Annotated in this window: 56 protein-coding genes and 1 pseudogene (1 of these 57 only partly in view); 38 read left to right on the plus strand and 19 right to left on the minus strand. The window is 66.0% G+C overall.

Annotated elements, in window-relative coordinates:
- Positions 1-165 precede the first annotated feature (165 nt).
- Genes Q4G50_RS04550 through Q4G50_RS04585 form a run of 8 tightly spaced genes read left to right on the plus strand, consistent with a single transcriptional unit; the run spans position 166 to position 6,806 of the window.
- Entirely contained in the window at positions 166-456 is a 291-nt protein-coding gene (locus Q4G50_RS04550) for a hypothetical protein (RefSeq protein WP_303376460.1), read from the plus strand.
- Positions 453-758, plus strand: coding sequence for a monovalent cation/H(+) antiporter subunit G (locus Q4G50_RS04555; protein ID WP_303376461.1), 306 nt, complete (start codon positions 453-455; stop codon positions 756-758). Before Q4G50_RS04550 ends, Q4G50_RS04555 begins: the two co-directional genes overlap by 4 nt.
- Complete coding sequence (locus Q4G50_RS04560; protein WP_303376462.1) at positions 755-1,666, plus strand: hydrogenase subunit MbhD domain-containing protein; 912 nt, start codon at positions 755-757, stop codon at positions 1,664-1,666. The genes Q4G50_RS04555 and Q4G50_RS04560 overlap by 4 nt, the downstream gene beginning before the upstream one ends.
- On the plus strand, positions 1,663-1,935 hold the full coding sequence (locus Q4G50_RS04565; RefSeq protein WP_303376463.1) for an NADH-quinone oxidoreductase subunit K: 273 nt from the start codon (positions 1,663-1,665) through the stop codon (positions 1,933-1,935). Before Q4G50_RS04560 ends, Q4G50_RS04565 begins: the two co-directional genes overlap by 4 nt.
- On the plus strand, positions 1,932-3,359 hold the full coding sequence (locus Q4G50_RS04570) for a complex I subunit 5 family protein (RefSeq protein ID WP_303376464.1): 1,428 nt from the start codon (positions 1,932-1,934) through the stop codon (positions 3,357-3,359). The genes Q4G50_RS04565 and Q4G50_RS04570 overlap by 4 nt, the downstream gene beginning before the upstream one ends.
- Positions 3,353-4,834: a complex I subunit 5 family protein gene (locus Q4G50_RS04575; protein WP_303376465.1), complete on the plus strand. Its 1,482-nt coding sequence runs from the start codon at positions 3,353-3,355 to the stop codon at positions 4,832-4,834. The genes Q4G50_RS04570 and Q4G50_RS04575 overlap by 7 nt, the downstream gene beginning before the upstream one ends.
- Complete coding sequence (locus Q4G50_RS04580) at positions 4,831-6,327, plus strand: proton-conducting transporter membrane subunit (protein WP_303376466.1); 1,497 nt, start codon at positions 4,831-4,833, stop codon at positions 6,325-6,327. The genes Q4G50_RS04575 and Q4G50_RS04580 overlap by 4 nt, the downstream gene beginning before the upstream one ends.
- Positions 6,324-6,806, plus strand: a complete 483-nt coding sequence (locus Q4G50_RS04585; protein ID WP_303376467.1) for a Na+/H+ antiporter subunit E — start codon at positions 6,324-6,326, stop codon at positions 6,804-6,806. Before Q4G50_RS04580 ends, Q4G50_RS04585 begins: the two co-directional genes overlap by 4 nt.
- Here Q4G50_RS04585 and Q4G50_RS04590 read toward each other — a convergent pair.
- Positions 6,766-7,830, minus strand: coding sequence for a pseudouridine synthase (locus tag Q4G50_RS04590; RefSeq protein WP_303376468.1), 1,065 nt, complete (start codon positions 7,828-7,830; stop codon positions 6,766-6,768). The two genes, Q4G50_RS04585 and Q4G50_RS04590, sit on opposite strands and share 41 nt — an antisense overlap.
- Between Q4G50_RS04590 and Q4G50_RS04595 the strand changes: the two genes are divergently transcribed.
- The 4 genes from Q4G50_RS04595 to Q4G50_RS04610 all read left to right on the plus strand — a co-directional run bounded on the left by Q4G50_RS04595 (position 7,766) and on the right by Q4G50_RS04610 (position 10,172).
- Entirely contained in the window at positions 7,766-7,912 is a 147-nt protein-coding gene (locus tag Q4G50_RS04595) for a hypothetical protein (protein ID WP_303376469.1), read from the plus strand. The genes Q4G50_RS04590 and Q4G50_RS04595 overlap by 65 nt on opposite strands.
- 141 nt (positions 7,913-8,053) lie before the next feature.
- On the plus strand, positions 8,054-8,950 hold the full coding sequence (locus tag Q4G50_RS04600; protein ID WP_303376470.1) for a universal stress protein: 897 nt from the start codon (positions 8,054-8,056) through the stop codon (positions 8,948-8,950).
- A 200-nt stretch (positions 8,951-9,150) separates the two neighbouring features.
- Positions 9,151-9,417, plus strand: a complete 267-nt coding sequence (locus tag Q4G50_RS04605; protein WP_303376471.1) for a GlsB/YeaQ/YmgE family stress response membrane protein — start codon at positions 9,151-9,153, stop codon at positions 9,415-9,417.
- Between the two features lie 125 nt (positions 9,418-9,542).
- Complete coding sequence (locus Q4G50_RS04610; protein ID WP_303376472.1) at positions 9,543-10,172, plus strand: TetR/AcrR family transcriptional regulator; 630 nt, start codon at positions 9,543-9,545, stop codon at positions 10,170-10,172.
- Here Q4G50_RS04610 and yidC read toward each other — a convergent pair.
- Entirely contained in the window at positions 10,099-11,358 is a 1,260-nt protein-coding gene (gene yidC / locus Q4G50_RS04615) for a membrane protein insertase YidC (RefSeq protein WP_303376473.1), read from the minus strand. The genes Q4G50_RS04610 and yidC overlap by 74 nt on opposite strands.
- Positions 11,359-11,458: 100 nt before the next feature.
- Here yidC and Q4G50_RS04620 point away from each other — a divergent pair, with 100 nt between their 5' ends.
- Positions 11,459-12,280: a class E sortase gene (locus Q4G50_RS04620; protein WP_303376474.1), complete on the plus strand. Its 822-nt coding sequence runs from the start codon at positions 11,459-11,461 to the stop codon at positions 12,278-12,280.
- Complete coding sequence (locus Q4G50_RS04625) at positions 12,281-12,433, plus strand: hypothetical protein (RefSeq protein ID WP_303376475.1); 153 nt, start codon at positions 12,281-12,283, stop codon at positions 12,431-12,433.
- On the opposite strand, the gene Q4G50_RS04630 is transcribed toward Q4G50_RS04625, so the two are convergent.
- Complete coding sequence (locus Q4G50_RS04630) at positions 12,430-13,002, minus strand: DUF2020 domain-containing protein (RefSeq protein ID WP_303376476.1); 573 nt, start codon at positions 13,000-13,002, stop codon at positions 12,430-12,432. The genes Q4G50_RS04625 and Q4G50_RS04630 overlap by 4 nt on opposite strands.
- Between Q4G50_RS04630 and Q4G50_RS04635 the strand changes: the two genes are divergently transcribed.
- Both Q4G50_RS04635 and Q4G50_RS04640 read left to right on the plus strand, forming a co-directional pair.
- Positions 13,001-14,266, plus strand: a complete 1,266-nt coding sequence (locus tag Q4G50_RS04635) for a sensor histidine kinase (RefSeq protein ID WP_303376477.1) — start codon at positions 13,001-13,003, stop codon at positions 14,264-14,266. The genes Q4G50_RS04630 and Q4G50_RS04635 overlap by 2 nt on opposite strands.
- A gap of 7 nt (positions 14,267-14,273) precedes the next feature.
- Entirely contained in the window at positions 14,274-14,912 is a 639-nt protein-coding gene (locus Q4G50_RS04640) for a response regulator transcription factor (protein ID WP_303376478.1), read from the plus strand.
- Positions 14,913-14,918: 6 nt separating this feature from the next.
- Here the strand turns inward: Q4G50_RS04640 and Q4G50_RS04645 are convergent, their stop codons facing one another.
- Complete coding sequence (locus Q4G50_RS04645) at positions 14,919-15,266, minus strand: Lsr2 family protein (protein WP_303376479.1); 348 nt, start codon at positions 15,264-15,266, stop codon at positions 14,919-14,921.
- A gap of 111 nt (positions 15,267-15,377) precedes the next feature.
- The gene (locus Q4G50_RS04650; protein WP_303376528.1) at positions 15,378-16,013 is read right to left on the minus strand and encodes a DUF6474 family protein; all 636 of its coding nucleotides are present in this window, start codon (positions 16,011-16,013) and stop codon (positions 15,378-15,380) included.
- An 80-nt stretch (positions 16,014-16,093) separates the two neighbouring features.
- On the opposite strand from Q4G50_RS04650, the gene Q4G50_RS04655 reads away from it, so the two are divergent.
- Positions 16,094-17,593, plus strand: a complete 1,500-nt coding sequence (locus Q4G50_RS04655) for a TM0106 family RecB-like putative nuclease (protein ID WP_303376529.1) — start codon at positions 16,094-16,096, stop codon at positions 17,591-17,593.
- On the opposite strand, the gene Q4G50_RS04660 is transcribed toward Q4G50_RS04655, so the two are convergent.
- Together Q4G50_RS04660 and Q4G50_RS04665 are read right to left on the minus strand one after the other, a co-directional pair.
- Positions 17,590-19,131 carry a copper oxidase gene (locus tag Q4G50_RS04660; protein WP_303376480.1) on the minus strand — a complete coding sequence of 514 codons (1,542 nt, stop codon included), beginning with the start codon at positions 19,129-19,131 and terminating at the stop codon, positions 17,590-17,592. The genes Q4G50_RS04655 and Q4G50_RS04660 overlap by 4 nt on opposite strands.
- A 45-nt stretch (positions 19,132-19,176) precedes the next feature.
- Complete coding sequence (locus Q4G50_RS04665; protein WP_303376481.1) at positions 19,177-20,364, minus strand: MFS transporter; 1,188 nt, start codon at positions 20,362-20,364, stop codon at positions 19,177-19,179.
- 70 nt (positions 20,365-20,434) lie between these two features.
- Here Q4G50_RS04665 and Q4G50_RS04670 point away from each other — a divergent pair, with 70 nt between their 5' ends.
- A complete protein-coding gene (locus Q4G50_RS04670) occupies positions 20,435-21,319 on the plus strand; it encodes a LysR family transcriptional regulator (protein WP_303376482.1) in 885 nt (294 codons plus the stop codon).
- Positions 21,320-21,373: 54 nt separating this feature from the next.
- Here Q4G50_RS04670 and Q4G50_RS04675 read toward each other — a convergent pair whose 3' ends face one another.
- The gene (locus Q4G50_RS04675; protein WP_303376483.1) at positions 21,374-21,973 is read right to left on the minus strand and encodes a superoxide dismutase; all 600 of its coding nucleotides are present in this window, start codon (positions 21,971-21,973) and stop codon (positions 21,374-21,376) included.
- Between the two features lie 137 nt (positions 21,974-22,110).
- On the opposite strand from Q4G50_RS04675, the gene msrA reads away from it, so the two are divergent.
- The 3 genes and pseudogenes from msrA (at position 22,111) to Q4G50_RS04690 (ending at position 23,856) form a co-directional block, all read left to right on the plus strand.
- Positions 22,111-22,764, plus strand: a complete 654-nt coding sequence (gene msrA / locus Q4G50_RS04680) for a peptide-methionine (S)-S-oxide reductase MsrA (RefSeq protein WP_303376484.1) — start codon at positions 22,111-22,113, stop codon at positions 22,762-22,764.
- Positions 22,761-23,375, plus strand: a pseudogene (locus tag Q4G50_RS04685) (plasmid pRiA4b ORF-3 family protein). Before msrA ends, Q4G50_RS04685 begins: the two are co-directional and overlap by 4 nt.
- A 46-nt stretch (positions 23,376-23,421) precedes the next feature.
- Complete coding sequence (locus Q4G50_RS04690; RefSeq protein WP_303376485.1) at positions 23,422-23,856, plus strand: hypothetical protein; 435 nt, start codon at positions 23,422-23,424, stop codon at positions 23,854-23,856.
- Here the strand turns inward: Q4G50_RS04690 and Q4G50_RS04695 are convergent.
- Positions 23,798-24,508: an HAD family hydrolase gene (locus Q4G50_RS04695; RefSeq protein ID WP_303376486.1), complete on the minus strand. Its 711-nt coding sequence runs from the start codon at positions 24,506-24,508 to the stop codon at positions 23,798-23,800. The two genes, Q4G50_RS04690 and Q4G50_RS04695, sit on opposite strands and share 59 nt — an antisense overlap.
- Before the next feature lie 102 nt (positions 24,509-24,610).
- Here Q4G50_RS04695 and Q4G50_RS04700 point away from each other — a divergent pair, with 102 nt between their 5' ends.
- Complete coding sequence (locus Q4G50_RS04700) at positions 24,611-26,308, plus strand: alkaline phosphatase (protein WP_303376487.1); 1,698 nt, start codon at positions 24,611-24,613, stop codon at positions 26,306-26,308.
- Between the two features lie 105 nt (positions 26,309-26,413).
- On the opposite strand, the gene Q4G50_RS04705 is transcribed toward Q4G50_RS04700, so the two are convergent.
- Positions 26,414-28,207 (minus strand): alpha/beta-hydrolase family protein, encoded by a 1,794-nt coding sequence (locus Q4G50_RS04705; RefSeq protein ID WP_303376488.1) that lies wholly within the window; start codon positions 28,205-28,207, stop codon positions 26,414-26,416.
- Between the two features lie 130 nt (positions 28,208-28,337).
- Here Q4G50_RS04705 and Q4G50_RS04710 point away from each other — a divergent pair, with 130 nt between their 5' ends.
- From Q4G50_RS04710 to Q4G50_RS04725, 4 genes are all read left to right on the plus strand, one after another.
- Entirely contained in the window at positions 28,338-29,291 is a 954-nt protein-coding gene (locus Q4G50_RS04710; protein WP_303376489.1) for an L-lactate dehydrogenase, read from the plus strand.
- A 72-nt stretch (positions 29,292-29,363) separates the two neighbouring features.
- Entirely contained in the window at positions 29,364-31,223 is a 1,860-nt protein-coding gene (locus Q4G50_RS04715; protein ID WP_303376490.1) for a pyruvate kinase, read from the plus strand.
- Entirely contained in the window at positions 31,224-31,937 is a 714-nt protein-coding gene (locus tag Q4G50_RS04720) for a glycerophosphodiester phosphodiesterase (RefSeq protein ID WP_303376491.1), read from the plus strand.
- A 43-nt stretch (positions 31,938-31,980) separates the two neighbouring features.
- Positions 31,981-32,895, plus strand: a complete 915-nt coding sequence (locus Q4G50_RS04725; RefSeq protein WP_303376492.1) for a DUF5926 family protein — start codon at positions 31,981-31,983, stop codon at positions 32,893-32,895.
- 49 nt (positions 32,896-32,944) lie between these two features.
- On the opposite strand, the gene Q4G50_RS04730 is transcribed toward Q4G50_RS04725, so the two are convergent.
- The 3 genes from Q4G50_RS04730 to Q4G50_RS04740 all read right to left on the minus strand — a co-directional run bounded on the left by Q4G50_RS04730 (position 32,945) and on the right by Q4G50_RS04740 (position 36,245).
- Entirely contained in the window at positions 32,945-34,141 is a 1,197-nt protein-coding gene (locus Q4G50_RS04730) for an LCP family protein (RefSeq protein WP_303376493.1), read from the minus strand.
- Positions 34,142-34,311: 170 nt separating this feature from the next.
- Complete coding sequence (locus Q4G50_RS04735; protein WP_303376494.1) at positions 34,312-35,040, minus strand: CPBP family intramembrane glutamic endopeptidase; 729 nt, start codon at positions 35,038-35,040, stop codon at positions 34,312-34,314.
- Positions 35,037-36,245, minus strand: a complete 1,209-nt coding sequence (locus tag Q4G50_RS04740) for an amidase (RefSeq protein WP_303376495.1) — start codon at positions 36,243-36,245, stop codon at positions 35,037-35,039. Before Q4G50_RS04740 ends, Q4G50_RS04735 begins: the two co-directional genes overlap by 4 nt.
- A 34-nt stretch (positions 36,246-36,279) precedes the next feature.
- Between Q4G50_RS04740 and pheA the strand changes: the two genes are divergently transcribed.
- Positions 36,280-37,215: a prephenate dehydratase gene (gene pheA / locus Q4G50_RS04745; protein ID WP_303376496.1), complete on the plus strand. Its 936-nt coding sequence runs from the start codon at positions 36,280-36,282 to the stop codon at positions 37,213-37,215.
- Positions 37,212-37,892 carry a histidine phosphatase family protein gene (locus Q4G50_RS04750; RefSeq protein WP_303376497.1) on the plus strand — a complete coding sequence of 227 codons (681 nt, stop codon included), beginning with the start codon at positions 37,212-37,214 and terminating at the stop codon, positions 37,890-37,892. Before pheA ends, Q4G50_RS04750 begins: the two co-directional genes overlap by 4 nt.
- On the opposite strand, the gene Q4G50_RS04755 is transcribed toward Q4G50_RS04750, so the two are convergent.
- From Q4G50_RS04755 to Q4G50_RS04765, 3 genes are read right to left on the minus strand one after another with little or no spacing between them, the layout of a single operon-like run.
- Positions 37,889-38,236, minus strand: a complete 348-nt coding sequence (locus tag Q4G50_RS04755) for a metallopeptidase family protein (protein ID WP_303376498.1) — start codon at positions 38,234-38,236, stop codon at positions 37,889-37,891. The two genes, Q4G50_RS04750 and Q4G50_RS04755, sit on opposite strands and share 4 nt — an antisense overlap.
- Positions 38,237-39,253, minus strand: coding sequence for a septum formation family protein (locus tag Q4G50_RS04760; RefSeq protein ID WP_303376499.1), 1,017 nt, complete (start codon positions 39,251-39,253; stop codon positions 38,237-38,239).
- 12 nt (positions 39,254-39,265) lie between these two features.
- On the minus strand, positions 39,266-40,024 hold the full coding sequence (locus Q4G50_RS04765; RefSeq protein WP_303376500.1) for a GntR family transcriptional regulator: 759 nt from the start codon (positions 40,022-40,024) through the stop codon (positions 39,266-39,268).
- 86 nt (positions 40,025-40,110) lie between these two features.
- Between Q4G50_RS04765 and serS the strand changes: the two genes are divergently transcribed.
- Genes serS through glpK form a run of 4 tightly spaced genes read left to right on the plus strand, consistent with a single transcriptional unit; the run spans position 40,111 to position 44,674 of the window.
- Positions 40,111-41,370, plus strand: a complete 1,260-nt coding sequence (serS, locus tag Q4G50_RS04770) for a serine--tRNA ligase (RefSeq protein ID WP_303376501.1) — start codon at positions 40,111-40,113, stop codon at positions 41,368-41,370.
- Between the two features lie 10 nt (positions 41,371-41,380).
- Positions 41,381-42,316 (plus strand): 1-acyl-sn-glycerol-3-phosphate acyltransferase, encoded by a 936-nt coding sequence (locus Q4G50_RS04775; protein WP_303376502.1) that lies wholly within the window; start codon positions 41,381-41,383, stop codon positions 42,314-42,316.
- A 3-nt stretch (positions 42,317-42,319) separates the two neighbouring features.
- Entirely contained in the window at positions 42,320-43,156 is an 837-nt protein-coding gene (locus tag Q4G50_RS04780; RefSeq protein ID WP_303376503.1) for an HAD family hydrolase, read from the plus strand.
- Positions 43,157-43,165: 9 nt separating this feature from the next.
- Positions 43,166-44,674, plus strand: coding sequence for a glycerol kinase GlpK (gene glpK, locus Q4G50_RS04785; RefSeq protein WP_303376504.1), 1,509 nt, complete (start codon positions 43,166-43,168; stop codon positions 44,672-44,674).
- On the opposite strand, the gene Q4G50_RS04790 is transcribed toward glpK, so the two are convergent.
- Together Q4G50_RS04790 and Q4G50_RS04795 are read right to left on the minus strand one after the other, a co-directional pair.
- Positions 44,671-46,047: an HNH endonuclease signature motif containing protein gene (locus Q4G50_RS04790; RefSeq protein ID WP_303376505.1), complete on the minus strand. Its 1,377-nt coding sequence runs from the start codon at positions 46,045-46,047 to the stop codon at positions 44,671-44,673. The two genes, glpK and Q4G50_RS04790, sit on opposite strands and share 4 nt — an antisense overlap.
- Positions 46,048-46,218: 171 nt before the next feature.
- Complete coding sequence (locus Q4G50_RS04795; protein ID WP_303376506.1) at positions 46,219-48,183, minus strand: N-acetylmuramoyl-L-alanine amidase; 1,965 nt, start codon at positions 48,181-48,183, stop codon at positions 46,219-46,221.
- Between the two features lie 191 nt (positions 48,184-48,374).
- Here Q4G50_RS04795 and glf point away from each other — a divergent pair, with 191 nt between their 5' ends.
- From glf to Q4G50_RS04810, 3 genes are all read left to right on the plus strand, one after another.
- Positions 48,375-49,568 (plus strand): UDP-galactopyranose mutase, encoded by a 1,194-nt coding sequence (glf, locus tag Q4G50_RS04800; RefSeq protein ID WP_303376507.1) that lies wholly within the window; start codon positions 48,375-48,377, stop codon positions 49,566-49,568.
- A 93-nt stretch (positions 49,569-49,661) separates the two neighbouring features.
- Positions 49,662-50,276: a low molecular weight phosphatase family protein gene (locus Q4G50_RS04805; protein WP_303376508.1), complete on the plus strand. Its 615-nt coding sequence runs from the start codon at positions 49,662-49,664 to the stop codon at positions 50,274-50,276.
- A gap of 191 nt (positions 50,277-50,467) precedes the next feature.
- The gene (locus Q4G50_RS04810) at positions 50,468-51,091 is read left to right on the plus strand and encodes a three-helix bundle dimerization domain-containing protein (protein ID WP_303376509.1); all 624 of its coding nucleotides are present in this window, start codon (positions 50,468-50,470) and stop codon (positions 51,089-51,091) included.
- Here the strand turns inward: Q4G50_RS04810 and Q4G50_RS04815 are convergent.
- Positions 51,088-52,452: a DUF5129 domain-containing protein gene (locus Q4G50_RS04815; protein ID WP_303376510.1), complete on the minus strand. Its 1,365-nt coding sequence runs from the start codon at positions 52,450-52,452 to the stop codon at positions 51,088-51,090. The two genes, Q4G50_RS04810 and Q4G50_RS04815, sit on opposite strands and share 4 nt — an antisense overlap.
- Before the next feature lie 136 nt (positions 52,453-52,588).
- On the opposite strand from Q4G50_RS04815, the gene Q4G50_RS04820 reads away from it, so the two are divergent.
- The 3 genes in view from Q4G50_RS04820 to Q4G50_RS04830 are tightly spaced (each overlapping or abutting the next) and all read left to right on the plus strand, a layout consistent with a single transcriptional unit that may run on beyond the window.
- Complete coding sequence (locus Q4G50_RS04820; RefSeq protein WP_303376530.1) at positions 52,589-54,478, plus strand: glycosyltransferase; 1,890 nt, start codon at positions 52,589-52,591, stop codon at positions 54,476-54,478.
- Positions 54,475-54,981 (plus strand): phosphatase PAP2 family protein, encoded by a 507-nt coding sequence (locus Q4G50_RS04825; RefSeq protein WP_303376511.1) that lies wholly within the window; start codon positions 54,475-54,477, stop codon positions 54,979-54,981. The genes Q4G50_RS04820 and Q4G50_RS04825 overlap by 4 nt, the downstream gene beginning before the upstream one ends.
- Positions 54,978-55,488: the 5' portion of a decaprenyl-phosphate phosphoribosyltransferase gene (locus tag Q4G50_RS04830; protein ID WP_303376512.1), read on the plus strand. 485 nt of this gene lie beyond the right edge of the window; only the first 511 of its 996 coding nucleotides appear in the window; it begins with the start codon at positions 54,978-54,980; its stop codon lies beyond the right edge, outside the window. Before Q4G50_RS04825 ends, Q4G50_RS04830 begins: the two co-directional genes overlap by 4 nt.

Genomic DNA, 55,488 nt, shown 5'->3' on the forward strand with positions numbered 1-55,488 from the left:
CGAGCGCCCCAGAACGACACACCGTCGCACTGGGGCGCTCGCATTCCCGATTCCACACACCACAGCGGCCGCGGTCTTATAAGGCCCGGCTTTTCGGTATAGTCGTAGTGTTGACCCGCGCTTACGCGCACACGATCCCGATCGACCAGGCGGAGGAGGCCGAGCGTGGACCTGTTCCTGGGCGGTGTCGTTACGTTTCTGGTCCTCAATTTCGTGGTCGCGCTCGTTGCTGTCTTAAGCCGTCCGCAGCGGGGAACATGGCTACTCGTCCTCCTGCTTTCCGGCACCACGGGTGCGGCGGTGGCGGCAGTACTCTCCGCGATGGATTCCGTCTCCACCCACCGCGGGGATCTGCCTCTTACGTTTACAGCTCTTGCGGCCGTCAGCGCGTTGGTGGCGGTGGTGGGATACCGGACGCGGTTGCGTCGGCAAGCGGAAGAGGAGCCGTCTTCATGATTACCGATATTCTCGGCGGAGTGATCATTTCGGTGGGGGTGGTTTTCTTCACAGCCGGCACTATTGGGCTTATCCGCTTCCCAGATGTACGTAGCCAACTCCATGCGCTGACTAAGGCGGACAATTTGGGGCTGGGGCTGGTGTTGCTCGGCGTCGGAATCCTTTCGCAATCCCTGGTGGTCGTAGCCGCGCTGCTGTTGGTCTGGGCGGTGGCGCTGGGCTCGGCGTCGATATCCGCCCAGTCATTAGCGGAGCTGGACGCGATGGAAGAGCAAGGCAGCAAAGGAGGGGCCACCGTATGACGATGGTCGATGGTGTGCTCAGCATCGCGCTCCTCGTGTCCCTTGCCGTGATTGTGGTGGTGCCGGACCGGCGGGCACAGGTGGGTTCTTTCCTGAGTTTTGGCGTCGTTATCAGCCTGATGTGGCTCCGTCTCGGCGCCCTTGATGTGGCCTACGCAGAAGCGGCATTGGGCACCGGCATGCTCAGCGCAATCCTGGTGTGGCTGGCTGTCAGGCAACCAGCGGCACCCGGGCACTCCCAGGACCCCGGAGGGCCGGCGGCTCCACGCTGGGTCAAAGCAGCAGTCGGGCTTGCCAGTGGTGCAGTGCTCACGGTGATTCTCGGGTCGCTGGTCCTGCGTGCTGATCAACTGATGCCACAGTGGGAGCCGTCCCCCGCCATGCCCGAGGGAGTGACCCATGAGATCACCGGTGTGCTGCTGGCATTCCGCGCCTACGACACGCTGCTGGAAAGTGCGGTGCTGCTGTTTGCCGGAGTGATCGCGATCGTGCTGAGCGGTGACCGGATCCCGCGCGGACCGCAGGCAGAATTGCCTCAGGTAGCCGTGTTCTTTGTGCGTATTGCCGCACCGATATTGCTATTGCTCGGGCTGTGGTTGCTCTTTGCCGGCAGTTCCTCTTCCGGTGGTGCTTTCCAGTCCGGGGCGGTGTTGGCGGCGCTGCTTATTCTGCTGCAGATGGCGGGCGTCGATATGCAGCGTACGCATCGGCTGCTGAAACCGGCGCTCATCATCGGTGTCATCGTGTTCATCGCTGCCGCGGCGCTCGGGCCGGTGGCAGGTGACGCGTGGTTTAGCTGGCCGTCAACGGGCACATTCGCGGCCATCCTGACCGTGGAGATCGCCCTGACCATCGGTATCACCGCTGGCCTGTACCTGCTCTACCTCGGACTGGAGGAATGGACGTGACTCTCATCCAGTTCTACCTCAGTCTCGCGGTATTGCTCATCGTCGTCGGTATGGTGCGAATGTTCCTGGTACGTGACCGCGTCGCGCGCCTAGTCGCCATGAACGTCATGGGCGCTGGCACCCTGCTATTCCTTATTGCCCTGGCCGCGCGCACGCAGCCCGTGGATCCGGTGCTCACCGCGTTGGTGATTACCGGCCTGGTCATCACGGTAGCGTTTAGTGCGGTGGGTGCGTTGCTCATCTCCCGGATCGAGGAGGAGAAGCAGTGACCCTCGCGCAGTTCAGCCTCGGCGGGCTCGTGCTCCTTCCCCTGCTGGCAGGCGCACTCGCCGTCTACCCGCGGCTCGGCCGACCCCTCGGGCTCAGCATGGCGGGCATCCTTCCGGTGCTGCTGGCGCCCCTGCTGATCAGCGTCACCCGCGGCCCCGTCGAGCTCACCCTCGGTGGCTACGACGCGCCCTTAGGTATCACGCTGCGTGCCGATGGCCTCTCGCTCCTATTTCTCCTGCTCACCGCCGTGGTGGGCGGGCTGGTGACGCTTGCGGCGCGGAGGGAACGCGGTTTCTGGCCGCTGTGGCTGGGCTGCTGGGCTGGCCTCAACGCGGTGTTTGTATCCGGGGATCTGTTCAATACCTATGTCGGGCTGGAGGTTGTGGGGCTGACTGCCGTGGGCCTGGTTGCGCTGGGCGGCCCGCAGGCCCGTCTGGCCGCGCTGCGCTACCTTTTCGTGGCAGTCGCTGGTTCGCTGCTCTTCCTCGTATCCGTGGGGCTGCTGGTGGCGGTGACGGGCACCCTAGATATCGCCCAGGTGGCGCAGCGGGCGAACGAGCATCCGGAGGTACTCAGCGTGGCACTCATCCTGGCCACCATCGGTCTGGGCATGAAACTGGCATTGGCCCCCATGCACGGTTGGCTCATTCCCGCGCATGCGGCCGCCCCCAGTCCGGTGTCCCCGCTGCTTTCTGCGCTGGTGATCAAGGCGGCCTTCTTTGTGCTGCTGCGCCTCTGGCTGTGGGTGGCCACCCCGGAGCTTGTTGCGGAGCTGGCGGTGCTCACCTGGATTCTCGCCGGGGCAGGTGTGCTGGCCATCGTCGTTGGTTCCGTCATGGCGCTGCGTCAAACGCACATGAAACCACTGGTCGCCTACTCCACTGTCGCGCAGGTGGGATACTTCTTCCTCTTTTTCCCGCTCATCCCGAACGCCGCCGCGATTCCCGGTGCGCTGGCCGGCACGCTGGGGCTGGCACTCGGGCATGGCATCGCCAAGGCGGCGCTGTTCCTCGCGGCCGGCTACCTCAAGGAGCTGTATGGCACCGATGAGATCGCCCGCCTGCATGGGGTGGGCCGCGACCACCCCGGCCTGATCCTGGCGATGGGCCTGGCTGCGGTGGGCTTGGCGGGCATGCCGCTTTCCCTGTCGTTTTCCGGGAAGTGGCTGCTGAGCACCGCCGCGGTAGGCAACGGCCACTACTGGCTTTTGGCCGTGGTCGTGGTGGCTACGCTGCTCTCCGCGGCCTACCTGCTCAAACTCTTGGGCCCACTGCTCGTCGAGGAGGAGATCGAGCTGGAGAGAACTAGCTCCCTACCTGCTATCGCACTCGCCCCGCCGCTGGCCTTGGGCACGCTGACCCTGCTGTCCGGCTTCGGCGGAGTGTGGTTGATGAAGCTGCTGGAGGTGGGCGCACCATGGTAGAACTGCTGGATTATGTCCCGCTCATCATGCTGCTGACCTCGTTGGTAGCGGCCTTGCTCATCTTCCCCCTCCCGGAAGGCGCGCGGCGGGTACGGTCGACGATTAACCTGGCGGCGGCCGTCGCCAAGCTGGGGTTGGTGTTCCTGCTCTTCCCCGTAGTGCTGGATGAGGGCCTGCGCCCCGAGTTCGCCGTCCCCTTCCTCCCGGGCATTGACCTGGTGCTGCGGGTGGATGAGTTCTCGCTGTTCTTCGCCACGCTCTCGGCGGTGCTGTGGCTGCTCACCACCATCTACGCCATCGGCTACCTGGGTCAGGGCCAGCACCGCTCGCGATTCTTCGGCTTCTTCAGCCTGTGCGTCACGGCGACGGTGGGCATCTCGTTTTCCGGCAACCTCATCACTTTCCTCGTCTTCTACGAGATGCTCACGTTGGTGACGTATCCGCTGGTGGCGCACTGGGGGACGGCGGCGTCGATAAGCGCGGCGCGCCTGTACCTTCGCTACACCCTCAGCGGTGGGTTAGCGCTGCTCATGGGTGTCGTCTGGCTGACCAGTTACGCCGGACCGGTCGATTTCGCCCCCGGTGGTGCGGTGGGTGTCGCGGAGCTTGTTGACGCCCAGCCCCTCGCCGCCACCCTCATCTTCGCCCTGCTCATCGGTGGTCTGGGCGTGAAGGCGGCCCTGTTTCCCCTGCACGGCTGGCTGCCCACCGCGATGGTCGCCCCCGCCCCGGTCTCCGCTCTGCTGCACGCGGTGGCGGTGGTCAAGGCGGGTGTGTTCGGCATCGTGCGCGTCATCGATGACGTCTACGGCGTCAACGTGGCCGCCGATCTCGGCGTGCTCGATCCGCTGCTCGCCGTCGCGGTGGTGACCATCCTCTACGGCTCCTACCAGGCGCTACGTCAGAGCGATCTCAAGGCGCGGCTGGCGTATTCGACGGTCTCGCAGGTCTCCTACGTCACGCTCGGCATCGCGCTCGTGTCTGTGGCGGGTGCGACGGGCGGGGTGGTGCATCTGGTGCACCAGGGTGTCATGAAGATCACCCTGTTTTTCTGTGCCGGGTTGTTCGCGGAGGAGGCGGGCGCGAAGAAGATCCCGGAGTTGGACGGCCTGGGCAGACGCATGCCGGGCACCTCCGTGGCGTTCACGGTCGGCGCTTTCGGAATGATCGGTCTGCCACCGACAGCCGGGTTCATCTCTAAGTGGCAGCTGGGACTCGGCGCGCTGGATTCCGCGCACCCGTGGGTGATCGCCGTGCTGCTGGCCTCCTCGGTGCTCAACGCCATGTACTTCCTGCCGATCGTCTACCGCCTGTGGTTCCGCGCAGCCCCGGGTGAGCGGCTGCGCGAGCCGCTGCCCCTGCTGGTTCCCGCCTTATCGACGACCGCCCTGGTCCTTATTTTCGGCACCTTCGCGTCCGCGCCGTTCATGCCGCTGGACATCGCCGGACAAGTCGCCGAGGGGGTGTTCCGATGACCTTTGATATTCCCTGGCTGCTCTTCGGCTCCACCTTCCGACTCGATGACATCTCAGCCCCGCTCGTGGCAGTGGCGACCGTGCTCTACGCCGTGGCGCTCATCGCCTCCCGCGACCGCATGCTGCGAGTATTCCTGCTGGTCAGCTACCTGGGCAACATCGGCGTCTACCTCGCCGCCGACATCATCAGCTTCTACCTGGCGTTTGCGGTGATGAGTTTCGCGGCGGTCGGCCTGGTCATCCACACGCGCACAAAAGCCGCGCACCGGGCCACCGGCGTCTACCTGGTGATGACGGTCTTAAGCGAAACCGCCCTGCTCGCCGGTCTCTGGTTGACCGGTGCCGCCGGAGGGATGCTTATCGACGCCGCCCCCACAGCCATCGCCTCCTCCGAGCATCGCGAGCTCATCGTCGCGCTGCTCATCGTCGGTTTCGGCGTGAAGGCAGGCCTGGTGCCGCTGCATGTGTGGTTGCCACTGGCGCACCCGGCCGCACCCCCGGCGGCCAGCGCGGTGCTCTCTGGAGTGATGGTCAAGGCCGGCGTCCTCGGCTGGTTACTCTTCCTCCCCGCGGGCGTGGATGTGTTCGCCTGGGTCTTGCTCATCCTCAGCCTCCTCGGGGCTTTCGGGGCCCCGCTGATCGGCGTGCTGCAGAGCGACCCGAAGGTGATCCTGGCGTACTCGACCATCTCCCAGCTGGGTTTCCTCGGTGCGGTCATCGCCGCCGGGATGCTCCTGCCGGGGGCGTCAGTGACCGCTGCGGTGGTGGTCTACGCCGTGCACCACGGCCTGGCCAAGGGGGCACTCTTCCTCGGGGTCCCGGTATGGCAGGCCGCGGCGCCGGGCGTGCGCCGCTGGATCGCCGTGGCCGGACTCGGCTGGGCGGGCCTGGCACTCGTCGGCCTGCCTTTCACCTCCGGGGCGCTGGCCAAGTACGAGGCGAAATCATCCGTCGAGGAGCACTGGGTGTATCTGCTGCTGCCGCTGGTGGCCACCGGATCGACGCTGCTGCTCGTGCGTTTCGCGTGGGCGCTGCGGCGGATGGAGATCAAGCCGCGCAAGGTCGATGAGGAGCTGCTTGGCTGGCTCACCCTCTGCGTTCTCGGGCTCGCGCTGCCGCTCGTCTACACGCACCCCACCCCTGAGCCAGGCACCCTGTGGGACATGCTGTGGCCGCTGCTGCTGGCTATACCGCTCGGCTGGTGGCTGTGGCACCGCGCGCCCGCCGAAACGCCCGTCCCGGCGGGGGACCTCGTCGTCGTGGGTGAACACGCCCTGGCCGCCACCCGCATCACCGGCGGGGCCGGGCTGGAGCGGGTACATGGGGTGACGCGCGGCGTCGCAAAGCATTGGGCTCGGGCCTTTTCCAGTGCCGGTGAACTCACCGAACGCAGTGTGGAGGGTATCGAATCCCGCGTGCGCGTATGGACCCTTTCAGGCGTGGTCACCCTGGTTTTGTTGGGCACCCTGTTGGCCTTGGGGTGGTGGATATGATCCGGCTCCTTTTCTTCGCCGGCGTGTGGCTGCTGCTTGCCGGGTGGAACGCCGACTACCTGGCGTATGGCGTGGTTAGCGTGGTGGCAGCCACGGCGCTGAGTCACGTGCTGGTTCCGCGCTCGAATCTACGGCTGCACCCGGTGGGCACCGCTCGGCTGGTGGCGTGGTTCCTGCAGCAGACCGGCATCGGTGGAGTGGACGTGGCGCGCCGGGCTATCGCGGCGAGACCGGACATCGCCCCGGAAGTAGTCGAGACGCAGGTCTGGCTGCCGGCAGGGCCCGCCCGGCAGAGCGCGATGCTGTTGATGAACCTGATGCCCGGATCCATGGTGCAGCGCGAAACAGGCGCCGACCGCGTGGAACTGCACACCCTCAGCCCCACCCTGGAGCCCGCCCGGCAGTTCGATGAGCTGCAGCGGCGCGTGGCAGCGGCGTTCAGTCTGCCCGACCAGGCAACAGGCGATGCGGAGCGCTGAAACTGCGCTGCTCACCGCTGAGCGGATCGATAAAGGACAAGCCCGTGGACACCAGGTGCAGGGGCCGGGTGTAGTCCTCCTCCGCTTCGCTGTGGATGCGGGGGTAGACGTTATCGCCCAGGATCGGCACCCCGTGCTCCCACATGTGCAGGCGTAACTGGTGGGTGCGGCCGGTCTCCGGGGCCAGGACATAGTGCGCCAACGCGGGCTGCGGACCATGCACGGCCTCCACCTGGGCTTGTTCGGCGGCGGTGAGCGGGGTGATGTCGATAAGCTTCGTCACCGCGTTGGGCTCGCCGTCGACGATATGTCCCTGGATCTCGCCGGGGACTTTGAGCATGCGGGAACGCCACACGGTGCCGGGGTGTAGCGCGGGATCGAAACGCGCGATCGCCTCATAGGTTTTCGATACCTCACGCGCGGCGAAAAGCTGCTGGTAGGCGCCACGGACCTCGCGGCGCAGGGTGCACAGCAGCAACCCGGAGGTGAGGCGATCGAGGCGGTGCGCGGGGGTGAGCTCCGGCAGCTCCAGGGCGCGGCGCAGACGCACCGTGAGTGTCTCGGTGATGTGCTTGCCGCGCGGCATCGTCGCCAAAAACGGCGGCTTGTAGGCGACCAGGAGGTCCTCATCGCGGTAGATCACATCGATCTCATAGGGGACGGGTTCTTCCGGGGCGGGCATGCGGTAGAAGAAGACGTCCTGGCCGGGGGTGAGAACATCGTCGAAGCGGAAGGGTGTGCCGCGGCGATCGACCACGAGGCCGGCGTCGAAACGCTCCTGCAACGCGCGGGCATCATCGTCCGGGTGCCGGTGGCGCTGGGTGAGGATGAGATGACCGATCCACTCCCCGGCGCTCATCGGCGGGGCATCTGCGGGGAGGCGGGCGCGGGTGGCGGTGAGGCCATCGCGGACCGGCAGCGGCGATCGCTGTCCGCGTGGGGGCTGTACTCTGAAAGACATGGACTTTGACGCAATCCTCACACCGGCCATTGAATTCTCCTCCGAGGGTATCGGAGCGGTCATGCTCAACATCGCAGAGGTCATCTACGGCTTCCTCTACCCGGCGAACTCTGAGGCCGCGCACCCCATCGATATCCCGGCCTAAATGCAGGTGAGGCCAGGCCTCCCTCCGTGCACATGTCACGGAAACTGGTTGTAACATCCCATTCGGGCGCTGTCATCACCGGCTACAATTGTTGGTGATACTCATAAAACTCATCCTCGATAAGGAAAGGGCGGATACGAGATGACTCAGGAAGACATCGTTGTCGTTGCAGTTGACGGCTCCGCAGCCTCGCACAACGCGGTCCGATGGGCCGCGAACACGGCCAACAAGCGCGGCATTCCGCTGCGACTGGCATCTTCTTACACGATGCCGCAGTTCCTCTACGCGGAGGGCATGGTGCCGCCGCAGGAACTTTTTGATGATCTGCAGTCCGAGACCATGGAGAAGATCGACGAGGCCCGTGCCGTGGCGCACGAGGTCGCGCCGGAGCTTAAGATCGGGCACACCATCGCCGAGGGCTCCCCGATCGACATGCTCCTGGACATGTCCCGCGATGTCACGATGATCGTCATGGGCTCCCGCGGTCTCGGCGGACTGTCCGGCATGGTGATGGGTTCTGTGTCTGCGGCGGTTGTCTCCCACGCCTCCTGCCCGGTCGTGGTCGTCCGTGAGGACAACACGGTCGATGAGTCCACCAAGTACGGCCCCGTGGTCGTCGGTGTCGATGGTTCCGATGTGTCCCAGCGCGCCACTGAGATCGCCTTCGCTGAGGCCCACGCCCGTGGCGCTGAGCTGGTGGCCGTGCATACCTGGATGGACATGCAGGTCCAGGCCTCGCTGGCTGGCCTGTCCGCTGCTCAGCAGCAGTGGGAGGAGGTTGAGCGGGAGCAGGTTGACATGCTCACCGAGCGTCTCCAGCCGATGACGGATGCGCACCCGGAGGTGCAGGTCCGCAAGGTGATTACCCGTGATCGTCCGGTGCGTGCACTGGTGGAGAACTCCGAGGGCGCGCAGCTGCTCGTCGTTGGTTCCCACGGCCGTGGTGGTTTCAAGGGCATGCTGCTCGGTTCCACCTCGCGTGCGCTGTTGCAGTCGGCACCGTGCCCGATGATGGTGGTCCGCCCGGAAAACGTCTAGTTTCCGCTTATCGACGTCCCGCGTCCCCCTCGGGGGCCGCGGGATGTTGTTGTTTATGTGGGTTTCCGAAGGGTAAAGATCTGTGATCTGTCGTGCAACGATCCGATTACGTTCCGTTTCCCCATTGGACGTGTCCGGTTTTCCTGTGGCACACTAGGTATGTTCAATTACGCATGAATGACTAGCAAGGAGAACACATAATGCTCGGACTCGGAATCCTCGGTTGGATCATCATCGGCGGCCTGGCAGGCTGGATCGCCTCCAAGATCAAGGGCACCGACGCTCAGCAGGGTCTGCTGCTTAACATCGTCGTCGGTGTGGTCGGCGGTCTGCTTGGTGGCTGGCTCCTCGGCCTCTTCGGTGTCGATGTCGCCGGTGGCGGTCTGATCTTCAGCTTCCTTACCTGTCTGCTGGGTGCGGTTATCCTGCTGACCATCGTCAACATGGTCACCGGCCGCAAGAAGTAGCCTCCCAAGCTCTAAGAAACCCGCCCCGAGGGGCGGGTTTTTTCGTGCCTGACTGTTAAAAGACGTACCGGTTTGTCTATATTGTGTAGGGAAGCCAGTCCCGAACAACCCCGGAAAGGTACGTCGTGGCCGCAGGTACAGCGAAGAAGAAGACGACCACCCGTCGTCGCAACCGTCCGAGCCCGCGCCAGCGGCTGCTCGATTCCGCCACCAACCTGTTCACCACGGAGGGCATCCGCGTCATCGGCATCGACCGCATCCTCCGCGAGGCGGACGTGGCCAAGGCCTCCCTGTACTCCCTCTTCGGATCCAAGGACGCGCTGGTCATCGCCTACCTGGAAAACCTCGACGAGGCTTATCGCGCGGCCTGGGAGCAGCGCATCAAGGACCTCACGGACGCCGAGGACAAGATCCTCGCTTTCTTCGACATGGCCATCGCCGAGGAACCGGACAAGGACTTCCGCGGCTCCCATTTCCAGAACGCCGCCAACGAATACCCCCGCCCCGAGGCGGAATCAGAGCACGGCATTGTCGCCGCCGCCCGGGAGCACCGCCGGTGGATGCACCAGACGATGACCGATCTGTTGAGCGCCAAGAACGGCTACCCCTCGGCCACGCAGGCCAACCAGTTGCTCATCTTCCTCGACGGTGGGCTGGCCGGGGCGCGCTTTGCCCGGGAGGTCACTCCTTTGCAGACTGCTCGGGATCTGGCGCGTCAGATGCTGTCGGCTCCGCCGGCGGATTACTCGATTTAGCCTGCTTTCTCGCTTTCCGCTTGGCGGTGAATGCGGCGATCTTTTTCACCGTGGGCCGCTGCTCGAAGCGGGCGATCTTTTCCTTGGTGCGTTCGCTCTGGACTTCTGCGCGGACCTTCTGCTTCTCTTTCGCCAAGGCTTTCGCCGCGGCGCGTTTCTCGGCGAGTTCCGCCTCGCGGGCCTCCTGCTCCTCCTTGAGCTCCGCCCGGATCGCCGGGATCTTCCACGGCATCAGCGCGCCCTTCGCCTTGCGGCCGCGAATACTCCACTTGCGGCGCCGCTTCGCGCGGATCTTCTCCTTGACCGCATCGCGTCGGGCATTGGAGAAGTCCCGGAAATCCTCACTGAGTGGGTACTTATGGTGTACCAGCGGGTAGAGGATGAGGGTCTGCACCAAGGTCCACAGGTTGTTGGCGAACCAGTAGAGGATGATCGCCACCGGCAGGGGGCCTGTCAGCGCCAGGGAGAGCAGCAGGATCGGCACGAATACCACCATGCCGATGAGGAAGCCGTTCAGCTTGCGGGCGAGAGCAGATTCCCAGTCAATAGTCTGGTAGTTGCGCCACACGGAGACCAGCATGTTCACGGTGGTGAACACGATCGCGGCGATGAGGAAAGGCATGATGAAATCCCGCACCGCCTCGCTGGTGGTGCCCAAGCGGGTGAGCGCGTCCACGGGCATGGCGATATACGCCGGCAGGGGAACGCCGCCAACGGTGGCGTCGAGAAAAGCATTGATCTCGTCGGCGTTGAGGAAACCGATCCGGGTGTCCGGGGCTACTCCCTCCAGCCCGCCCTGGGGGCGGGCCATCCGTAGGAGAACCTGGTAAAGGCCCAGGAAGACCGGAATCTGGATGAGGGCAGGCACACAACCCGCCGCCACGCTATGCCCGTGGCTTTCCTTGAGCTCTTTTTCTTTCCGCTCATACTCCAGGTAGGACTCCCGGTCCGTCTTCTCCGCGTACTCCTCCTTGAGGGCCGCCAGGGCGGGGCGCATGACAACGGTGATGCGGGCGGATTTCGCCATCGCCCAGAAAAACGGGATAAGAAAGGAACGCACCGTTAGCACGAGACAGAACATGGAGACCAGCCACGCGGTGGAGTCGTTCATCCCGAACACCGAGTGCAGCAGAAGGTGCCACAGTTTGAGGATTCCGGAGACCGGATAAATAAACGGTTCCAGCACGGTGGTAAGTCACCTGACCTTTTCTACGGTTCGGGCGTGCAGGGGTTAGACTGCAGGGAGCTTCCCGTCGATCGTAGCGTTATCCAGGAGTAAATCCCGCATGAGTCATCGCGCCAGTGATGGCCGGAACCCGTCCCGGCCGGGATTCAGCATCACCCAGTTCCTCGGTGAGTTGCTGCTCACCGTCGGCGTGGTGATCCTCCTGTTCGCCTTCTACGAGTCCTACTGGACGAATATCGCCTCTGGGCGGCTGCAGGATGAGAAGGCCTCCGCCCTGGAGGCGCGCTGGGGCGAAGATGAGGGTGAGCGGGTCAATCCCCGCCAGCGCCTGACCCCTGAGCTCGGCGAGGCTTTTGCCCGTATGTACATTCCGGCTTTCGGCTCGGATTTCCAATTCGCCATTGTCGAAGGCACCAACGACGCGGATCTCATCGCCGGGCCGGGCCGCTACGTGGAGACCCAGATGCCCGGTGAGGCCGGTAACTTCGCCGTCGCCGGGCATCGCGTGGGCAAGGGTGCGCCTTTCAATGACCTGGGCAATCTGCAGGTATGTGACGCCATCGTCGTGGAAACGCAGACGGAGTGGATCACCTACCGGGTGCTGCCGATCGAGGCTGCGGCGGATGCCCGGCGGGCGGCGGCCACCGGGTGTTTGACCCCGGAACAGGTCGAACGCGTCACGGGTGGTGAATACGCCTCCGTCCAGGGCCGCTACATCACCCTGCCGGGCGCCATCGAGGTGATCAACCCGGTGCCGGGTCTGGCCGCCACGCAGGTTGATCCGGAGATGGAGGGCCTGATCACGCTGACGACGTGTCATCCGCAGTTCTCCAACGCAGAGCGCATGATTGTGCACGCCATGGAGGTCGAGGCGACCCCGAAGATCGCCGGGCAGCGACCGGCAGTACTGGAGGAAAGCTAAATGTACGGACCCCTGTGGCGCGCCCTGCCCGGCCCCTGGCCGGTCAAGCTCATTGTTGTACTCATCCTCGTGGCGGCCGTGTTCCTCCTGCTCATGGAGGTTGTCTTCCCCTGGGTGTCCACCCTCATGCCCTACGCGGACGTGGCGGTCTAGAGCCCGAGGTTGGCGATGACCTCCTTGGCCACCAACTCGGCCTTGAGGGACTGCTCCTGGTTGCTGAACACCACCACAGCGCGGTTGTCCTTCTGCACCGCGTAGAGCGAGCCCTCCCAGTCCGGGACCATGCCGCCGCCGGCGCGCCCGCCGGACCAGCCCTCAGGTTCCTCGGCGGGTTCAGTGACGTCGATGGGTGCTGCCCAGTCCACGACCTGGATCGCGGCATCCGTATCCGGCATGTCCCGCACGATGACGCTCAGGTGCGGTCCTTCCGGGTAGGACCAGTACACGCAGGCCGGCGTGTCGAATCGCTTATCGACACCCACCCCCAGCGTCCGCTGCCCGTTCGTGTCGGATACCCACTGGGTATCCAGGTAGGGGCACTCCTCGAAGGACTCCCGTCCTGCGGGGATCTCCGGCAGCGCGTCGTGCGGCAGGCCGGAGTCAGCGGCTGGGGGTGCCTCCTCGGTGGTGGTGTGGACGGGGGCGTCGATAAGCTCCTCCTCGGCGGCACATCCGACCAGGGCGGCACTGAGGGCGAGCACGGGAAGTAGGCTGACACGCATGGAGACCAGCCTAGAGCCACGGGGGGATATCGAGAAGTTCGGGCGGACGCGCGCCCCGGATGAGGATGCGCTGACCGACGGTGTCCACATCCTCACGACTGTGCTGCTCATCGCCGCGCTGGTGTCGTCCGTCAACCTCCCTTTCGGTGAGGCAGCGCTCAACCTGCTGCTGTGCTCCGGTTTCGCGGTGCTCTACTTCTACGGCACGGCACTAGCGCCCGGGTGGCGGGAGAGCACGAAGCTCGCCTGGCTGGCCAGCCTGACCATGCTGTGGGTGCTGGCGATGCTCACCTCCCCGGTGGGCATCTACCTGGTGTTCTCCCTGTTCTTTCTTTATCTGCAGGTCATGGACGATATCCGGGGTGTCGTCGCGGTCATCGCCGCCACCTTAGCCTCGGTGTTCACGCAGGTGCCGGGCGGGCTGACCGTAGGCGGAGTGATGGGGCCGGCGGTATCCGCGGCGGTGGTTCTGGCGATCCACTACGCATTCCGGACCCTGGTACGCATCAACCGGGAACGTGAGGAGCTCATCGAACAGCTGATGGCCACCCGGACCCAACTCGCGGAAACCGAAAGGGCCGCCGGTGTGACAGAGGAGCGCCAGCGTCTCGCCCACGAGATCCACGACACCGTCGCCCAGGGTTTGTCGAGCATCCAGATGCTGCTGCACTCCGCCGAGCGGGACCTGCAGAAAACGGGACTGAGTGAGGAGGAACTCGCCAGCCCCACCCGCTTCCTCCAGCTCGCCCGCACCACCGCCAAAGACAACCTCGGCGAGGCCCGCGCCATGATCGCCGCCCTCCAGCCGGCCTCGCTGGCGGAGACCTCCCTGGAAGGTGCCCTGCAGCGCATGGCCGATGGCTTCGCCGCCGCCGGGGAGCTGAGCATCGAGGTCGGTGTCGAAGGGGAGGAACGCCAGCTGCCCATGAAGGCGGAGGCCGCGCTGCTGCGGATCGCGCAGGGGGCGGTGGGCAATGTGGCCAAGCACGCCCGCGCCAGTCGCTGCCGGGTGACGGTGACCTACGAACTTGATGAGGTACGCGTCGATATCGTCGACAACGGGCAAGGCTTCGATGTCACCGAGGTCAACGAGCGGCCCGCCGGACTGGGACATGTCGGGCTCGCTGCGATGCGCCGTCGCGCCGCCGAACAAGGTGGGGTGGTGGAGGTCGAGTCCACGCCCGGCTACGGCACCGCTGTATCTGTGGCCCTGCCCGTTCCGACTACACTCGACACAGTGAAACCGACCGAGGAAGGGGTCTGATGCTCTCATGATCCGAGTGCTGCTGGCCGATGATCATGAAATCGTCCGGATGGGGCTGCGCGCCGTGCTGGAGGACGCCGAAGACATTGAGGTGGTGGGCGAGGTCGCCACAGCGGATGCCGCTGTCGCCGCCGCCCAGGCCGGGGGCATCGACGTGCTGCTCATGGACCTGCGTTTCGGCCCCGGCGTGGAAGGCACCCGGGTGACCACCGGCGCGGAGGCCACCGCCCGGATCAAGGCCTCCATGTCCAACCCGCCGCAGGTGCTGGTGGTGACCAACTACGACACCGACGCCGACATCCTCGGTGCCATCGAGGCCGGCGCGGTCGGCTACATGCTCAAAGACGCCCCGCCGACGGAACTGCTGGCCGCGGTGCGTTCGGCCGCCGAAGGGGATTCGGCACTGTCCCCGGTCGTCGCCGACCGGCTGATGACGCGCGTGCGAACCCCCCGCACCTCACTGACCCCCCGGGAACTAGAAGTGCTCACCCTCGTCGCTGGCGGATCCTCCAACCGGGAGATCGGCCATGAGCTCATGCTCTCGGAGGCGACGGTGAAATCCCACCTCGTCCACATCTACGACAAGCTGGGGGTGCGTTCGCGGACTTCCGCCGTGGCGGCCGCCCGCGAACAGGGTGTGCTCTAAGAGCCGCTAGGCGTGGGCCGCGTCGTAGGCCTCGATGATGCTGGCCGCGATCTTGCCGCGGTCAGAGACCTCCATGTTCTTGGAGCGTGCCCACTCGCGGATCGCGCGGGAACGCTCGCGCTTCGCAGCGGCCGAGGGCCCGGAAGTGCGGGTGGTTTTAGTAGCGCCGGTGTCCTTGCGTGCGGCGTCGACCCACGGCTGGAGATCCTTGTGGAATGCGGCGGCATTCTTTTCCGAGAGATCGATGATGTAATTGTTACCGTCAACGCTGAAGCGAATGATGTTCACCTCATCGTCCTTGAGCGGTGAGTTGTCGAGGTCATCGAAATACTGGGTGATTTCACGGCGAGCCATGACTTAATTCTCCTCTATTGCGGTTATTGACATTTCTCATCTTAAACGCATTTCGCTGACAATGTGCGGACGGGTAAATGCCAATAGCCTGTAGAGAAGAAAAGGTCTCTATTAGCCGCGGGCCAGGCGATCCTGGATTTCCTGGGTCACGCCGTCAATATCGCGGGAGATGGTGGCGTGCGCGCGGCGACGCTGCTCCGGGGTCATGAATTCGGCGTTGTCGGTGGCAGAGTGCAATTCCTGCAGACGGTCCCCCACATCCTGCACGAAGCCCTTCGGCAGGTGATCATCGTCGAGGGAACGCTGAATACCGTCGATGCGGGCCTTGATCTCAGCGCCGTGGCCGGAGAACTGGGCGAGCTGATCGGCGGAGACGCCGAGGCGGCGCGCGCGGGTGTCCACGAGCTTTTCCCGGCCGGCGGTAATGGCGCGGTAAATGACCGGCAGAAGAACCGGCAGTGCAACGCGCGCAAATCCCGCATAACGCTTGAAGGTGCCGGCATTGAGGCGACCCTGCTTCATCTGCTCGAGGGTATTCTCGGCCATTTTCCGCTCGTGCTTACGCTTGGCCTTGAGGCCCTTCTTCTCTTCCTTGAGAAGGTCCTTCTCGAACTTCTGCAGAAGCTTCTCCTGCTTCAACTGCAGTTTCGCCTCTTGCTTGGCGTCATGCTTCGCGCGTGCCTTGGCGGCCTGGATCTCTGCCTTGGTCTTGGCGCGGCTCTTGCGGATCGCCTCGAAAATGCCCATGTTGATCAGCCTTAAGTAGTTGTTGTCACGTTTCGTGGTCGGGTTCAACATTACCTGTCATCGTGGGCTATGCTCACGCCATTGTGAATGCCCAGTACGTGAGCGCCGCTGATCTGGTGGGCTGCCGCTACCGGCAGGTCCAGCGGTTCCGCCACCCGGAAGTGCCGCGCACCCGCGCGGCCCACATGCGACTGGAGCGTATCGACGCCGCCCGCAACGCCGTCCACGCTTTCCTTCCGCAGCGCCCGGCGCGTGGCGATCGCCAACGCTTCCTGCGCCTCGATATCCCGCCCGTCCCCCACGAGGAAGACCCCTTCCACGCGGAGATGGCCACGCTGGAGGCCCTGGCGGCGGAGGCCACGCTGATTACTGGTGCGGTGTTCACTGGCGATGGGTGGCGCGTTGAGGTGGATATCCTGGTGCGCCGCGCAGACGGCAGCTACCTGCCGGTGATTATCTCCAACCACCGGGTAGCACGGGCCGATGAGCGCGCGAGCACTCCCGTCCTCGCCACCTCGCGCCTGGGCTTGGGGCAGCCGGTCAATGGGGCGTTTCGCTTGCGCCACCACGTCGCCGACGGTTACCGGCTGGCCCTTGCGGCCCGTGCCCTGGCGGATATCGGGGTGGATTCCGGGCTCGGTGCGGCGATCGGGCAGGACCGCAGCCGCGCGTTTCTGGCGCCGACGGCACCGCTGCAGCCAGCTGTGCAGGCCGCCCTCGACGCGGAGCTGCCGGATGCCCCGCGCCGGGTGAAGGAGTGTGCGTCGTGTCGCTTCTGGCCCTTGTGCGAGCAGGAGCTGCGCGCGGTGGATGACATTTCCCTCTACCTGCCCGGTGATCGGGCGCGGAAATGGCGGGAGGAGGGTATCACGACGGTGTCCGCGCTTATCGACGCCGACCTCGGCGACCCCTCCCGCCTCGCCCGCGCCTGGCGTCAAGGGGTGGTCCTGCTGAAGAAGGTCGACGAGGTCAGCGCGCCCCGCGCGGATGTGGAGATAGACGTGGACATGGAGGCCTACCTCGATCAGGGCGCCTACCTGTGGGGTGCCTTCGACGGGGAGAACTACCACGGCTTCGCCACGTGGGAACCTCTCGGCGGGGAGGGGGAGGCTGAGAATTTCGCCCGTTTCTGGTCCTGGCTCATGGACCGGCGGGCCCAGGCCCAGACCGAGGGGAAGAGCTTTGCCGCCTACTGCTGGTCCAACCATGGGGAAAACCACTGGCTGACCATGAGTGCCCGCCGCTTCGCCGGGCGTCAGGGCGTGCCCACGGAGGCTGAGGTGAAGGCCTTCATTTCCTCACCCGAGTGGGTGGACGTGTTCCGTCTGGTGCGTGCACAGCTGGTGGGGCCCGGTGGTCTGGGACTCAAGGTGGTGGCCCCGCAGGCCGGTTACACCTGGGACGACGGGGATTTCGACGGCGAGGAATCCGTCAACGCGCGCCGTGTCTCCCGTGGCACCGACGCCGCTGCCATGCAGGCCCGCCATCAACTTCTGCAGTACAACGAGGATGATTGCCGGGCCACCGCCGCGGTGCGGGAGTGGCTGCGGGCGGGTGCGCCGGGCGTCGAGAAGCTCTAGAGCACCCGGATGGACAACACCATGCCCTGGGCGTGGTGCCCGGCGATGGTGCAGCGGCCGTCGAGGTCAGCGGTGATGACACCGAGGTCCATCTCGACCTCCTCGCCAGGGACGAGGCGACCGGAAGTGACACCGGAGTCGAGGCGGAGATCGTGGGCGAGCTCGGGGTCGTCGTTACGCAGGCGCAGGAGCACCCGATGCCCGGACGGGACGTCGATGACGTCTGGCTCGAAGCGGTAGCCGACGGCGCGCACCTCGACCTGCGTGACCTGCTCCGCCCCGGTGCCCACAACTGTGGTGGAAGGGCTGGCCAGCCCGCCGAAAGCGCCGAGCAGTAGAGCGAGGACTGCGACCCCGGCCGTGACCTGATTCCAGGCCGGGCGCGGCTCGCTGGGGCGTGGGGGAGCTTCCGCCTGCTTTCGGATCACCGCGATCTGGGCGCGCGAGGCCCGGCGCATCAGCGGCAAGAAGGCGGCGAGTGCGCCTAGGCACAGGACGGATGCCGCGACCTTGAGCCAGGAGTTGTCGGCCGCCAGCCACACTGCCAGACCGCCGTTGACCAGGGTGACCCGGAACAATCCGGCCCGCTCCATCTCCCGGGCGCCGGCCCGCACCGCGCCGGGCCCACCCCGCATGGCGGCAGGCAACTGGTGGCTCATCACGCCCAGGAGTAGCTGGGCGGCGAACCCGACCAGCAGCGGCAGGACAGGACGGTGCCCGAAGCCGAGGGCGACGAGGGAGCCGATGAGCCACAACACGGCGGCCAGCACCGACACGGAGGCAAAGCCGATGCGGTCGCGGGGATCGCGCAGCACTTCAGCGACCTGCCGTAGCCAGCCCACCAGGCCCAGGAGCCAGCCGGCGGCGTAGAGGAAGAGGGGGGCGTCGATAAGCGGGACCGCGATGGCACCCACCGCGCCCAGCGTGAGGGCAACGAGCATCGGGGTGAAAGGCGCGGTGCCCTGCACGCGCCATATGGCTGGGAAAAGGATGCTTAACGACGCCGCCGCCGCGATACCGACGAAACCGAGGAAAGTCGCCGCCAGGTGCGCGGCCAGCAGCTCCTCTGAGGTGTCGTCGGCAAGCAGAGCGCCGAGGAACCCGCCTATCGGGAAGAAAAGCGCGGATATGACGTATCCGGCCACCAGCGGGCGGTGGCGGTGGCGACCTGCGCGCCACCATGCCCGCCCCAGGGCGAGCGCGTGCCACAGCAGGGCGAGCGCCAGCACCGCGACACCGGCGTGCGTGAGCGGGAGCAGGTCCGTGAGCTGCCCGGCGACGGTGAGCACCACGCCGAGGTTGAACACCGCGAGCCTGGCTACCAGTGGCCGCCAGGCGGTGTCCTGCCCGAGAAAGCGGCCGGTGAGGGTCTGGGACCACAAAACGATCGAGTTGCCCACGACACCGAGCGTGAACAGGTGGATGAGCACCCAGCGGTAGCCGGGGATGAAGGTGTGGGTGAGCCCGGCGAGAAGGAACAGGAGCATCCACACCGTTACCGGCCGGCTGGCGATGCGATGCCAGGGGAGCGAAGCCATACCCTGACATTAATCGCTCATTGGCGCGGATAAAACCGTGGTAAATCAGTGGCGTTTCTCGGCGCGTCCCAAGGCCAGGGCAGTGACCACGACCAGCAACAGGATCGCCGCCAGCACCAGGATGAACCCCGACCACGAGGCCGCCGCGAACACCACGCCCGTCGCCGCGCCCACCAGGGAGGATCCGGCGTAGTAGGAGAACAGATACATGCTCGACGCCTCGGCGCGGTGGCTGGTGGCCGCCAGACCGATCCAGCTCGACGCCGTGGAGTGCATGGCAAAAAACGACGCCGTGAACAGGAACAGCCCGATGAGCGCGCCGGGCAACCACCCCGACATCGTCGCCAACAGGCCGAGCAGCATGAGCGTAGCCCCGGCGACCAGCACCCGGCCGCGCCCGTACTTATCGGTCAGGGCGCCGGCGCGGGCCGAACTCCACGTGCCCGAGAGGTACATGAAAAACATCACGCCGACCAGGGCAGGGGACAGGCCGAAGTGCTCGATCATCCGGAAACCGAAGAAGTTGTACAGGGACACGAACACACCCATGCCCACGAACGCGATGATGAACAAACCGACCAGCCGCGGGTTGGACAGGTGGCCGAGCATCGCGGAGACCTCGCTGCGGAGGCCGATCTTCTTCGGCTCGAAACGCCGTTGCTTGGGCAACAGGACCGTCATGACGATCGCCATGCACAGCGCCACCAAGGAACTGGCGACCAGTGACAGGCGCCAGTCGACGATCTCCAACAGGCCCGCCGGGATGAGGCGGCCGGTCAGCCCGCCGACAGTGGTGCCGGCGATGTAGACGCCCATGGCGCGGCCCAGGTGGGCGGGGTCGAGTTCCTCCGATAGCCAGGTCATGGCAACGGCCGGCACGCCCGCGATGGCGATGCCCTGTAGGGCGCGCAGCAGGATCAACGTGGTGGCGTCGCTGGCCAACGGCAGGAGCAGACCGAGCGCGGTGGCGCTCAGGGCGGAGATGATGAGCAGGCGGCCGCGGCCGAAGCGCTCCGAGAGGATCGACATCGGCACGATGAAGATCGCCAGCATGCCCGTCGCCGCCGAGACAGTGAGCGCCGCGGCGGTGGGCGTGATGTCGAGGTCCTCGACGAGGGTCGGCAGCAGCGCCTGAGTGGCGTAAAGCGCGTTGAAGGTGGCCAGGCCAGCGGCGAGCATGGCGAGGACGGCGCGTCGGTAGTCACGGTCGGTGCGCTGCAGTCCTGGGCTCATGGCACCATCGTCGCCCACCGGGCATCATGTGTAAAATGTCGCAAACAGCTCTAGCTGATACGATTCATACATGTATGATGCGAGTGCCGCTGACCTGCGGGGATTCGTGGCCGTCGCTGAATCCGGTCACCTCACCGAGACTGCCCAGGCCCTGGGCATCCCCCAGCCCACCCTCAGTCGACGCATTCGCCGCGTCGAAACAGTCGTCGGCGCCGAACTCTTCGACCGCCTCAGCCGCCGCCTCGTGCTCAACGCCCGCGGCCGCGCCTACCTCCCGCACGCCCGCTCCGCCCTCACCGAGCTGGCCGAAGGGCGCGCCAAAGTCGCCCGCCTCATGGACCCCGAAAGCGGCACAGTGCGCCTGGATTTTATGCACTCACTCGGGACCTGGATGGTCCCTGACCTGCTGCGCGATTACCGCGCCCTCCACCCCGGCGTCGACTTCCAGCTCCATCAAGGAGCGTCCCGGGCACTCATCGACCGCGTGCTTGCCGACGCCACCGACGTCGCCCTCGTCGGCCCCCGCCCCGCCGAGGCCGGTGGCACCCTCGGCTGGCACCAACTTGAGCTTCAACGCCTGGCGCTGGCCGTCCCCGAAGGCCATCGCCTCGCCGGGCAGGGGCCCATCGACCTGCGCGAGGCGGCCGCGGAACCCTTCATCGGCATGCTCCCCGGTTACGGCACCCGCATGCTGCTTGACCGCATCGCCGCCGACCTCGACTTCACCCCGCAACTCGTCTTCGAGTCCATGGAGCTGACCACCGTCGTCGGCCTCGTCTCCGCGGGACTCGGTGTCGCACTACTCCCCCTCGACGATCCCTACCTTGCCCCGCAAGGCATCGTCCTCCGACCCCTTGATCCCCCGCAGCATCGCGAACTCGGCCTCGTGTGGCGGGCCGGGGCGCAGGAAGCCCCGCCCGTCGACCAGTTCCGGCGCTTCGTCATGGGACGCTGACATGGAAACGCCGCCGTCCCGGGCGGGAACGGCGGCGCGTCGAAAAGCAGGAAGTTACTTCGCAGCAGCGAAACGCTCTGCGACGTCCTCCCAGTTGAAGACGTTCCAGACAGCCTTGACGTAGTCAGCCTTGACGTTCTTGTACTGCAGGTAGAAAGCGTGCTCCCACATGTCCAGCATGAGCAGCGGGGTGAAGTTCACGGAGATGTTGCCCTGCTGGTCGGTCAGCTGCTGGATGATGAGGCGACCTGCGATGTGGTCGAAGCCCAGGACGGCCCAGCCGGAGCCCTGGATGCCCATGGCGACACCGGTGAAGTGTGCCTTGAACTTGTCGAAGGAGCCAAAGTCACGGTCGATGGCCTCAGCCAGCTCGCCGGTCGGCTCGCCGCCGCCGTTGGGGGACAGGTTCTTCCAGAAGATGGTGTGGTTGGTGTGTCCACCGAGGTTGAAGGCCAGGTTCTTGGACAGGGCGCGGATCTTGTCCGGGTTGGCCTCGCCGTTGCGCTCCTCCTCGAGAGCCTCGAGAGCAGCGTTGGCGCCACCGACGTAGGTCGCGTGGTGCTTGGAGTGGTGCAGCTCCATGATCTCGGCGGAGATGTGCGGCTCGAGAGCGTCGTATGCGTAGTCAAGCTCGGGAAGGGTGTAAACAGCCATGGTGATCCTCTTTCTGTTGCTAACGGTGTGCGCCATCGACTGTACAGACGAAAGGCGCGCTGCCACCATGATAGGACAAAATGGGGATTTGGCAACGAAAGTGTTGCGTAATGGCCGGGGTGCGTACCCTGGATGACATGTCCTGGATGTTTGTACGTACCCCTGCTCTGGTGCCCGCCGACGAGGCCCTGCCCGGCCGTGACACCCCGATCCTGCCGCACCCACGCCCACACATGGTCCTGGGTACGCCGCTCACTGGCCCGTGGGAGGAGGGGCAGCGTTCGGTAGTCATCGGTATCGGCTGCTTCTGGGGGGTAGAGAAGATGTACTGGGAGACCGAGGGGGTGGTGGGCACGTCCGTCGGTTACGCCGGGGGCGTCACACCGAACCCCACCTACCGTGAGGTGTGCTCCGGCAAGACCAACCACACCGAAGTTGTCCGGGTGGTTTATGACCCGGAGCGCATCCCCTTAGATCAGCTCGTGGCTATGGCCCTGGAGAACCACGACCCCACGCAGGGGATGCGCCAGGGCAACGACGTGGGCACCCAGTACCGCTCCGCCATCTACACCACGGATGAGAAGGAGGCGGAGAGGGTGCAGGGGATCGTCGATAGGTATGCCGCCGACCTGCAGGAACAGGGCTTCGGCGAAGTGACGACCGAGGTCGCCCCCCTGGACGAGTACTACCTCGCCGAGGACGAGCACCAGCAGTACCTGCACAAGGTGCCGCACGGCTACTGCCCGCACCACTCGACCGGGGTGGCCTGCCGGCTGCCGGAGGGATCATGAACTTCGCCTGGGATTTTCCGCTGCTGGCGCCCGAGGTGAGCGAGCCCCCGGCATCCCCGGTGAGCTTTCAGGTGCGCGTCGCCCTCAATGACACCCACCCGCCGGTGTGGCGTCGCCTGCTCGTGCCGGGGCCCATGGGGCTCCACGAGTTCCACCTCCTCCTGTAGTACGCCATGGGGTGGGGGCACAGTCATCTGCACAAGTTCTTCCAGGGGACGGTGTATGAGCGGCGCAAGTTCCTCACCGACTATGACCTGTCCGAGGGTTATGAGGGGATCAGCGAGTTCGAGGTGCGCGTCGACCAGGTTCTGCACAAGGTCGGTGACAAGCTGCGCTACGAATACGACTTCGGCGACGGATGGGACCACACCATCGAGGTGGAGAAGGTGCTGCCGGAGACGCTTTCGGCCCCGCGCTGCATCGGTGGCCGCAGAGCGTGCCCGCCCGAGGACTGCGGCGGTGTGCCCCGCGTTCCTTCGACTCCGAGTACCTGGATCCGGCGGAATTGGAGGAGTGGATCGCCCCGGCCTGGGACCCGGACCACTTCGACCCGGAGGAGGTCAATGAGCTTCTGGACATACGTCGCGTCCAACCGGAGAGGCCGTCTGTAGTGGTCCGCCGATCCCGCAAGACAGGGCGGCAAAGATCTTCCGCCTGTTGAGCGCGGACATCTGGACCGCCGAGCAGGTCCCACCGGCGAGTAAATACAAGGGTCGCCTGGAGTTGACGAAGCTGGGAGAGCATGCCCTGGTCGACCCCCTCCTGATCTGGCAGCAGGCCGAGCAGGCGGTGCCGGATTCCCGGAAAGAATTCGAGACCCACGCCGCGTGGTTCTACCTGGCTGCGGTCGGCGCGGAGACTCCGGCCCATGAATGGTCGGATCTGGCCCAGGGACTGCTGGGTGCCGCTGGTTGGCGGACCGATAGCCCTCTCTTCCCGGTTCCTTTCCCGCACAGTGCCACCTGCAACCTGTTAGAGCTCCTTGCCTTCGGTGCGGCCTATCAGAGTTGGCGGGTTGCGCCCCGCGACTCACTCACTGAGCGCGAGCGGGCGGTGTCGTATCTGGCACGTCATCTCGTGCTGACCACTTGATCTCGTCGAGGCTGCTTATCGACGCCGCGCTCTTCCCCGTCCGATCCACATGGATCGCGTGTAAGCCCGCCCGCCGTGCGCCGTCGACGTCGTTGGGGAGGGAGTCGCCGATCATGAGGGTGCGCTTCGCGGTGGTGCCGATCGTACGCAGCGCCGCCCGGTAGGACTCCGGCTGCGGCTTCGGGGCGCCGAGCTCCACGGTCGCGCACATGATCATGCCCTTCAGCCACAGGCCGGTGCGTTCGAGTTTCGCGCGCTGCATCTCTTCCGCGCCGTTGGTGAAAATGCCCACCTTCAGCCCGCGGCCCAGGGCCTGGCGCAGGGAGGGCAGGGCATCGGGGAAGGCCCGCCAGTTGGCGCGGTAGACGGCGAGGTAGTCCTCGTACATGGCTAGGGCCTGTTCGTCGCTGAGTTCTGGACGTCCGATGAACTCCCGGCAGCGTTCCACCCTCTGCCCCAGGTGGCTGACACGCCCCTCCTCGAAGGCCCGGAACCAGCGCCTCTCGATGTCCGCCCAGCGAGCCCACTGATCCCCCTGCAACCCGAGGGTGGCGGCCCAGGCGTTGACGCCGAGGCGGGCGGCGTGGTCATGGTCGACGAGGGTGCCGTCGAGGTCGAAGAGAACGCCGTCGAGCAGCGCGGGAAGTTGCATGGATCACACCTTATGTGAAGGTGTTCTTACCTTTATGAAGCCACGGTGAATTCTTGGCGGCACGGGCTGCACCGGTGCAGGCCAGGGCACATAATGAGCGCCGTGAGGCAACTAGGCGAGCACCAGATCACGCGACGGGGCCTACTGCAGGGCACCCTCATCGCGGGTGCCGCCGTGGCCGCCCCCAGCTCGCTGGCCCGCGTACGCGCTTCCGACGTGCAGGCCTGGAATGACGCGGACCTCGCTGCCCTCCACGCCCCGCACCCCTACACCGGCCAGGAACACCACGTGTTCATGCATGGGGTGGCCTCGGGGGATCCGGTGCCGAACTCCGTCATCCTGTGGACCCGCGTGACCCCCTCCCCGGAGTGCGTCCCCGGCTCCGGCCACGGCCCCGATGTGCTGCTGCGTTGGGAGGTGTCAGCCGATCCGGAGTTCACGCAACTCGTCCGTGCCGGCACCGCCACCGCCACCGCCACGCACGACCACACCGTCCACGTCGACCCCTTCGGCCTGCAACCCGACACGGTCTACCACTACCGTTTCACCGTCCTCGACGGTGAACACGCGGGACGAATCTCGCGGGTCGGCCGGACGCGGACGGCACCGGGGGATGGGGCGGACGTCGATAAGCTGTCTTTAGCTGTGTGCTCCTGCGCGAACTTCGAGGCTGGCTACTTCTCCGCGTACGCCGACATCGCCCGCCGCGCGGAAGCCGGGGAAATCGACGTGGTCGTCCACATGGGCGATTACATCTACGAATACGCCTCCGGGCACTACGCCGGAAAATACGGCGTCGTGCGCCCACACGTGCCCACCTGGGAAATCCGCACGCTCGCCGACTACCGCTCCCGCTACGGCAACTACCGCCGCGACGTCGAACTCCAGGACGCCCACGCCGCCGCACCATGGGTGGTCACCTGGGACGACCATGAGATCGCCAACGACGCCTGGTCCGGCGGTGCCAAAGGGCACTCCGACTTCCACGGCGACTGGGCAACCCGCCGCGACGCCGCCATGCAGGCCTACCTCGAATGGCTCCCCGTCCGCGGCACCGCCCCCTCCTGCGGCGGCCGCATCTACCGCACCCTGCGCTTCGGACGCCTCGCCGAACTGCACATGCTCGACCTGCGCTCCTACCGCAGCGCGCCGGGCATGCTCCAGCCCGCCGCCCGCAACGCCCCCGACCGCACCATCATGGGATCCGAGCAGTTCGAATGGCTCTCCGGGCGCCTGGCCACCGCCACCACCACGTGGAATCTTATCGGTACCTCGGTGATGATGGCCCCGCTCAACCTCGTCAACATCGACCCGGGGCTGCGCACCCAGCTCGCGCAGATGGTCGGCCTGGATGTCGCCGGCACCCCCGTCAACGTCGACCAATGGGACGGCTATGTCGCCGACCGGGAGCGCCTCCTCGCGCAGCTGGCCGATAGGCACCCGCACGGACGAACCGTGTTTCTCACCGGCGACATCCACTCCGAATGGGCCAACCACATCTGGCACGGCGACCGGGTGATTGCCGCGGAGCTTGTCTGCTCGTCTGTCACTGCCGCCAACGTCGATGAGTTCCTCGGTGCTGCGGAGGACAACCCCGTCTCGCAGACCGCCGAAGGTCACGTCCTCGCGCACAACCCCCACATTCGCCACGTCGACCTCGACTCACATGGCTATGCGCTACTCACCGTCCGGCCCACGGGCGTGGAAATGTCGTGGCAGCGCGTGCGCGATGTCACCGTCGCCGGTTCCCCCGTCGTTGCTGGTCCGACCATGCTTTACGACGGCGCGCAGGTCAGCTGAGAGCCCTATGTAAGATTTTCAGGCCGCGACTGATTTTGACGGAGGCTGACCTGGGGTTTTGTCGTGCGCCAGGCGCCGGGGCCCTGAAAATCTTACATCGCGGCCTCAGCGCTTGATCGAGTCATTGCGGATGAAGGCGGTGGCGCGGCGCTGCAGGTCATGGCTCATGCGGATGGCGGCGTGGTCACCGAGGACGCCGTCCCAGTACCAGAGCATCTCCGCGTGGTAGTTGTGCCCGTGGCCGCCAGGTACGGCCAGGGAGTTGAGTTGGTCTAGGCCCACCTGCCACCCGGAGACGAACGGCACCCAACGCATGCCGTGGAAGACGTCGAGACGTTGGGGGCGGGGTGCGGGGATTCCGCGCGAGCCGGGTTCGCGGAGCCAGTCGGGTTGGCGCCAGAAAAGATCACGGGACCACCAGACGATGGGGTCGGAGGCATGTTGGGCGATGACCACCCTCGGGTAAGCCCAAGGATGTCGATAGGGCATCCCGAAGTGGTCTTGTTGCAGGTGGAGCGGGGTGGCGGCGAAGCGGACGTGGCGCCCACCATCGACGGTGGGCAACCGCTCGGGAGAGCCGGCGTCGCGCGCGGCGGATAACGTGCGGATGAGGCGGGTGAAGCGGGGTGCGCCGGAGAGTAGGGCGCCATCGGTGCGCGCGAGCAGATCTGCCAGGTCCTCGAAGGCGGCGGCGGTGCCGTAGGCCCCGAGGGATTCCCCGGCCACGAAAAAGCGCGGCCGGTCGGCGGGGTCCATCTGCGCCAGGCGCTCCGAAACCGCAGATATGAGGGCACGGGCGGCGCGCACCGGGGTCTCGCGGTCGACGACATAGGCGAAGGGGGAGGGCAGGTAGGAGTACTGCATCGCCAGGGTGGCGCAATTGCCCCCGGTGAGAAACTCCACGGCGCCGACAGACCAGTCGGTGACCCAACCGGTGCCGGCGGTGGTTTGGACGACGATGGTGTCGCGTCGAAAAGCGCCGGTCCGGTCCATCTCTGCCAGCAGCAGGCGGGCGGCCCCCTCCACGGACCGCCCAGGGATCAACCCGGCATAGAGCCGGATCGGCTCGTGGACCTCCTTAAGGCCGGTGACCTCGGCGATGTCACGCGCTCGCGGGCCCAGGGACAGCACCGCCCGCCCCTGGGAACCCACCGCCGACCACGGTTCCCGCGACCAGGGAGAACCGGAGCGCTCCGGCTCCCACGGCATCATCGACCCCGGGAACACCGACTTGTTCAGCTCAAAGGCGTGCCGGGAGATGCGGTTAAGAAAGCGCCGGATGAGCACCTTGTCGCTGAGTACCAGCGCCAGCCACGTCAGACCGCCCGCGGCCAGCGGCCACGCCACCCACAGGGGCATCCACCGGGATAAGCGGGAGCCGAGGCGATCGACGGTGGCTTGGGCGGCGTCGCCAAGCAGCAGAAGCACGCCGTAACCGGCGGTGCCCACCAGGCCACCGGCGAGCGCGTGTGTGCGGCCGCGTTTGTTCACCCGCACTAGCCGGGCCTGCTGTTTCTGGCGGCGCAGGCTCGACACCGCCGCACCCACCGTGATTCCGGCCATCACCGTGTGGCCCGCGCTCGCCCAGAACCATGCACGTGGTGACCAGCGGCGTCGCAACGGATAGGTCAGCGCCGTCGCCGTCAGGTGGCCGGCACCCTGCACAAACGCCACATTCGCGGCCGTCACCCACCAGGGGCGCGGCAGCAGGGAAGGGGAGATCGCCCACCACGTGGCGATCTCCGCGCCCAGCACCCCCGCACCGAGAGTCTCCGGCAGGCGGCGTCGGCGGGCCATGCGGAAACCGGGGGTGAGATCGTTGACCACCTCCAGCCCGAAGGCAATGCCCTTGAGTGCTCCGACCGCGGCGGGGAGCAGGAAACGGCGCAGGACCCTCATAGCCGCTGATTCTGGCAGAGAACCGACGGTGGCGCAGTACACACTGCATGTCCGATCGGAAAGGGCAATAATAGAAGTAGTCCGAACCCACACGACATACTCAGACACAATCGGAAAGCTTGGAGACCCCATGCGCACTGCAGTCGGAAACAAAGTGGTACTCATCGGAGCCGGCGACGTCGGCGTCGCCTACGCCTACGCCCTGGTGAACCAGGGAACCGTCGACCACCTGGCCATCATCGACATCGACCAGAAGAAGCTCCGCGGCAACGTCATGGACCTCAACCACGGCGTCGTGTGGTCCAGCTCCCGCACCCGCGTCACCGAGGGCACCTACGCCGACTGCCGCGACGCCGCCATGGTGGTCATCTGCGCCGGCGCCGCCCAGAAGCCCGGTGAAACCCGCCTGCAGTTGGTGGACAAGAACATGAAGATCATGAAGGCCATCACCGACGAGGTCATGGATAACGGCTTCGACGGCATCTTCCTCGTCGCCACCAACCCCGTTGACATCCTCACCTATGGCGTGTGGCGCTACTCCGGCCTCGACCACCACCAGGTCATCGGCTCCGGCACGGTCCTCGATTCCGCCCGCTACCGCTTCATGTTGGGCGAGATCGCCCAGACCTCGCCGACCTCCATCCACGCCTACATCATCGGCGAGCACGGCGACACGGAGCTGCCGGTGGTCTCCTCGGCCACCATCGCCGGCGTCACCCTCAACTCCCGGGTGGAAAACGAGCCGGGATTTGCGGAACGCATTGAGAAGATCTTCGAGGAGACCCGCGACGCCGCATACGAGATCATCGACGCGAAGGGCTCCACCTCCTACGGCATCGGCATGGGCCTGGCGCGCATCACCAAGGCGATCATCCAGAACCAGGATGTCGCCCTGCCGGTCTCCGCGTACCTGGAGGGCGAGTACGGGGAGCATGACCTCTACATCGGCACCCCGGCCATCATCAACCGCGCCGGTATCGCCCGCGCGGTGGAACTCCAGCTCAATGAACATGAGCAGGAGCGTTTCGCCCACTCCGCCGCCACGCTGCGCGCCATCAAGGAGGAGTTCTTCCCGGCGCAGTGACTCAAGATGCCGAACCGCCCCACCGCAGGCACAATGTGGGGGGAACCACTGACACTGAGCGGGAGGACGGCCGTGGAAGCCAGGCTGCAGGAACTGATCACCGAGGTCGACGGACTTATCGACGCCGTGCGGGCGGAGGAAAACCGGGAGGCCGACGCGATCACGCTGGTGGCTGACAACCACCGCAACGGCGCCACCAACCTGGTGCACTACGCCGAACTGCGCCAGCACGATATCCGCGCGGTGCAGGGCGGTTTGGCTTCCATCGGGGCGACTCGCTTATCGACGGCCGAGCCCGCCGTCCTCGCCCGCCTCCAGGCCGCGCGCAACGTGCTCTCCGCCTACAACGGCGAGGCCCTGAAATACACGGGCGCTGAGGTCCGCGACGCCTTCGCACGCGCCGACGACATCCTCGAGGACCACGCCACCGCACTCTTCGGCGAATCCTCGGATGAGACCCATTCCCGCATCATGGTGACCCTTCCCACGGAGGCCGCCGAAGATCTGGACATGGTCCGCGGCTTCGTCGAGGCCGGCATGGAGCTGGCCCGCATCAACTGCGCCCACGATGGCCCCGAGGCGTGGCAGCGCATGATCGACCACGTCCACACCGCCGCCGCCGAATACGGCCGCGAGATCAAGGTGGCCATGGATCTGGCCGGCCCGAAGGTGCGCACCGGGCAGATCGCCCCCGGCCCCGAGGTCGGCCGCGCACGTGTCACCCGCCTGGACACCGGCCTGGTGCTCACCCCCTCCAAGCTCTGGCTGACGCCCAACGACGGGCCCGAGATCCCCGTTCCCTCCGACCTCCCCGGCCGCCCCGCCCTCCCGCTGCGCGTCGAACGCCCCTGGTTGGAAGACCTCACCGAGGGCGACATCATCGACCTCTACGACAACCGCGACTCCAAGCGGAAGTTCACCGTCACCCGCCTGCAGGACGGCGGCGTGCTGGCAGAAGGCCAGCAGAACGCCTACATCACCAACTCCACCCTGCTGCAGTGCGACTACACCAAGTCCCGCGTCTCCGGCGTCCCAGCCACCGAGCAGAAGCTGCGCCTCCACGTCGGCGACACCCTCATCCTCACCGACGACCCGGCCCCCGCCAACCCCGCGCCGGGCTGGACCCCGCGCATCAGCTGCACCCTGCCCGAGGCCGTCCGCGCCATCGAAGTCGGGCAGCGCGTGCTTTTCGACGATGGATCGATCGCCGGACGCGCCGTCGATAAGCGGGAAAACGGTGAGCACACCGACGTGGAACTGGAGATCGTCTACGCCGGGCCGAACGGCACCAACCTCGCCGCCTACAAGGGCATTAACCTGCCCGAGACCGTCCTCCCGCTGCCCAGCCTGACGGAGGAGGACATCGAGGCGTTTCGTTTCGTGGCCGAGCACGGGGACATCGCCAACGTCTCTTTCATCCGCGACATCGACGACGTCGCCTTCGTGCTCGACACCCTCGAGGAGATCGCCGCCTCTGCGGCGGATCCCGAGCGTGTGCGGGGGCTGGGCATCGTGCTCAAGATCGAGACCATCCCTGCCTACGAGAACCTCGCCCAGATCCTCCTCGCTGGCATGCGCCACCCCAACCTGGGTGTGATGATCGCCCGCGGTGACTTGGCCGTTGAGCTCGGTTTCGACCGCATGGCAGAAGTCCCGCGCCTCATCGCCCAGATGGCCGAAGCCGCGCACGTGCCTGTCGTCATGGCCACCCAGGTGCTGGAAAGCCTGGCCAAGTCCGGTCTGCCGACCCGCGCCGAAATCACCGACGCTGCTTATGCCCTGCGTTCCGAGGCCGTCATGCTCAACAAGGGCCCGCACATCACCGATGCCATCCGCATCCTGCACACCCTGTCCACCAAGCTGGGACGCTCCCAGCGCAAGAATCGGCAGATGTTGCGACAAATCGGCAGCTGGATGCCTGAGAATGGATAAATGGAGATCATTGCCCACCGCGGATACTCCGCGAAGTACCCCGAACTGACCGAGGTAGCTTTCGAGCGTGCCCTCGAGATGCCGATCCACGGCGTCGAATGCGACGTCCGCCTGTGCCACGACGGGGAGATGGTCGTCGTCCACGATCCCATCATCAACCGCGTCGCAGACGGCCGCGGGCGCGTGTCCCGCATGACGCTCGACGCGCTGCGGGAGTTCAACTTCGGCACCGAGGAACTGCCGCAGTCCGTGCTCACCCTGCCCCAGCTTCTGGAGATGGTGAAGGCGACCGACAAGCACCTCTACATCGAGACCAAGCACCCCTCCCGCTACGGGCCGATGGTGGAGGAACAGGTCGTGCGCGTGCTGCAGCACGCCGGCATGCTGGATGATCCGCGCATCCACGTCATCACCTTCTCGGCGGCTGCCGTGGTGCGCATGAAGCGACTGGCACCGCAGGTCGACCGCTTCCACCTGCGCCGCAAGTACGAACGCTGGGCCAACCCCCTCGACGCGCACCCCGGTAAGCCGACCGGGCTGGGAGTGTCACTGTGGCGGGCGAAGCGGCGCCCGGATCTTATTGGCAAGCAGGGGCTGCCGACCTACATGTGGACCGTCAACGAGCCGGAGGACATGCTGTGGGCGCGTGACAACGGTGTCGACCTCATGGCCACCGACGAGGTGACACTGGCGCTGGAGGTACTTGGCGGCTGAGGTATACCTCTGGGTGATGCCGCCTAAGGGTATCTTTGAGCCCATGGCCAAGAAGAACAAGAAGAACGAGAACCTGCCCGAGGGCATGAGCCGCCGCCAGGCGAAGCTCGCCGCCCGCGCCGCCGAGCGTGCCGCTCTGGAGAAGGACGCCCGCCCCTACGCCGGTATCGGCGGCGAGGCTGATCTCATCGCCCTGCAGGAGTTCGTCCCTGCCGCCACCGCCAAGGTCGCTGTCGCCGGTACCGACCGCGACGTCTACATCGCCACCGTCCTGCCCGGTGGCGCCGCCGCCCTGGTCCGTGAGGATGGCACCACGGCATTCGTGGCACTGCAGACCCGCATCCCCTCCCAGAACCCGGGCCGCGATCTGGCCTTTGCGCTGGCCTGGGTTCGCGATGCCGCCGCCGGTGCCACCCTCGAGCAGGGCGTGGCCGACGGTTCCCAGCCGGCTCTGAGCGAGCTCATCGCCGCCGACGCCGAGCTGGAGATCACCGAGTACCAGGATTTCAACTGGTGGATGCCGGAGGACACCCAGCTCGACCCCGTCACCGCGCAGGCCCTCAAGCAGGCCAACGATGCTGTCGTGGAGTCCCACCGCGTGGACACCGACATCCCCGGCGCCGTGTGGTGGGTCAACCCTGGCGGCGGCAAGGCGCACATCCGTTGGGTGCGCCCCGACGACAATGAGGACGGCCTGCTCAACGCCCTGGCGCGCGTCGCTGCCCGCGGCGAGCTCAACCTCGGTGAGGGCACGAAGTTCGCCGGTGTGTTCCGCACCCACGGCATCATCGTGCCCGTTTTCGATCTCGATCCCTCCGTCGCCCACGATTCTTACGGCGTAGAGTTGACCCGCGTCTCCGAGGCCGTCACCGCCGAGGTGTCCAACGATGAGCAGCTGAGCGCCGACGAGCGCAAGCAGCTGCAGAACATCAAGTCCCGTCAGGTGACCATCCGCTAGTCATCGCAGCTCAGAGGTTAAAAAGAGTGCGCAGCTGCGCACTCTTTTCTTATTTCATCGACTCCCACAGGGCTTGCGCGCCCGCCTGGTCCCACAGGACGACGTTGCCCACCGCGGTATCCGCGAAGCCGCCGACGGGCACGGTTTCGGTGGACACTCCGCCGCGCATGGCCAGGCCGACGCGGGCGAGGTTCCACACGTGATCGCCCTTGCCCACGGTGAAGGAGTTCGCCGTGTTCGTCACCAGAGGGAAGAACTCCAGCGGGTTGAGCAAGGTGTTGGGGGCGGTGGCTTCGTCCATGAGCGCGGCGAAAAACTCGCGCTGGCGGTCGACGCGGTCGAGGTCGCCCATCGGGGTCGCACGGGTGCGCACGTATCCCAGGGAGGTGGCGCCGTCCATAGTCTGGCAGCCGGCCTGGATGTCCAGGTTGGCCAGCGGATCGTTGATGGGCTGCTCCGGGCAGAGCTGTACTCCGCCGATGGCGTCGACAACATTCGCCAGGCCGCCCATCCCGATCTCGGCGTAGTGGTCGATGCGCAGGCCGGTGGTGTTCTCCACGGTGGTGGTGAGCAGCTGTGGGCCACCGTAAGTGAAGGCGGCGTTGATCTTGTCATCGCCGTAACCGGGGATCGTGACGTAGGAGTCACGCGGCAGGGACACCAGGCGGGCCTCGCCGACGGTCGGGATGTGCAGCAGCATGATGGTGTCGGTGCGCCCGACACCGACATCGCCGCCCGTGCCCAGGCGGTCAATGTCCTCTTGGTCGAGGCCCACGCGCGAATCGGAACCGACGAGCAGCCAGTTCGTGCCTGCGGTGTTGGGCACTCGCTGCTCTGGCAGCGCCTCGACGCGATTGAGCTGGGCGTCGGCCCACAGCATCATCGACAGCGCCAAAACCAGCATGATGGCGACTAGTGCGCCGAGGATCTTCAACGGGCCGAAAGAACGCTTCTTTCGGCGGCGGGGTGCCGGCGGTCGGTAGCTCGCCGGAGCAGGCTGGTACAGCGGCTCCTCCCGACGCGGCGGAATGTATTGCTGCGGAGCTGCTTCCCGACGTGGCGGTCGCTGCGGTTCCCGACGTGGCGGTCGCTGCGGGGCGCGCTTGCGTACCGGTCGGCCGTAGCGGTCGACCAGCGGCTTGCCATCGCGACCGAGGACATAGTCGCCGGAGTAGCGGGGGTCGGCGGAACGGCCGGGCTGGCGGCGGGGAGGGTCCTGCCGTCGGCGGGGGTCACGTTCATGCATGGGGATAAGACTAGTCCTCGGCAGACCAGGAGTCGGAATGAGCGCAAGACGGTCGGGGAGTGGCCGGATAGCTGAGTGGTGTCACAACGGTTCTTGAGGATGACATCGCTCCGCGGGAATCCCAGGTCATGTCAGAGGCGTGAAAATCTTCAAGAACCGTTGTGACATCCCTATCCGATCCCCAGCCACGTGAGGTCCCCGCCGAGGGCGGCGTAACCGACGAAGGCGACGGCGTCAATGAGGAAGTGGGCGATGATCAGCGGCCACACCCGGCCGGTCTTCCAGTAGAACCAGCCGTAGAGCACGCCCATGATGATGTTGCCGAAACCGGCGGACACCCCCTGGTAGAGGTGGTAGGAGCCACGGAGCACACTGGAGAAGGCGAGTGCCGCCGGAAGTCCCCATCCGAGCTGTCGCAGGCGGGTGAGCAGGTACATGACGACGACGATCTCCTCGCCCCAGGCATTGGCGAAGGACCAGGTGAGCAGGACGGGTATCTCGGTCCAGGGATGGGTGAGTGCTGTGGGCACCACTTCGCGGGTCAGGCCCAGGTGCAGGGCCGTGGCGTAGAAGGCGAGCCCGGGGATTCCGATGATGGCGGCCAGGCCAGCACCCCAACCGATATCCGACCAGCGCGGGCGGGGGAGCTGCACTTGCCCGGCCAGCAAGTACAAGGCCAGGGCGCCGTAGGCGAAGAGAGTGCCGGCCGAGGCCAGCTGGAGGCCGAGGTCGATCCAGGGGGCATTCGATAAGGACTGGTGGAGGGTGATCTTTTGCTCGGACAGCGGGCGGGAGTCCAGTAGGGCATCGGCCAGGCGCAGCAGCCCGCGCACCCCGGAAATGCCGAAGCTCACGGCGAGGACGATGAGGATCTCGGTCCACAGTCGCTGGCGGGTCACGTGTGCAACTCCTGGGCCAGGGCGAGGAGCTCGGCATCAGTGAGGCGGATGGAACCGAGGTGCACGCCGACGGGCGGGCGCCCAGGTAGCTCCCACGGCACGCAGACCGCGGCGGCCCCGGTCATGTTGAACAGCGATCCCCAGGGCGACCAGCGGGTCTGGGCGAGGAAGTTCTCCTCCGGGTCCATCGCCGCGAAGTGCCCGATGGGTGGCGGATCGGTGGTGGTCATGGGGGTGAGGAGGGCGTCGACGTCCCAATGGTCGGCGAGATACGGGCCGAGGCGATCGGCATGGCTGTTCGCCTGGTCCAGGCACCGTCGGGTGACGGCGCGGCCATGCGCCCGCAGCCACGCGACCAGCCCCTCCGCGGGACCCGGCAGTCCAGCAAGTTTGGCGGTGAAAATGGTGCGGAAGGCCGCAAAGGTAACCTCGGCGTCCGGATAAGGGTGGACCTCGACCACCTCGTGCCCGGCCTTGCATAGCCGCCCAGCAGCTTCGGCCACCGCCTGCAGGTGCGCCTCATCCACCGCCGCGCCCGCGAACAACGGCTCGGTGAGCACCCCGATCCGGCGGCGGCCCGCAATGGGGTTAAGGTGCAGGAGGAAGGCGGCGTCGATCAGCGAACGGGTGAGAAAGCCCTGCACTGCCAGCCGCGGCGCGGAGGGCTTGAACCCGACCACGCCACAGGCGGCAGCTGGCACGCGGATGGAGCCGCCGCCGTCGGAGGCGTGGGCGGCGGGTACCAGGCCGCGGGCGACCAGCGCGGCCGCACCCCCGGAGGAACCGGCCGGGGTTCGGCCTGGCCACAGGGGGTTATCGGGAGCGTCGAGGCCAGGTGGTTCGGTGTAGATCATCAGGCCCAGCTCGGCGGTGTGGGATTTGCCGGGGATGATGGCGCCAGCATCGAGGAGCGCGGCGGGAAGTAGATCGGTGGTTTCCGCGAGGCGGGTGCGGCGCGCGGAACCAAAGGTGGTGGGCATGCCCGCCACATTCGCCAGGTCCTTGACCGGCAGCAGCAGCCCGTGGAGAGGACCCCGCTCCACCTGCTGGTCAAGGCGCTGCGCGCGCTCATGCGCCTGCTCCAACGCCAGGTGGGAAAACCCGTCCCCGGGCTGGACCTTTGCTGCGAGATCCTCCACCTCATCCACCGCTGAGCGTTCACCGGAGCGCAACTGAGCGGCGAGGGCCAGCAGGGACATGGTCATGCGGACCAGAATACGACTAGATAGGCTGGCAGTCATGACTGAGACCACCACCGTCGCCTTCCTCGGCCCCGCGGGCACGTTCACTGAGGCCGCGCTCATCCGCTTCCAGGACGCCGGCGCGTTCGGCCCCGGCGAGGTGACGCAGCTGCCGGTCAACTCCCCGCGCGAAGCGCTCGACGCGGTGCGCGCCGGGCGGGCGGATTTCGCGTGTGTGGCCATCGAGAACTCTGTCGACGGGGCTGTGACCTCCACCTTTGACGCGCTGGTGGAAGCTGGCGGGGTGCAGATCTACCACGAGCTGGAGATCGAGATCGCGTTCTCCATCATGCTGCGTCCGGGCACCCGGCTGGAGGATGTGCAGACCTTCACCACTCACCCGGTGGCGCATCAGCAGGTGCGGCAGTGGCTGGCGGAGCATCTGCCGCACGCCCAGTTCGTCCCCGCGTCCTCGAATGCCGCGGCCGCGCAGAACGTCGCGGAGGGGCGCGCGGATGCGGCCGCCGCCCCGGATCGCGCCGCCGTACTGTTCGGGCTGGACGTGGTGGCCAAGGATGTCGCCGATGTCGCCGGGGCACGTACCCGTTTCGTGGCGGTTGGCCCGCGCGGGGTGCCTACCCCGCGCACCGGCGCCGACCAGACCACCGTTGTGTTCACCTTGCCGAATGAGCCGGGCACCCTCGTCGGCGCGCTCACGGAGTTCTCGCTGCGCGGCGTGGATCTCAGCCGCATTGAGTCGCGCCCCACGCGCAAGGCGTTCGGCACCTACCACTTCTACGTTGACCTCGTCGGACACATCGATGACACGCCCGTCGCCGAGGCCCTGCGCGCCCTGTGGCTGCGCGCGGAGGACATCACTTACCTCGGTTCCTGGCCGACCCCGGAGCGCTCCGAAAAGACGGCCGTCGACGACCACGCCCGCCTCGAGCGCGCCACCGATTGGGTGTTCGCTGCCAGGGAGGGACGGGCATGAGCGGACGGCTGATCCTGCTGCGTCACGGGCAGACCCACAGCAACGTCGCCCGCAAGCTGGATACCCGCCCACCAGGGGCGGAACTTACCGATACCGGCCGCAACCAGGCGTGGAATGTCGGTATCGAGCTCGTTGATTATTGCCAGGCCGGCGGAGGTTCCCCGGGGCGTCTCGGGGCGGTGGTGTCCTCGGTGGCATTGCGCGCCCAGCAGACCGCGCTGCTCGCCATGACTGCCTTCGAGCAGACCGCTGGCCTGCGGGAACGTGAGATCCCGATCGACGTGGAGGTAGGCCTCCACGAGATTTTCGCCGGCGATCACGAGATGCTCTCTGATGACGCTTCCCACCACTCCTATGCCACCGCTCTGCGCGGCTGGCTGAGCTCGGACGCGCAGGCGCGCATCCCGGGCGGTGAAACCTACCTCGAGCTCATGGACCGCTACCGGCCCGTCATGGAGAACCTGGTCCTGCAGCACCTGGCCACTGACCAGGACGTGCTGGTGGTCAGCCACGGCGCGGCGATCCGCACCATGGCGGCCCACGCTGCCAGCGTCGACCCGGACTTCGCCTTCGCCGGCTACCTGGGTAACTGTCGTTTCATCGTGCTGGAGCCGGGAGAGAAGCCTTTCGGCAAGTGGGACCTGATCCGCTGGGCGGACCTGGATCACCAGATCTAGCCCCAGCCCAACCTCTCCAGGTCCTCTTCCTCCATGCCGAAGTAGTGGCCGACCTCATGGAAGACCGTCACCTTCACCTGCTCCCGCAGGTCCTCCTCGGAGCGGGCGTAGCGCTTGAGGGCCTCCTTGTAGATGAAGATCGCATCGGGAAGAAAACCCGTGTGGTGGTGGGTGCGGTGCGGAAGTGACACCCCGACATACAGCCCCAGGTAGGTGGGGTGTTCCTCGTTGTAGTCCGTGACCTGGATTGCCACGTTGCGTAGCTGCCGGGCGAACTCGTCCGGAATCTGGTCGAGGGCGTCGTTGACCATGTCCTCGAAGACCTCATCGCTGACGTCCACCATCTAGGAAACTTCCTCGCGCAGGGGATTGCGCGGGGGCTGCTCGGCGGGGGGCTCGGCGTCGATGAGTAGCCCCTCCCGGGCGCTGCCAGTCAGCGTGGAGAACCCGCCCTCCTCGCGCGGGTGGAACAGTGAACAGTTCACGGAACGGGAACCGCCGATCCACGAGGCCTGCCCCAACGTGCCCCAATAGGGCTGCAAGGTGGACTGATAGAGGTTCTCCTCCTCGCCGAGATAACCGATGGCGGCCTGGGTGCACACGTCCTGCAGGTGGCGATCCTGATCTTCCACGCTCGGGGTGCCTTCCGGGAAGACTTCCGCCAAATTCACTATCGACGTGGTCTCCAGGTGATGCTCCTCTGCACAATCGACGATGCGCAGGGAGCGAGAATTGTCCACGAAGACGCACTCGCCCGGTTGCGCCACGACCGCCTGGTCCTGCTCCGCCGCGGCACCGGTGGTCAGCATCGGCAGGCCGGCCGGATCGGTGGACTGGATGCCGCACAGCATCGTGCGGTCACCCGCCTCCCACGCCTCCGCGGGCGGGAGAATCGGGGCGATGGAGTAGCGGCCCACCGGGTCGAAACGTCCACCCAAATAGCGCAGGGTGGGGGTCTGGCACAGCTCCTCACGCAACTGCGCCTGACGGGTGAGATCCGGCATTGAGGCGTTGCGACCGAACTCCGAGGACGGGTAAGTCGCCAGATCCTCGCGGGCGGACACCTCAAAACGGTGCTCGCCCTCACAGGAGGCCTGCTCGAAGTTGCTCACCGTGCCGTCCTCGGCGATATCCCAGGTCAAGCACGCGCCGACATCGGCGGTGGTGAACGGCGCAACACCGTTCTCGGTGCCGTTCTCGGGCTCGGCGACGCTGCTCACAGCGGAACCCCCGTCGGCGCCATTGGCCTGGGTGGTCGACTCCGAGACAAACCCATAGGAGCCGACCGCGACGGCGGCAGCCAGCGCGGCCACCAGGCCCGTGCGCACAGCTGCCGCGGAACGTGCGGTTCGTGTCGTCATAATCCTCGAATCCTACTCGCTCGCCCGCGTCACGCGGGTGTTCAGCCGGTAGCGGTCGGTGCGGTAGACCGAAGAACACCACTCCACCGGCACCATCCCGGAGCGGGAATACCGCACGATATGAAGGAGGGCGGTGCCGGGCGCGACGTCGAGAAGCAGGGCCTGCTGCTCATCCGCGGCGACGGCCGTGACCACCTGATCCGCCTCCGTGACCGGCACGTGATAATGCCGGTCCAGGATGGAGTACACGGAGTTGTAGACGTCATTCTCCAGCAGATCGGGCACGTGATCGGCGTTGTACCAGCCGTCATCGATGGAATAGGGCTCCCCGTCGCCTAGGCGCAGACGGCGTAAATGCGTGTGCGGGGTGACCGGGGCGGAGCCGAAGAACTCCACCACCTCCGGCGGGGCGACCGCGCGTTCCGAGAGTAGGATCTTCGACGTCGCCGACACCTCCTGTGCCTCCATCTCCGAGCTGAAGGACGCCAGATGTAGCCGCGAGACCAGCGGATTCGGTGCCACAAACGTGCCCTTCCCGCGCGCCCGCCGGAGGCGACCGCTGGCCACTAGATCACCAATGGCGCGGCGCACCGTGATGCGCGAGACGCCGTAGGTCTCCTCGAGGACACGCTCGCCGGGCAGCAGATCACCGGGGTGCAGTTGGGTGGTGCACAGCTCCTCCAGGATCGCGCGGAGCTGTGCGTGTTTGGGTTTCGGCCCGTCCGTGATCGGGGTGGCGGGCAACTGGGGGGTGGGAGACGCTGCGGCCATAGCGACCATTCTACGCCGGTGGTTATGACCAGTCACGCGCGCAGGTCACGGCACCTCGGCGGGCGCTGCGCGGTAGGCTCGTATGCGTGATTGATCTCAAATTCCTCCGCGAGAATCCCGACGTCGTCCGCGCCTCCCAGGTGAACAGGGGTGAGGACCCGGCGCTCGTCGATAAGCTCATCGCCGCCGACGAGCAGCGCCGCTCCGCGATCTCCGATGCCGACGCCCTGCGCGGCGAGCAGAAGGCCTTCGGCAAGAAGATCGGCCAGGCCGCCCCGGAGGACCGCCCCGCCCTGCTGGAGGGCTCGAATGAGCTCAAGGCCAAGGTCAAGGAGGCCGAGGAGGCGCAGAAGACCGCCGAGGCAGCGGTGGCGGAGCTGCAGATGCAGCTGTCCAACGTCGTCGAGGGGGCACCCGCTGGCGGCGAGGAGGACTTCGTCATCCTGGAGCACGTCGGGCAGCCGCGCGAGTTCGATTTCGAGCCCAAGGACCACCTTGAGCTGGGCACCTCCCTGGGGCTGATCGACATGGAGCGCGGCACCAAGGTCGGCGGCGCCCGCTTCTACTACCTCACCGGCGACGGCGCTTTCCTGCAGCTGGGCATGATGATGCTCGCCGCGCAGAAGGCCCGCGCCGCCGGTTTCCAGCTCATGATCCCGCCGGTGCTGGTGCGCCCGGAGATCATGGCCGGCACCGGCTTCCTCGGCGACCACGCGGAGGAAATCTACTACCTCGAGCGCGACGACCTTTACCTAGTGGGCACCTCCGAGGTGGCGCTGGCGGGCTACCACAAGGACGAGATCATCGACCTGTCCCAGGGGCCGGTGAAGTACACCGGTTGGTCCTCCTGCTTCCGCCGCGAAGCGGGCTCCTACGGTAAGGACACCCGCGGCATTATCCGCGTCCACCAGTTCGACAAGCTGGAGATGTTCGTCTACTGCAAGCCGGAGGACGCCGTCACCCAGCACCAGGCGCTGCTGGATATGGAGCGCGACATGCTCTCCGCCGTCGAGGTGCCCTACCGCATCATCGACATCGCCGGCGGTGACCTCGGCCAGTCCGCGGCCCGTAAGTTCGACACCGAGGCGTGGGTGCCCACCCAGAACTCCTACCGCGAGCTGACGTCCACCTCGAACTGCACCACCTTCCAGGGCCGTCGGCTGCAAACCCGCTACCGCGACGAAAATGGCAAGGCCCAGATCGCCGCGACCCTTAACGGCACGCTGGCCACCACCCGCTGGCTGGTTGCCATCCTGGAGAATAACCAGCAGGCGGACGGTTCCGTCGTTGTTCCGGAGGCGCTGCGCCCGTTCGTGGGCAAGGATATCCTCGAACCGAAGAAGTAGGGGAGTAGACATGGCCAAGCGACCGTTCACCAAGCGCGCGAGTTTCTATGTGCCGCGTGGGTTGACCGAGGTGCCCGACCACCCGGTCGAGGCCACGGAGCGCCCGTACAACGGGTTCATCATCCCGCTGGCGAAGTCGCTGATGAAGGCGCAGGGCATCCGCCTGACGGTGTTCGGCGCGGAGAATATCCCCTTGGAGGGTCCGGCGTTGCTGGCGGTCAATCACACCGGCTACTACGACTTCATCTTCGGCGGCATTCCTGCGCACTTGCGCGGGCGTCGGCTGGTGCGGTTCATGTCGAAGAAAGAGATTTTCGACGCCCCCGTCGCCGGTCCCCTCATGCGCGCCATGAATCACCTGCCGGTGGATCGTTCCGCCGGTGCCTCTTCGCTTATCGACGCCGTCGAGCGCCTCCGCGCAGGCCAGCTCGTCGGCATCTTCCCGGAGGCCACGATTTCCCGTTCCTTCGAGCTCAAGGAGTTCAAGAACGGTGCGGCGCGTATCGCCGCGGAGGCGGACGCTCCGCTCATCCCCATGGTGATCTGGGGTTCCCAGCGCATCTGGACCAAGGGGCATCCCAAGCGTCTCGGCCGCACGAAGACCCCGGTGTTCATTCGTGTCGGCGAGCCGGTGGATCCTTCCGGTGATCCCGATGCGGCGATCGCGCGCCTCAAGGACGCCATGCAGGTGCTGCTCGACCGCGTGCAGGACGACTACGCCCGGGCCTACGGCCCGTTCCCAGCTGGTGAGTTCTGGATCCCCGCTGAGGATGGTGGTTCCGCGCCCACGCTTATCGACGCCGACCGCATCGACTCCGAAGCCAAAGCCGCGAAGATCGCTAAGGCGGAAAAGAAAGCTGCCGCCAGGTTGGACCAGCGCGCCGATGCGAAGCTCGGCAATGCACGATCCTTCATTGACAAGGTGAAGGAAAAACTCAGGAGATAAACCATGGAGACACCCGGCCCGGCCCCGAAACTGGTGGCCAGTGACGTTGACGGCACGATCATTACCTCGCAGGAGCGCGTTCTGCCGCGAGTCCGCGACGTCATTGTCCGCGCTGTACAGGCGGGGACCGAGGTGGCCTTGGCCACCGGGCGTCCGCATCGCTGGATCTTTCCCGTGCTCGACCAGCTGCCCATCCGGCCGGTGTGTGTCACCGCCAACGGGGCGGTGGTCTATGACTCCGCGAATGACCAGGTCATCGCCTCCCACACCCTGACTCCTGACACGATGAGCGAGGTCCTGGAGCTGGCCCGCGAGGCTTTCCATGAAGTGGGGGGTGTGTCCGTGGGCTGCGAACGCGTCGGGCATTCCGCCTTTGACCCGGAGGAGGAGATGTTTGTCGTCGCCCCTGATTTCCTCCACACCTGGGAGGAGCAAGCCTTCGGTGTCGTCCCCGAGCACGAGGTCATCTCCGAGCCGGCGGTGAAGATGCTCCTGCGCCACGAGGGGCTCAGCGCGCCGGAGATGTTCGACATCCTCGCACCGTTCATCGATACCGACGTCGCGCACGTCACCTTCTCCATGAACGAAGGGTTGCTGGAGGTCGCCGCCCCCGGCGTGACCAAGGCGCTCGGTGTTTCGACCCTGGCCACCATGCACGGCATCGACCGCAGCGAGGTCATCGCTTTCGGTGACATGCCCAATGACATTGAGATGCTCGCCTGGGCCGGCATCGGAGTGGCCATGGGCAACGCACGCGATTCGGTGAAGGATGTCGCTGACTTTGTCACCGGCACCAACGATGAAGCCGGCCTGGCGCAGGTGCTGGAACGCTGGTTCTAGGATGAACCCATGACGGCTTCGCATCCGAAACAATATGTCGCGGCGATTGATCAGGGCACCACGTCCACCCGTTGCGTCATCATCGACGAGTCTGGCCAGGTCGTTTCCTCCGGCCAGTATGAGCACCGGCAGATCATGCCGCGTCAGGGCTGGGTTGAGCACGATGCTCTGGAGATCTGGGCGAATACCCGCCGGGCTGTGTCCAGCGCGATGGTGGACATTGACGTGTCCCCGGACCGCATCGCCGCCCTCGGTGTCACCAATCAGCGGGAGACCGCCGTGGTGTGGGAGGCCGCGACGGGTAAGCCGATTCATAATGCCATCGTGTGGCAGGACACTCGCACCGCTGGCATCGCCGGGGAGGATCCGCGTCGTTGGCTTGATCGCACTGGTTTGCTGGCGAACTCTTATCCGGCGGGTCCGAAGATCGCCTGGATCCTCGACAATGTCGATGGTGCCCGGGAGCGCGCGGAGGCCGGGGAGCTGTTGGCCGGCACTATCGATACGTGGCTGTTGTGGAACCTCACCGGCGGCGCCCGGGGTGACGATGGCCGACCCGCAGTCCACGCCACTGACGTCACCAACGCCTCCCGTACCCTGCTCATGGATCTGCGCACCTGCCAGTGGGATGAGGAACTCTGCGCCGAGATCGGGGTGCCGCTGCAGGTGCTGCCGGAGATTCGCCCGTCGCTAAGCCAGTTCGGTGCGGTCCGTCGCCGCGGCACCCTCGCCGGGGTACCCATCACCGGTGTCCTCGGCGACCAGCAGTCGGCCATGTTCGGCCAGGGGTGCTTTGAAGTCGGCGATGCCAAAAACACCTACGGCACTGGCTTGTTCCTGCTGCTCAACACTGGTGAGAAGCCGCAGTTCTCTGACCATGGTCTCCTGTCGACCGTTCTCTATCAGCAGGAAGGCGAATCCCCGGTGTATGCCCTGGAGGGTTCGGTGGCGGTCGGTGGTTCGCTGGTGCAGTGGCTGCGGGACCAGCTGGGGATCATCCGCTCCGCCGAGGAAGTGGAGCGGATCGCCGCCGACGACAACGGAGGGGTGTTCATCGTCCCGGCGTTCTCGGGGTTGTTCGCCCCGCGGTGGCGTCCGGATGCGCGCGGTGTCATCGTCGGTCTCACCCGCTTCGCCGACCGCACCCATATCGCCCGCGCCGCCCTGGAAGCCACCGCGCTGCAGAGCCGTGAGGTCGTCGAGGCGATGGTCGCCGATTCCGGCATCGAGCTGAACAGCCTGCGGGTGGATGGCGGCATGACCGCGAACGATACCCTCATGCAGCTACAGGCTGACATCCTCGGCGCCGAGGTTGTGCGCCCCAGCAACATTGAGACCACCGCACTCGGGGCGGCTTTCGCCGCGGGCATCGGCGCCGGGTACTGGTCCGGCTTGAAGGAGGTCCGCTCCCTACAGACCCCCGATCAGGCATGGGAGCCGCAATGGTCGGCGCAGCGCCGGGACGAGTTGGTCGGGGAGTGGAATCGGGCGGTGGAAAGGTCACTGGACTGGGATTAGGCCTCGACGTAGGTGGGTGGAACATCGGGTGGTTTGCGCCAGGGTAGGTAGTGGCGGGGTTCGGTGGGCTCTGGTGGGGCCTCGATAATGCCGCGGTAGGCGTTGTATCTCTCGGCGGCGGCTTGCGCCGCGAGGCGTTCCCGGCGGCGCAGGCGCCGCTGGTGGAAGGTCTGCACCCAGCGCTTCTGTTTCGGGGCCAGCGGCCCGGTGGCCTCATCGACCACCCAGCTGCCATCGGGAAGGAACCAGTACACATCCCCGGTGGGGTGATCGATGAGGTAGAAGATCTGCCGGTCAGTCTTCCGGTTGTGGTGATGCCGACACAGCATGATCATGTTCGCTGCGGTAGTCGGCCCGCCGTCTGCGTGATTGATCCGGTGGTCAGCATCGCAGGCCACGGCCTTGCGGTTGCAGCCCGGCCAGCGGCAGATCCAATCACGCCCGATGAGCAGCGCCCGGATTGCCGGGGTGGTCTCATAGGATAAGGTAGCCAGGTCCTGGGCCTCATCCATGTCCCGGGTCTTGGTGAGAAACTCCTCCAGGATGGCCGTCGATTCGCGGGTGAGGATCCCACGATCAGCGTGGAAGGCAGGGGCATCGGGGACATCGGAGGCCCGGTAGATGTTGGTGATCACCGTGGAGGTGATCTGGCCCAGGATGAGTCCGACCATGGCGTTGGCCTGGGAGCATTCCTGCTCAGCGGCGGCCTTTTTCACCGCATCCGCGATGAGGGTGCCGGTGGCCTGGTCGACGGTGAGATCAAACCGCACCTGCCCATCGGCCAGGTCTTCGACCTGCAAAAGATTGATCTGATCCTCGACCGGGGGCAGGGAGGAAAGCAGCTCACCGGGATTCTCGCACGGTGTAGGACCATCCTCGGGTGCCGGTACCTCTGGGTCAGGGATTGCGGCGTCCTCCAAGCTGAGGATGGTGGCCTTGACGGTCTTTCTGATCGTCGAGTTCGACGGGGTCAACTGGCGGGGACGCGAAGGGGTGAAGCGATCCATGAGGTCATCATCGAGGGCCTCCCAGAAGAAGTCATCGTCCTGGATTGCCACCGGCGCTTCACACACGGCACTTTCGATGGCGGAGAGCTGGTTCATATCCAGCAACCAGGTCTCCTCCACCATGGCCTTGACCTTGGGGAGGCGATCGAGGCACTCCAGGGCGTCGAGAAAGCGGGCCTGTCGGTGTTTCGGCTCACCGAGTTCGCTGTAGAGCACGGTGGAGAGCATCGTCCAGTCTTCATGGCTGAGGACATCAGTGATCGGCAGGGCTGAACGCCACATCTCATATTCGGCCCGCACCTTGGCGATCCGGTACGAGTAATGGAAGTTCTTCTCGTCCAGTACCGCCCAGGATGGCTTCGTCATGGGTCTCACCCCCTCCCGATCTAGTGTTCGATTATCCGTTCGAAACACACCTTAAACGACGCCTCGGACATGGGGGTGATTAACGGGGGTGAATTCCTGCAAAAGTGCAGGTAGCGGCAACGCAAAGCGGCCCCCGACAGTGAAGTCGAGGGCCGCTGAAGGGGGCGTCGATTAGCTCAGTTTGACGTCGACGTTGCCGTCGGCGGGATTGAAGGTGATGTAGCCACCCTCGAAGTCGACGCGGATGAGGTCGCCCTCGTTGTACTGCTCGTTGAGCGGCATGCCGAGCGGGCCCAAGTCGAAGCCCTGCGCGGCCCACAGGTCGCCGATCACACCCCAGAGAGCGCGGGCCTCGGGGGCGTCCTGTTCGTCGATGATGATGCCGTTATCAAACAGGGCGTAGGTGGTGCCGGTGGTATTGATGCCGCCGCGCGGATCGCCGAGAACCGCACCATAATTGCCGCCCACGCGGTCCACGGCCTGGGTGATCTTCGGGTCGCTGGCGAGGGTCGAGACGACGTCAAGAACGGGCTTGAGGTCCTCGAGTTTGACGTTGTCCAGGATCTGGACATCGCCAACCTGCTGGGTACCGCCCGGGAGAGATCCGTTAGAAGCCAGGAAGGCCACGGCCAGGCCAGCGAGGGTGCCGGCGATGGTGAGCAGGGCGGTAGTGTCGCCACCCGCGGCACTGCTCAGCGTGTTCACGGCCGGGTTGGACGGTGCCGGCTCGCGGTTGACCGGCGGATTCGGACGCGGCTGCGTGGTGGTCGGCGGGGTGGTCTGGGTGGTTGTCGGGGAGGTCGTCGGGGTGTTGTCCGTCAGTCCTCCGGAACGCATCTGCTCGGCCTTCTTTGCGGCGATGCTGCGGATGGTGCCCATCTGCGCGTAGCCGTACTGGCCGGGGCAGGCGTTGACGTGGGCATCGCGGTGCGCGAAGACGTTCGACAAGGTCATGGGGACGCCGCCGGTGTGCCTGGAGCCGGGGAAGCTCAGCGGGGTGTAGGAGGCGGAGCCCTGCGGATTGAAGCCTGCGAGAGCGGCCTTCCAGCCGATCATCTCACCAACGGACTGGATCATCGCCGGGGTGGTGGGGACAACATCGTAGTTGCCCATCATGGAGATGCCGAAGGTGCCATGGTTGAAACCGCCGACATGTGCGCCCTGGACGTTCTTGTCCAGCCCGCCAGCGCGGCCTTCGTAGATGGTGCCGAACTTATCGACGACCGCGTTGTACCCGATGTCACACCAGCCCAGACTGTTGGCGTGGTAGTTGTACATTCCGCGCATGATGCTGGCGGACTGGGCCCGGGTGTAGTTATTGGAGCCGGCGGTGTGGTGCACCGCGGCGGCCTGCAGCTTGGGGTCGACGGTGACGCGGCAGCGGTTGCCGGACGGCGCGCCCCAGCCGGCGCGGGAAACCACCTTGGGCATGCCGCGGGTGATGGAGTCGGTGGCCAGTGCGATGCCACCCTCGGCGGCGTTGCCGTCGATGAAGACCACATCGAGGTCCTCGGGTGCGGCGACGTCGGCGACGGGCTGGATGTCGCCGTAGTTGGTCGGCAGCGGGGCGAGGCCGGCGGAGACCGGGACCTCGACAGCCGGAACATCAACAGCCGCCTCCTCGGCGATGTTGATGTCCACCTCCGGCTCCTCCGGGGCGCCCAGGATGTCGACGCCGGTGATGGAGACCTGGACCTTGTTGGTGGGCTCGACGTAGAGGAGCTCGGTGCCGTTCTCGCCGTTGGGGCCGAGCTGGCCGATGGCCTCGGCGTCCCACCACGGGCCCCAGGAGCCGTCGGGCATTTCGGCGCGGACGAAGGCGGCGAGGTCGCGGTGATCGGTCCAGGTCAGGGCGAACATGGTGAACTGCTCGTCGCGGGTGAACTCCTTGACCGTGCGCGGGCCGGGGATGCCGGACTGGGCGGCGATGGCGGCGTCGTCGATAAGCACGTTGTCGCCGGAGGCGAAGGAATCGGTGGCCTGGAAGACCTCGACGGGGCCGGTGCCGGCGTCCTGGGTCTGGAGGATCTGGTTTCCGCCGAATGCGGCGGAGACGATGAGGGCAAGGGACAGGACTACGGCCAACGTCGGGTTGACGCTGGTCTGCCCTGTGGCGATACGGCGTCGCTGCTGCACGGTGGGGACTCCCTGGTTTGTTGCGCAAAAAATAACGGATACAGGTGTGACGTAAAGGTCACCAGTGAACTCTAGTACACATCTGCGCCCCATGATACTGGTGTGACAAGAATTAACCTTCGAGACGCCCGGCGTGTCGTGCGCGGTGTTGCAGCGGGTGGGAGGGGCGGGCGTCGATTAGCCTGAACCCCATGACTTATGACCTCATCGTTGTCGGCTCCGGACTGTTCGGACTCACCGTCGCGGAGCGCGCGGCCAGCCAGCTGGGTAAGAAGGTGCTCATCGTCGAGCGTCGCAACCACCTCGGCGGCAACGCCTACTCGGAGGCTGAGCCGGAAACGGGCATTGAGATCCATAAGTACGGCGCCCACCTCTTCCATACCTCTAATAAGAAGGTGTGGGACTACGTCAACCAGTTCACGGATTTCACCGGTTACCAGCACCGCGTGTTCGCCATGCACGACGGCACCGCCTACCAGTTCCCCATGGGACTGGGCCTGATCAACCAGTTCTTCGGCCGCTACTACTCCCCGGATGAGGCGCGTGAGCTGATCAAGGAACAGGCCAGCGAGATCGACTCCAAGGAGGCCAACAACCTGGAGGAGAAGGCGATCTCGCTCATCGGCCGCCCCCTCTACGAGGCGTTTATCCGGGATTACACCGCCAAGCAGTGGCAGACGGACCCGAAGAACCTGCCGGCCGGCAACATCACCCGCCTGCCGGTGCGCTACAACTTCAACAACCGCTACTTCAATGACACCTACGAGGGCCTGCCTGTCGACGGTTACGCCGCCTGGCTGGAGCGGATGGCGGAGCACGAGCTTATCGACGTCTCGCTCCACACCGACTGGTTCGAGGTCCGCGATGAACTTCGCGCGCAGTCCCCGGACGCCCCGGTTGTCTACACCGGCCCGCTCGACCGCTACTTCGACTACTCCGCGGGCCAGCTCGGCTGGCGCACCCTCGACTTCCATACTGAAGTCCAGCAGACCGGTGATTTCCAGGGCACCCCGGTGATGAACTACAACGATGCCGACGTTCCCTACACCCGGATCCACGAGTTCCGTCACTTTCATCCAGAGCGGGAGGATGTGTACCCGAAGGATAAGACGGTGATCATGAAGGAGTACTCGCGCTTCGCGGAGGAGGGCGACGAGCCGTACTACCCGATCAACACGCCGGAGGACCGCGAGATGCTCAAGGCTTACCGGGAGCTCGCCGCGGCCGAGGTGCGGAATAATAAGGTGCTCTTCGGAGGTCGCTTGGGTACGTACCAGTACCTGGATATGCACATGGCGATCGCGTCGGCGCTGACCCTGTGGGAGAACAAGCTGGTGCCGTTCTTTGCGGAGGGTGTGGCGCTGGAGCAGGAGCGCGGCCACTAGTTGTGCGGCGGGGCCCCGCGGGAGTAAAGTTAACTCTAGGTTAACAACGAGGAAACGCCAGGTGTTTCCAGCCCGACTGAAAGGCCCCTGATCATGGACCGTTACGCCATCGTCCGCGAGGATATGCACCGCCGGTACGGGCAGTACTTCTACGCCCGCACCATCGACGAGCTCCTTGACGAGAAGATCGCCGCCGCCGAGGCCAACGCCAAGATCGACACGTTCCTCCCTGTCATCGTTGAGCGCGAGGTCTCCGAGATCCTCGAAGAGCGCGCCGAGGCCAAGGGTCGCAGTGGCACCGCCCGCCCAGAGGTGCTCTTCGTCTGTGAGCGCAACGCTGGCCGCTCCCAGCTGGCTGCCGCCATCACCGCCCAGGCAGTGGGCGACCGCGTTTTCGTGCGCTCCGTCGGCCTGAATCCCGTGGGTGGCATTGACCCGCAGGTCATCGAGGTGCTCCAGGAGCGCGGCATCCCCACTGGTCACCTGTACCAGAAGGAGATCGTGCCCCGCACGGTGCACCGCGCGAGCGTCGTGGTGCTGCTGGGCGTCGACGAGGTCCCGGGCATCCCCGCGGACCGCATCGAGCGCTGGGACATCGCCGACCCGGCCGGTCAGCCCATCGAGAAGGTCCGCGAGATCGCCGATGACATCGAGGCGCATGTCAAGGAGCTGTTGGTGGAGCTCGGCAAGGCTGATTACGCCGCCTAGAAAGATGCTTTTCGACGCCCCCTCGTGGGGCGTTTTTCCATTGTTCCCGGCTTAAAGTTAACTCTGGGTAAACACCTTTGACCTGCGGGTTTGGGAAATCTAACGCCAAAGTCCCTGCGCGCCTACTTGCGTGTTCACCTTCTGTTCACTTAAGGTTAACGCTAAGTGAACAACACGAAAGGGTCAGAACAATGCAGAACTTCCAGTCCGTCCGCGAGGATCTCTACACCCGCTTCGGCCACCGCGCCGATTCCGCCGTCATCGACGAGATCCTCGATTCCGTCATCGACGAGCACGTCGCCACCGCGCGTCTCGCCGACTTCCTCCCCGTCCTCGTCCACCGCGAGGCCGCCGGCCGCATCGAGGACCACTTGTGGACTCACGGTGATGTCGGCACGCCGCGCAAGAGAATTCTCTTCGCCAGCCGCACCAACGCCGCCCGCGCCGTGCTGGCCGCCTCCCTGGCCCGTCACATGAGCGATCGCGGTGTGGTCGCCACCATTGCCGACACCCACCCCGAGAACCGTGAGGATGCCCTCATCGAGTGGGTCATGGATGAGCGCGGCCTGGCCGCCGACGGCGTCACCTACCGCGCGCCCCACCGCACCCTGTCCGCCTCCGATGTGGTCGTCTACCTCGACGCCGAGGAGCCGCACGACCTGCCGGGACGCACCTACGTGCAGTGGAACATCCCTACCACCGACGGCCTGGGCATCGAGCAGATCCGCACCTTCGCCGACAACCTGGAATCCCGCGTCGGTGAGCTGCTCACCGCACTCGGTGTGCCGACCCGCTCCCGCGAACTGGCCGCCTAGAAACCACGGGAGGCTCCCCCGCCGGAGAACCCGCCCGAAGAATATCCGGTCGTAGCCGAGGATGATGCCGACTGGGACGCCTGCACATCGGCCGTGTGCCAGGTGTGAATGATGCCGTAGGGGACGTAGTTCCCGTAGCCGTAACCGGGGCGCCAGGTGCTGTCCCAAAGTGCGGGGGCGTGGTGTTTGTCGCTCATCTTCACCTTGGAATCCGCGTAGAGCTTCTGCTGGGCCGCCTCCATGATGATGCGCTGCTCCGTGATGAGATCGGCGAAGTGATCCATGAACGCCGGATCCGTGAGCCGATCGCGAAGGGCGAGGACGCGGACGTCGATACGCTCGAGGCGGGCCTGTAACTCGGCGTCGTCGAGGGCGATTCCGGCGGCGAGGATATCCTCATGCATCTCGGTGAGCTCACGGCGCCGGATGTCGGCGTCACCGTGCTCCATTCGCGCCAGCGTCTCGATATTCTCCTCCGCAGCTTTCATCCTGGTGACCTGCTCGTGTGCGGTAGCCAGCGCCTTATGGCGTTTCCTGAACTCCTGATCCGGTGAATCCACCGTGAGCCCGTCAAGCTGGTCGAAGGTCTCGTTGAGGCCGAGGAATCCGCTCTTGACCTCCTCCCACTGGCCGCGCAGTTGATCATTGGCCAGGGGAGAGGTGAGCGAATGGGCGCGGACATCAATGGCCTGCAGTTCCTGCGCAACCCGCCCATAGTCCCGCTGGATGACGTCGAATTGCTCACGGGCCTTGCGGGCCTGGGAACGGCGCGTAGCGATGACCGCCCATGCGGCGGCCCCCAGACCCACTACCGCGCCACCGAGTCCGAAGACCCAGCCCACCCAGGCCGGGAACTCGGAACTCTCCCGCACTGCTGTCGGGTCGGCCACGGCACGGGCTCCCTCGAGCATGCCAGCCGCCCAATTGCCGTCGCGGAGCGGCTGCTCCATGCGGTCGAGGATGCCATCCTGGCGGCCGGTGGAGTAGAAGCTGATGGCATCGCACACGTCATCGCCGCAGTACACGCCCATACGGCGCGGGTCGAGGCCAACCGCGATAATGAGCGCGCCGGGCGCGAACTTGTCACCCTCGGCAGAGATCAGGTCGGGACGGGAGTCCTCCCCGAAGTAGCGGACGGTGTCGTTGAGGTTGTCGTCATTCTCGGGAAACAGAATGTAGGTGACGTCGGTGACCTCGGCCGGCAGCTCAATGCCCGGGGTGCGGTCGCGGAGGAGCTCCTCATCGGCAGCCGAGAGCTCTTCGGCGAGGTCAAGGACCTCGACCCGTTCGGCGGCGGAAGCGGCCGGGGCGAGCCCGAGGAGACCGATTCCGAGGAGGAGCGCGATGAGGAGGGATCTCATGGCGCCCAGGATAAGCGTTTGTTATCGGTGAGTGGGGCCCAGATTCCGCCCGCGGGGCACTACCCTTGTTCCGGAGATGAGTCGAAAGGCGGATTCACCCGACGTGAACAACACTCAACACACCCCCGTCCGCGAGATGCTGCAGCGCATCCTCCTGCCGCGCAAGGGCGAGCCGCACGATGTGCGCATGCTCTACCTCATCGAGGCCGAGCACAACAAAGAGCGTCTGAGCTGGGAGGACCGGGTTACCATCACGGTCCCCGCCGGTGCGGAGGCCTCTTTCCAGACCTACTTCAACGCTTTCCCCGCCAGCTACTGGCGCCGTTGGTCGCAGCTGGATCATGTCCTGCTGCGGATGAACATCGCCGGTCAGGCCAGCGTCGAGGTGTACCGCTCGAAGATTGACGGCACGCGCGTGGCCGTCACCGGGCAGCTCGTCACCGATAATGTGGCCGAATTCACCATCCCGCTCTCCCATTTCGAGGACGGCGGCTGGCTGTGGTTCGACGTCACCGCGGAAAAAGACACCACCATCACCGAGGCCGGCTGGTACGCCGACCGTCAGCCCGGCCCGCAGACCATGCCGGACGGCACGCAGGTCGGGCCCTTCGACAAGCGCGTCACCGTCGGCATCCCGACGTTCAACCGCCCCCACGATGCGGTCGCCGCACTGCAGGCCCTCGGCGAGGACCCACTTGTCGACGCCGCCATCGCCGCCGTCATCATGCCCGATCAAGGCACCCAGCACCCCGCCGATGAGCCCGGTTACGAGGAGGCCACGGCGCATTTCGGGGAGCGCTTCCACGAGTTCCGCCAGGGCAACCTCGGCGGTTCCGGTGGCTACTCCCGCATTATGTACGAGGCCCTCGGCGACGTGGCGGAGGCGCCGTTCATCCTCTACATGGATGACGATATCGCCATCGAGCCGGAGTCCATCCTCCGCGCCGTGCAGGTCGGCCGATACGCGAAGTCCCCGATCATCGTCGGCGGGCAGATGCTTAACCTGCAGGAACGCTCACAGCTGCGCACCATGGGTGAGATCGTGCAGGGCCATGACTTCATGTGGGGCCCGGCCCCGCACTCCACTTACGACCACGATTTTGCGAAGCACCCGCTGGGCGACGGCGAGGAGGAGACCCGCGACCTGCACCGTCGCATCGACGTCGACTACAACGGCTGGTGGATGTGCATGTTCCCCGCCGTGGTGGCCGAGCAGATCGGGCAACCCCTGCCGCTGTTCATCAAGTGGGACGACACCGAGTACTCCCTGCGCGCCGGCAAGGCGGGCTTCCCTACGGTGACCTGGCCCGGCGTGGCCATCTGGCACATGGCGTGGGCCGATAAGGACGATGCCATCGACTGGCAGGCGTATTTCCACCTGCGCAACCGCCTCATTGTCGCGGCGCTGAACCATGATGGTCCCGTCGACGGGCTGATTGCCTCGATGCGCAAGTCCACTTTCAAGCACCTCATGTGCATGGAGTACTCGACCCTGGCCATCCAGATCGAGTCGATGAAGGACTTCCTCGCCGGCCCGGATCAGCTCTTCGACATCCTCGAGACCTCCCTGCCACGTATCGCCGCGATCCGGAAGAACTACTCCGACGCGGTCGTCCTGCCTTCTGCCGCTGACCTACCCGCCGCCTCCGGCGCGCCGGGTGTGCCCACCGCGGACATCGGCGGGCGCCTGGCCAAGATCAAGAAGGTCGGCTGGCTGCTCAAGGGCCTCAAGCACTCCCTGGGCAAGGAGGACCCGCGTCACCACGAGACGCCGCAGGCCAACCTGTCTCCGGCGGAGGCCCGTTGGTTCTCGCTCTCGCGTCTCGACGGCGCGACCGTCACCACCGCAGGCAACAACGGCGTCGCCTACCGCAAGCGCGACCGCGAACTCGCCGAACGCCTGCTCAAGGAGACATGGGCGCTGCAAAAGGAGATCGCCGAGCGTTTCGACGAACTCCGCGACACCTACCGCGCCGCCCAGCCGGAACTGGTCAGCCGCGAATCCTGGAGGAAAATCTTCGAATGAGCAACCGCGAAGTTGAACTGTTGATCAAGGTCCAGGACGCGCTCGTCGATAAGCAGGGGGTGATCCCTGCAGCCACGACGTTGTCGCACTTCGGTGAGCACGCCCTCGGCTGGTTCGCGCTGTCTGGCGCGGGCGCGGCCCTCGATGCCCGCCGCCGCCGTCAGTGGCTGGCGCTGGGTGCCTCGGCGTTCACTGCCCACGCCGCCTCCGTGGTGATCAAACGCATCGTGCGCCGCACCCGCCCGCACGACCCGCGGATCAAGGTGGGGGTGGGCACGCCCTCGCGGTTGTCCTTCCCCTCCTCCCACGCGACTTCCACCACCGCCGCGCTGGTCAGCCTGTCCGACCTCACGGGGTCGAAGGCGCCGCTGCTCGGTGTTCCCGTGATGATGATCTCGCGTATGGTTCTGGGGGTGCATTACCCGACCGACACCCTGGCCGGCGCCGTCCTGGGAGCCACCACGGCCAAGGTCATCACCGCAATCGAGAGGAAGAGCGCGTGAGCGAGTCACACCCGGTCGAGGAGAAGACCGGCATCTTCTACCCGGAGCCGCACACCGAGGGGATCGACAACACCCGCAAACGGCGCCCCCCGAAGAACCTCCCGGACGCCATGATCAAGGCGCTGCGGCCGAAGCAGTGGGTGAAAAACGTCCTCGTGGTCGCGGCCCCTGCGGCCGCCGGCGCTGAGGCGCTCACCGATGGTCGCACGCTTCTCGACGTCCTCCTCGCCTTCATCGTCTTCTGCCTCGCTGCCTCGTCGATCTATCTGGTCAACGATGCCCGCGACGTCGAGGCCGATCAGCAGCACCCCACCAAGCGTTTCCGCCCCATCGCCTCCGGCATGCTGCCGGTGGGTCTGGCCTACGCCATGGCCGTCATCCTCATCATCGCGGCGGTCGGCCTGTCCTTCCTGGCCTCCTCCGGGTGGGGGCTGGCCGCGGTGGTGGCGGTCTACATCGCCCTGCAGCTGGGCTACTGCTTCGGCTGGAAGCACCTGCCGGTGATCG

The organism is Corynebacterium sp., from assembly GCF_030538285.1.
In the GTDB taxonomy this organism is placed as follows: domain Bacteria; phylum Actinomycetota; class Actinomycetes; order Mycobacteriales; family Mycobacteriaceae; genus Corynebacterium.

What these genes read in the sequence shown, in the direction of transcription:
- Q4G50_RS04555 (WP_303376461.1), top strand. Translation starts at nt 453, where the DNA reads ATGATTACCGATATTCTCGGCGGAGTGATCATTTCGGTGGGGGTGGTT.
- Q4G50_RS04560 (WP_303376462.1), top strand. Translation starts at nt 755, where the DNA reads ATGACGATGGTCGATGGTGTGCTCAGCATCGCGCTCCTCGTGTCCCTT.
- Q4G50_RS04575 (WP_303376465.1), top strand. Translation starts at nt 3,353, where the DNA reads ATGGTAGAACTGCTGGATTATGTCCCGCTCATCATGCTGCTGACCTCG.
- Q4G50_RS04580 (WP_303376466.1), top strand. Translation starts at nt 4,831, where the DNA reads ATGACCTTTGATATTCCCTGGCTGCTCTTCGGCTCCACCTTCCGACTC.
- Q4G50_RS04585 (WP_303376467.1), top strand. Translation starts at nt 6,324, where the DNA reads ATGATCCGGCTCCTTTTCTTCGCCGGCGTGTGGCTGCTGCTTGCCGGG.
- Q4G50_RS04595 (WP_303376469.1), top strand. Translation starts at nt 7,766, where the DNA reads ATGGACTTTGACGCAATCCTCACACCGGCCATTGAATTCTCCTCCGAG.
- Q4G50_RS04590 (WP_303376468.1), bottom strand. Translation starts at nt 7,830, where the DNA reads ATGACCGCTCCGATACCCTCGGAGGAGAATTCAATGGCCGGTGTGAGG.
- Q4G50_RS04600 (WP_303376470.1), top strand. Translation starts at nt 8,054, where the DNA reads ATGACTCAGGAAGACATCGTTGTCGTTGCAGTTGACGGCTCCGCAGCC.
- Q4G50_RS04605 (WP_303376471.1), top strand. Translation starts at nt 9,151, where the DNA reads ATGCTCGGACTCGGAATCCTCGGTTGGATCATCATCGGCGGCCTGGCA.
- Q4G50_RS04620 (WP_303376474.1), top strand. Translation starts at nt 11,459, where the DNA reads ATGAGTCATCGCGCCAGTGATGGCCGGAACCCGTCCCGGCCGGGATTC.
- Q4G50_RS04625 (WP_303376475.1), top strand. Translation starts at nt 12,281, where the DNA reads ATGTACGGACCCCTGTGGCGCGCCCTGCCCGGCCCCTGGCCGGTCAAG.
- Q4G50_RS04635 (WP_303376477.1), top strand. Translation starts at nt 13,001, where the DNA reads ATGGAGACCAGCCTAGAGCCACGGGGGGATATCGAGAAGTTCGGGCGG.
- Q4G50_RS04630 (WP_303376476.1), bottom strand. Translation starts at nt 13,002, where the DNA reads ATGCGTGTCAGCCTACTTCCCGTGCTCGCCCTCAGTGCCGCCCTGGTC.
- Q4G50_RS04640 (WP_303376478.1), top strand. Translation starts at nt 14,274, where the DNA reads ATGATCCGAGTGCTGCTGGCCGATGATCATGAAATCGTCCGGATGGGG.
- Q4G50_RS04645 (WP_303376479.1), bottom strand. Translation starts at nt 15,266, where the DNA reads ATGGCTCGCCGTGAAATCACCCAGTATTTCGATGACCTCGACAACTCA.
- Q4G50_RS04650 (WP_303376528.1), bottom strand. Translation starts at nt 16,013, where the DNA reads ATGGGCATTTTCGAGGCGATCCGCAAGAGCCGCGCCAAGACCAAGGCA.
- Q4G50_RS04660 (WP_303376480.1), bottom strand. Translation starts at nt 19,131, where the DNA reads ATGGCTTCGCTCCCCTGGCATCGCATCGCCAGCCGGCCGGTAACGGTG.
- Q4G50_RS04665 (WP_303376481.1), bottom strand. Translation starts at nt 20,364, where the DNA reads ATGAGCCCAGGACTGCAGCGCACCGACCGTGACTACCGACGCGCCGTC.
- Q4G50_RS04670 (WP_303376482.1), top strand. Translation starts at nt 20,435, where the DNA reads ATGTATGATGCGAGTGCCGCTGACCTGCGGGGATTCGTGGCCGTCGCT.
- Q4G50_RS04675 (WP_303376483.1), bottom strand. Translation starts at nt 21,973, where the DNA reads ATGGCTGTTTACACCCTTCCCGAGCTTGACTACGCATACGACGCTCTC.
- msrA (WP_303376484.1), top strand. Translation starts at nt 22,111, where the DNA reads ATGTCCTGGATGTTTGTACGTACCCCTGCTCTGGTGCCCGCCGACGAG.
- Q4G50_RS04695 (WP_303376486.1), bottom strand. Translation starts at nt 24,508, where the DNA reads ATGCAACTTCCCGCGCTGCTCGACGGCGTTCTCTTCGACCTCGACGGC.
- Q4G50_RS04705 (WP_303376488.1), bottom strand. Translation starts at nt 28,207, where the DNA reads ATGAGGGTCCTGCGCCGTTTCCTGCTCCCCGCCGCGGTCGGAGCACTC.
- Q4G50_RS04710 (WP_303376489.1), top strand. Translation starts at nt 28,338, where the DNA reads ATGCGCACTGCAGTCGGAAACAAAGTGGTACTCATCGGAGCCGGCGAC.
- Q4G50_RS04720 (WP_303376491.1), top strand. Translation starts at nt 31,224, where the DNA reads ATGGAGATCATTGCCCACCGCGGATACTCCGCGAAGTACCCCGAACTG.
- Q4G50_RS04725 (WP_303376492.1), top strand. Translation starts at nt 31,981, where the DNA reads ATGGCCAAGAAGAACAAGAAGAACGAGAACCTGCCCGAGGGCATGAGC.
- Q4G50_RS04730 (WP_303376493.1), bottom strand. Translation starts at nt 34,141, where the DNA reads ATGCATGAACGTGACCCCCGCCGACGGCAGGACCCTCCCCGCCGCCAG.
- Q4G50_RS04740 (WP_303376495.1), bottom strand. Translation starts at nt 36,245, where the DNA reads ATGACCATGTCCCTGCTGGCCCTCGCCGCTCAGTTGCGCTCCGGTGAA.
- pheA (WP_303376496.1), top strand. Translation starts at nt 36,280, where the DNA reads ATGACTGAGACCACCACCGTCGCCTTCCTCGGCCCCGCGGGCACGTTC.
- Q4G50_RS04750 (WP_303376497.1), top strand. Translation starts at nt 37,212, where the DNA reads ATGAGCGGACGGCTGATCCTGCTGCGTCACGGGCAGACCCACAGCAAC.
- Q4G50_RS04755 (WP_303376498.1), bottom strand. Translation starts at nt 38,236, where the DNA reads ATGGTGGACGTCAGCGATGAGGTCTTCGAGGACATGGTCAACGACGCC.
- Q4G50_RS04760 (WP_303376499.1), bottom strand. Translation starts at nt 39,253, where the DNA reads ATGACGACACGAACCGCACGTTCCGCGGCAGCTGTGCGCACGGGCCTG.
- Q4G50_RS04765 (WP_303376500.1), bottom strand. Translation starts at nt 40,024, where the DNA reads ATGGCCGCAGCGTCTCCCACCCCCCAGTTGCCCGCCACCCCGATCACG.
- Q4G50_RS04775 (WP_303376502.1), top strand. Translation starts at nt 41,381, where the DNA reads ATGGCCAAGCGACCGTTCACCAAGCGCGCGAGTTTCTATGTGCCGCGT.
- Q4G50_RS04780 (WP_303376503.1), top strand. Translation starts at nt 42,320, where the DNA reads ATGGAGACACCCGGCCCGGCCCCGAAACTGGTGGCCAGTGACGTTGAC.
- glpK (WP_303376504.1), top strand. Translation starts at nt 43,166, where the DNA reads ATGACGGCTTCGCATCCGAAACAATATGTCGCGGCGATTGATCAGGGC.
- Q4G50_RS04790 (WP_303376505.1), bottom strand. Translation starts at nt 46,047, where the DNA reads ATGACGAAGCCATCCTGGGCGGTACTGGACGAGAAGAACTTCCATTAC.
- glf (WP_303376507.1), top strand. Translation starts at nt 48,375, where the DNA reads ATGACTTATGACCTCATCGTTGTCGGCTCCGGACTGTTCGGACTCACC.
- Q4G50_RS04805 (WP_303376508.1), top strand. Translation starts at nt 49,662, where the DNA reads ATGGACCGTTACGCCATCGTCCGCGAGGATATGCACCGCCGGTACGGG.
- Q4G50_RS04810 (WP_303376509.1), top strand. Translation starts at nt 50,468, where the DNA reads ATGCAGAACTTCCAGTCCGTCCGCGAGGATCTCTACACCCGCTTCGGC.
- Q4G50_RS04815 (WP_303376510.1), bottom strand. Translation starts at nt 52,452, where the DNA reads ATGAGATCCCTCCTCATCGCGCTCCTCCTCGGAATCGGTCTCCTCGGG.
- Q4G50_RS04820 (WP_303376530.1), top strand. Translation starts at nt 52,589, where the DNA reads ATGCTGCAGCGCATCCTCCTGCCGCGCAAGGGCGAGCCGCACGATGTG.
- Q4G50_RS04825 (WP_303376511.1), top strand. Translation starts at nt 54,475, where the DNA reads ATGAGCAACCGCGAAGTTGAACTGTTGATCAAGGTCCAGGACGCGCTC.